Annotated in this window: 48 protein-coding genes (1 of these 48 cut by a window edge); 25 read left to right on the top strand and 23 right to left on the bottom strand. The window is 72.2% G+C overall.

The genetic code is table 11. From position 1 onward, the window contains the following. On the bottom strand, positions 1–1,413 hold a 1,413-nt coding region (locus tag AADR41_RS15540; RefSeq protein WP_342281976.1), incomplete at its 3' end, for an SWIM zinc finger family protein. Positions 1,414–1,575: 162 nt separating this feature from the next. On the opposite strand from AADR41_RS15540, the gene AADR41_RS15545 reads away from it, so the two are divergent. The 5 genes from AADR41_RS15545 (at position 1,576) to sucD (ending at position 8,847) form a co-directional block, all read left to right on the top strand. Next, complete coding sequence (locus AADR41_RS15545) at positions 1,576–2,688, top strand: ATP-binding protein (RefSeq protein ID WP_342281977.1); 1,113 nt, start codon at positions 1,576–1,578, stop codon at positions 2,686–2,688. Beyond that, complete coding sequence (locus AADR41_RS15550) at positions 2,685–5,279, top strand: DUF5682 family protein (protein WP_342281978.1); 2,595 nt, start codon at positions 2,685–2,687, stop codon at positions 5,277–5,279. Before AADR41_RS15545 ends, AADR41_RS15550 begins: the two co-directional genes overlap by 4 nt. Next, entirely contained in the window at positions 5,276–6,475 is a 1,200-nt protein-coding gene (locus AADR41_RS15555; RefSeq protein WP_342281979.1) for a VWA domain-containing protein, read from the top strand. The genes AADR41_RS15550 and AADR41_RS15555 overlap by 4 nt, the downstream gene beginning before the upstream one ends. Positions 6,476–6,759: 284 nt before the next feature. Continuing rightward, complete coding sequence (sucC, locus tag AADR41_RS15560) at positions 6,760–7,941, top strand: ADP-forming succinate--CoA ligase subunit beta (RefSeq protein WP_342281980.1); 1,182 nt, start codon at positions 6,760–6,762, stop codon at positions 7,939–7,941. 21 nt (positions 7,942–7,962) lie between these two features. Then, positions 7,963–8,847: a succinate--CoA ligase subunit alpha gene (gene sucD / locus AADR41_RS15565; RefSeq protein ID WP_342281981.1), complete on the top strand. Its 885-nt coding sequence runs from the start codon at positions 7,963–7,965 to the stop codon at positions 8,845–8,847. A gap of 130 nt (positions 8,848–8,977) precedes the next feature. On the opposite strand, the gene AADR41_RS15570 is transcribed toward sucD, so the two are convergent. Then, a complete protein-coding gene (locus AADR41_RS15570) occupies positions 8,978–10,339 on the bottom strand; it encodes a helix-turn-helix domain-containing protein (protein WP_342281982.1) in 1,362 nt (453 codons plus the stop codon). Positions 10,340–10,464: 125 nt separating this feature from the next. Between AADR41_RS15570 and AADR41_RS15575 the strand changes: the two genes are divergently transcribed. Continuing rightward, a complete protein-coding gene (locus AADR41_RS15575) occupies positions 10,465–12,237 on the top strand; it encodes a cell division protein PerM (protein ID WP_342282017.1) in 1,773 nt (590 codons plus the stop codon). 22 nt (positions 12,238–12,259) lie between these two features. On the opposite strand, the gene AADR41_RS15580 is transcribed toward AADR41_RS15575, so the two are convergent. Next, positions 12,260–13,210 (bottom strand): hypothetical protein, encoded by a 951-nt coding sequence (locus tag AADR41_RS15580; protein ID WP_342281983.1) that lies wholly within the window; start codon positions 13,208–13,210, stop codon positions 12,260–12,262. Between the two features lie 333 nt (positions 13,211–13,543). Between AADR41_RS15580 and purN the strand changes: the two genes are divergently transcribed. Further along, positions 13,544–14,200, top strand: coding sequence for a phosphoribosylglycinamide formyltransferase (gene purN, locus AADR41_RS15585; RefSeq protein ID WP_342281984.1), 657 nt, complete (start codon positions 13,544–13,546; stop codon positions 14,198–14,200). After that, complete coding sequence (gene purH, locus AADR41_RS15590; protein WP_342281985.1) at positions 14,187–15,740, top strand: bifunctional phosphoribosylaminoimidazolecarboxamide formyltransferase/IMP cyclohydrolase; 1,554 nt, start codon at positions 14,187–14,189, stop codon at positions 15,738–15,740. The genes purN and purH overlap by 14 nt, the downstream gene beginning before the upstream one ends. A 113-nt stretch (positions 15,741–15,853) precedes the next feature. On the opposite strand, the gene AADR41_RS15595 is transcribed toward purH, so the two are convergent. Continuing rightward, positions 15,854–16,567 (bottom strand): RDD family protein, encoded by a 714-nt coding sequence (locus AADR41_RS15595; RefSeq protein WP_342281987.1) that lies wholly within the window; start codon positions 16,565–16,567, stop codon positions 15,854–15,856. A 224-nt stretch (positions 16,568–16,791) separates the two neighbouring features. Here AADR41_RS15595 and AADR41_RS15600 point away from each other — a divergent pair, with 224 nt between their 5' ends. From AADR41_RS15600 to AADR41_RS15615, 4 genes are all read left to right on the top strand, one after another. Beyond that, complete coding sequence (locus tag AADR41_RS15600) at positions 16,792–17,655, top strand: bifunctional methylenetetrahydrofolate dehydrogenase/methenyltetrahydrofolate cyclohydrolase (protein ID WP_124716850.1); 864 nt, start codon at positions 16,792–16,794, stop codon at positions 17,653–17,655. A 29-nt stretch (positions 17,656–17,684) separates the two neighbouring features. Beyond that, positions 17,685–18,410 (top strand): DUF3017 domain-containing protein, encoded by a 726-nt coding sequence (locus AADR41_RS15605; protein ID WP_342281988.1) that lies wholly within the window; start codon positions 17,685–17,687, stop codon positions 18,408–18,410. A gap of 760 nt (positions 18,411–19,170) precedes the next feature. After that, complete coding sequence (locus AADR41_RS15610; RefSeq protein ID WP_342281989.1) at positions 19,171–20,160, top strand: malate dehydrogenase; 990 nt, start codon at positions 19,171–19,173, stop codon at positions 20,158–20,160. A gap of 139 nt (positions 20,161–20,299) precedes the next feature. Continuing rightward, positions 20,300–21,676 carry a B12-binding domain-containing radical SAM protein gene (locus AADR41_RS15615; RefSeq protein WP_342281990.1) on the top strand — a complete coding sequence of 459 codons (1,377 nt, stop codon included), beginning with the start codon at positions 20,300–20,302 and terminating at the stop codon, positions 21,674–21,676. An 86-nt stretch (positions 21,677–21,762) separates the two neighbouring features. Here AADR41_RS15615 and AADR41_RS15620 read toward each other — a convergent pair whose 3' ends face one another. Further along, positions 21,763–22,497, bottom strand: coding sequence for an isocitrate lyase/PEP mutase family protein (locus tag AADR41_RS15620; RefSeq protein ID WP_342281991.1), 735 nt, complete (start codon positions 22,495–22,497; stop codon positions 21,763–21,765). A gap of 59 nt (positions 22,498–22,556) precedes the next feature. Continuing rightward, complete coding sequence (locus AADR41_RS15625) at positions 22,557–23,072, bottom strand: carboxymuconolactone decarboxylase family protein (RefSeq protein WP_342281992.1); 516 nt, start codon at positions 23,070–23,072, stop codon at positions 22,557–22,559. A gap of 47 nt (positions 23,073–23,119) precedes the next feature. On the opposite strand from AADR41_RS15625, the gene pdxR reads away from it, so the two are divergent. Then, positions 23,120–24,523 (top strand): MocR-like pyridoxine biosynthesis transcription factor PdxR, encoded by a 1,404-nt coding sequence (gene pdxR, locus AADR41_RS15630; RefSeq protein ID WP_342281993.1) that lies wholly within the window; start codon positions 23,120–23,122, stop codon positions 24,521–24,523. Between the two features lie 66 nt (positions 24,524–24,589). On the opposite strand, the gene AADR41_RS15635 is transcribed toward pdxR, so the two are convergent. Beyond that, the gene (locus AADR41_RS15635; protein ID WP_342282018.1) at positions 24,590–25,462 is read right to left on the bottom strand and encodes a hypothetical protein; all 873 of its coding nucleotides are present in this window, start codon (positions 25,460–25,462) and stop codon (positions 24,590–24,592) included. Positions 25,463–25,589: 127 nt separating this feature from the next. Here AADR41_RS15635 and AADR41_RS15640 point away from each other — a divergent pair, with 127 nt between their 5' ends. Together AADR41_RS15640 and AADR41_RS15645 are read left to right on the top strand one after the other, a co-directional pair. Then, positions 25,590–25,856, top strand: coding sequence for a hypothetical protein (locus tag AADR41_RS15640; protein ID WP_317867352.1), 267 nt, complete (start codon positions 25,590–25,592; stop codon positions 25,854–25,856). A gap of 6 nt (positions 25,857–25,862) precedes the next feature. Then, a complete protein-coding gene (locus AADR41_RS15645; protein ID WP_342281994.1) occupies positions 25,863–27,059 on the top strand; it encodes a glutathionylspermidine synthase family protein in 1,197 nt (398 codons plus the stop codon). A gap of 9 nt (positions 27,060–27,068) precedes the next feature. Here the strand turns inward: AADR41_RS15645 and AADR41_RS15650 are convergent, their stop codons facing one another. Both AADR41_RS15650 and rocD read right to left on the bottom strand, forming a co-directional pair. Beyond that, complete coding sequence (locus tag AADR41_RS15650) at positions 27,069–27,902, bottom strand: SMI1/KNR4 family protein (protein ID WP_342281995.1); 834 nt, start codon at positions 27,900–27,902, stop codon at positions 27,069–27,071. A 63-nt stretch (positions 27,903–27,965) separates the two neighbouring features. Further along, positions 27,966–29,168: an ornithine--oxo-acid transaminase gene (gene rocD, locus AADR41_RS15655; protein ID WP_342281996.1), complete on the bottom strand. Its 1,203-nt coding sequence runs from the start codon at positions 29,166–29,168 to the stop codon at positions 27,966–27,968. 238 nt (positions 29,169–29,406) lie between these two features. On the opposite strand from rocD, the gene trpS reads away from it, so the two are divergent. Together trpS and AADR41_RS15665 are read left to right on the top strand one after the other, a co-directional pair. Continuing rightward, the gene (trpS, locus tag AADR41_RS15660; protein WP_342281997.1) at positions 29,407–30,420 is read left to right on the top strand and encodes a tryptophan--tRNA ligase; all 1,014 of its coding nucleotides are present in this window, start codon (positions 29,407–29,409) and stop codon (positions 30,418–30,420) included. Between the two features lie 113 nt (positions 30,421–30,533). Continuing rightward, positions 30,534–31,124, top strand: a complete 591-nt coding sequence (locus AADR41_RS15665) for a 2'-5' RNA ligase family protein (RefSeq protein WP_342281998.1) — start codon at positions 30,534–30,536, stop codon at positions 31,122–31,124. Between the two features lie 31 nt (positions 31,125–31,155). Here AADR41_RS15665 and AADR41_RS42895 read toward each other — a convergent pair whose 3' ends face one another. Further along, positions 31,156–32,046, bottom strand: a complete 891-nt coding sequence (locus AADR41_RS42895; RefSeq protein ID WP_446751046.1) for an SDR family NAD(P)-dependent oxidoreductase — start codon at positions 32,044–32,046, stop codon at positions 31,156–31,158. A 44-nt stretch (positions 32,047–32,090) separates the two neighbouring features. Continuing rightward, positions 32,091–33,440 (bottom strand): FAD-binding oxidoreductase, encoded by a 1,350-nt coding sequence (locus AADR41_RS15680; RefSeq protein ID WP_342281999.1) that lies wholly within the window; start codon positions 33,438–33,440, stop codon positions 32,091–32,093. A 141-nt stretch (positions 33,441–33,581) separates the two neighbouring features. Here AADR41_RS15680 and AADR41_RS15685 point away from each other — a divergent pair, with 141 nt between their 5' ends. Then, positions 33,582–34,535: a YihY/virulence factor BrkB family protein gene (locus tag AADR41_RS15685; RefSeq protein WP_342282000.1), complete on the top strand. Its 954-nt coding sequence runs from the start codon at positions 33,582–33,584 to the stop codon at positions 34,533–34,535. Here AADR41_RS15685 and AADR41_RS15690 read toward each other — a convergent pair. Then, complete coding sequence (locus AADR41_RS15690) at positions 34,483–35,919, bottom strand: D-alanyl-D-alanine carboxypeptidase (RefSeq protein WP_446751047.1); 1,437 nt, start codon at positions 35,917–35,919, stop codon at positions 34,483–34,485. The two genes, AADR41_RS15685 and AADR41_RS15690, sit on opposite strands and share 53 nt — an antisense overlap. Between AADR41_RS15690 and AADR41_RS15695 the strand changes: the two genes are divergently transcribed. The 3 genes from AADR41_RS15695 to AADR41_RS15705 all read left to right on the top strand — a co-directional run bounded on the left by AADR41_RS15695 (position 35,858) and on the right by AADR41_RS15705 (position 39,205). Continuing rightward, positions 35,858–36,103, top strand: a complete 246-nt coding sequence (locus AADR41_RS15695; RefSeq protein WP_079179553.1) for an SCO4848 family membrane protein — start codon at positions 35,858–35,860, stop codon at positions 36,101–36,103. The genes AADR41_RS15690 and AADR41_RS15695 overlap by 62 nt on opposite strands. Before the next feature lie 53 nt (positions 36,104–36,156). Beyond that, on the top strand, positions 36,157–37,461 hold the full coding sequence (locus tag AADR41_RS15700; RefSeq protein ID WP_342282019.1) for a metallophosphoesterase: 1,305 nt from the start codon (positions 36,157–36,159) through the stop codon (positions 37,459–37,461). 187 nt (positions 37,462–37,648) lie between these two features. Next, positions 37,649–39,205, top strand: coding sequence for an ABC transporter substrate-binding protein (locus AADR41_RS15705; protein WP_342282020.1), 1,557 nt, complete (start codon positions 37,649–37,651; stop codon positions 39,203–39,205). A gap of 103 nt (positions 39,206–39,308) precedes the next feature. On the opposite strand, the gene AADR41_RS15710 is transcribed toward AADR41_RS15705, so the two are convergent. The 4 genes from AADR41_RS15710 to AADR41_RS15725 form a co-directional block, all read right to left on the bottom strand. Continuing rightward, entirely contained in the window at positions 39,309–40,043 is a 735-nt protein-coding gene (locus tag AADR41_RS15710; RefSeq protein ID WP_342282002.1) for a TetR/AcrR family transcriptional regulator, read from the bottom strand. 23 nt (positions 40,044–40,066) lie between these two features. Next, positions 40,067–40,498 carry a thiol-disulfide oxidoreductase DCC family protein gene (locus AADR41_RS15715; RefSeq protein WP_342282003.1) on the bottom strand — a complete coding sequence of 144 codons (432 nt, stop codon included), beginning with the start codon at positions 40,496–40,498 and terminating at the stop codon, positions 40,067–40,069. Between the two features lie 5 nt (positions 40,499–40,503). Further along, positions 40,504–40,935 (bottom strand): hypothetical protein, encoded by a 432-nt coding sequence (locus AADR41_RS15720; RefSeq protein ID WP_342282004.1) that lies wholly within the window; start codon positions 40,933–40,935, stop codon positions 40,504–40,506. A gap of 67 nt (positions 40,936–41,002) precedes the next feature. Beyond that, on the bottom strand, positions 41,003–42,229 hold the full coding sequence (locus tag AADR41_RS15725; RefSeq protein ID WP_342282005.1) for an MFS transporter: 1,227 nt from the start codon (positions 42,227–42,229) through the stop codon (positions 41,003–41,005). 88 nt (positions 42,230–42,317) lie between these two features. Here AADR41_RS15725 and AADR41_RS15730 point away from each other — a divergent pair, with 88 nt between their 5' ends. After that, on the top strand, positions 42,318–42,827 hold the full coding sequence (locus AADR41_RS15730) for a MarR family winged helix-turn-helix transcriptional regulator (RefSeq protein WP_342282006.1): 510 nt from the start codon (positions 42,318–42,320) through the stop codon (positions 42,825–42,827). A gap of 60 nt (positions 42,828–42,887) precedes the next feature. Here AADR41_RS15730 and AADR41_RS15735 read toward each other — a convergent pair whose 3' ends face one another. The 6 genes from AADR41_RS15735 to AADR41_RS15760 all read right to left on the bottom strand — a co-directional run bounded on the left by AADR41_RS15735 (position 42,888) and on the right by AADR41_RS15760 (position 47,739). Next, complete coding sequence (locus AADR41_RS15735) at positions 42,888–43,487, bottom strand: hypothetical protein (protein ID WP_342282008.1); 600 nt, start codon at positions 43,485–43,487, stop codon at positions 42,888–42,890. A gap of 173 nt (positions 43,488–43,660) precedes the next feature. Continuing rightward, entirely contained in the window at positions 43,661–44,419 is a 759-nt protein-coding gene (locus AADR41_RS15740) for a succinate dehydrogenase iron-sulfur subunit (protein WP_342282009.1), read from the bottom strand. Then, on the bottom strand, positions 44,419–46,173 hold the full coding sequence (gene sdhA / locus AADR41_RS15745) for a succinate dehydrogenase flavoprotein subunit (RefSeq protein ID WP_342282010.1): 1,755 nt from the start codon (positions 46,171–46,173) through the stop codon (positions 44,419–44,421). Before sdhA ends, AADR41_RS15740 begins: the two co-directional genes overlap by 1 nt. 29 nt (positions 46,174–46,202) lie before the next feature. Further along, positions 46,203–46,679, bottom strand: a complete 477-nt coding sequence (locus AADR41_RS15750; RefSeq protein WP_342282011.1) for a succinate dehydrogenase hydrophobic membrane anchor subunit — start codon at positions 46,677–46,679, stop codon at positions 46,203–46,205. Between the two features lie 5 nt (positions 46,680–46,684). Next, positions 46,685–47,065 (bottom strand): succinate dehydrogenase, cytochrome b556 subunit, encoded by a 381-nt coding sequence (gene sdhC, locus AADR41_RS15755; protein WP_072486591.1) that lies wholly within the window; start codon positions 47,063–47,065, stop codon positions 46,685–46,687. Positions 47,066–47,271: 206 nt separating this feature from the next. Further along, positions 47,272–47,739 carry a 2-oxo-4-hydroxy-4-carboxy-5-ureidoimidazoline decarboxylase gene (locus AADR41_RS15760; protein WP_342282021.1) on the bottom strand — a complete coding sequence of 156 codons (468 nt, stop codon included), beginning with the start codon at positions 47,737–47,739 and terminating at the stop codon, positions 47,272–47,274. Between the two features lie 361 nt (positions 47,740–48,100). Here AADR41_RS15760 and AADR41_RS15765 point away from each other — a divergent pair, with 361 nt between their 5' ends. The 3 genes from AADR41_RS15765 to AADR41_RS15775 all read left to right on the top strand — a co-directional run bounded on the left by AADR41_RS15765 (position 48,101) and on the right by AADR41_RS15775 (position 51,473). Continuing rightward, complete coding sequence (locus AADR41_RS15765; RefSeq protein WP_342282012.1) at positions 48,101–49,708, top strand: beta-N-acetylhexosaminidase; 1,608 nt, start codon at positions 48,101–48,103, stop codon at positions 49,706–49,708. Positions 49,709–50,027: 319 nt separating this feature from the next. Continuing rightward, positions 50,028–50,768, top strand: coding sequence for a DUF4328 domain-containing protein (locus AADR41_RS15770; RefSeq protein ID WP_342282013.1), 741 nt, complete (start codon positions 50,028–50,030; stop codon positions 50,766–50,768). Positions 50,769–50,885: 117 nt separating this feature from the next. Continuing rightward, positions 50,886–51,473, top strand: a complete 588-nt coding sequence (locus tag AADR41_RS15775; RefSeq protein ID WP_342282014.1) for a hypothetical protein — start codon at positions 50,886–50,888, stop codon at positions 51,471–51,473. Positions 51,474–51,782: 309 nt separating this feature from the next. Here the strand turns inward: AADR41_RS15775 and AADR41_RS15780 are convergent, their stop codons facing one another. Further along, on the bottom strand, positions 51,783–56,872 hold the 3' portion of the coding sequence (locus tag AADR41_RS15780) for a MupA/Atu3671 family FMN-dependent luciferase-like monooxygenase (RefSeq protein ID WP_342282015.1). It continues 2,518 nt past the right edge of the window; the window shows 5,090 of its 7,608 coding nt (coding positions 2,519–7,608); its start codon lies off the right edge, out of view; it ends in the stop codon at positions 51,783–51,785.

A 56,872-nucleotide genomic window follows, 5' to 3' on the forward strand; every position in this document is an offset into this window, starting at 1 on the left:
GCCCCCGCCCGCGGCCCGGGAGTCGCCCCCGGCCCGGGAGTCGTCGTCGGACCCGGTGGACCAGGCCGCGAACGGGTCGAAGCCGCGGTGGCCGCATTCGCCGAAGACCGTGACCGGGGAGCCGCCGGACAGCGCGACGAGCTTCCACAGTCCGGGCCGGGACAGAGCCGCCGGGGCGACCGGCAGCGCCGCATCGCCCACCGCGTCCACCAGCTGCCAGCCGTCCCCGGACGGCACGGGTATGACGTCGCGCAGGGTCACCGGCCAGGCGTCCAGCCAGGGGTCCTCCCGCAGGGCGTCCCCGTAGCCGCCGATCGCCTCCGCCGCCGTGCCGCCCGGTGGCGGCGTACCGGTCGGCGACGGCACACCGAACTGCCCGCCCAGCTCCGCCCGCAGCCGGCCGGAACCCGGATGGGTCGTGATCTCGGCGTCGATCGTGACGCCGACCGGCAGCGCCGGGCCGGGGGAACGTCCGGCCGCTCCGAAGGAGAGCAGCAGTGCCGTGCGGCCCGTCTCCCTCCCGTACAGCCAGATGCGGCGCGCGACGATCTTGCCGTCCGGGGTGTCGTACCGGGCGAGGACCAGCCAGCGGTCACGGACCGGCGGGCCCTCGGCGGGGGCGGTCAGCCCGACCCTGGTACGGACCGTGGTCGCCAGCGGCTCCGGCAGCCGGTCGATCCCCAGCCATGCGCTGTCCAGCAGATGCAGCAGCGCGCACTCCTCCAGCAGCCGGGCCGGCCAGCCCGGACCGGACGACGGTATGGAACCCAACTCCCGTACCCGGGACGCCAGTCCGGGAGCCTGGGCGTCGACCATGCGGGCCGCCGTCTCCTCCCAGAGCCCGTACCCCGGCTGATCGGCCGCCGCCAGCCCACCGCGCAGCAGATCGGCCAGCCGCTCCTCCAACTCCTGCGCTCCGCCGGTGATCCGCTCGGCGCGACGCTCGGCCCGCCGCCAGGCGGCCTCCGGGTCGGCCGGGCCCGCGGACGGGGCGCCTTCGGCCCCCGCATGCTTCTCCGTCTGCTCCACCGAACGCCTGCGGCGGCCCTCCAGCCACTCACTTGCCCAGTCGGGCACCTCGCCCGCGGGCAGGGCCGATTCGTCCGACGCCCAGACCAGCAGCAGCCCCAGCGCGTGCTTGCACGGGAACTTCCGGCTCGGGCAACTGCACTTGTACGCGGGTCCGGTGCTGTCGACCACCGTCACATACGGCTTGCTCCCGCTTCCCTTGCACTGTCCCCACACCGCACCCGAACCGTCGCACCCGCCGCCCGACCACGGACCGGCCGAACCGAGCTTGCTCCCCGCCCTGCGCGACGCGTCGTCGGGAGCGAGGGCCAGCACCTGCTCCACCGTCCAGCGCGCCACCGGAGCGGCGGTGCGCAAGGGTTCTCCCCCGTGAGATAGCAGCATGGGAACGACGGTAGAGCGCCCCACTGACAATCGCTCCGACCTGCTGATTCGCCGTCACGCACGCACCCCGGCCCCGCTCGCCCCCCGCTCCCCGCGGCCGATTGTCAGTGGCGTGGTGCACGGTGGGAACCACATCGGGTCGACCGATCCGGAGGGGGATCCATGACCGTTTCCGAAACCACTGCCGCCGTCGACGTGCAGGCCCTGCGACCGCATGCCGAGGACGCCTTCGCCCATGAGCTGAAGGCCCTCGCCGCGGCCGACGACCGCCCGCGCCCCGCCCGTTGGAAGCTCTCGCCGTGGGCCGTCGCCACCTACCTGCTCGGTGGCGCCCTGCCGGACGGCACCGTGATCACACCGAAGTACGTGGGCCCGCGCCGACTCGTCGAGGTCGCCGTGACCACCCTCGCCACCGACCGGGCCCTGCTGCTCCTCGGCGTTCCGGGTACCGCCAAGACCTGGGTGTCGGAACACCTCGCGGCCGCCGTCAGCGGCGACTCGACACTGCTCGTCCAGGGCACGGCGGGCACCCCGGAAGAGGCGGTCCGCTACGGCTGGAACTACGCGCAGCTGCTCGCCCACGGGCCCAGCCGCGACGCGCTGGTGCCCAGCCCGCTCATGCGCGCCATGTCCGACGGCACGACGGCGCGGATCGAGGAGCTCACGCGCATCCCCGCCGACGTGCAGGACTCGCTCATCACGATCCTGTCCGAGAAGACGCTCCCCATTCCCGAGCTGGGACAGGAGGTCCAGGCGGTCCGCGGATTCAACGTCATCGCCACCGCCAACGACCGCGACCGCGGGGTGAACGAGCTGTCCAGCGCCCTGCGCCGCCGGTTCAACACCGTCGTGCTCCCGCTGCCGGCCACGCCCGACGCCGAGGTCGACATCGTGTCCCGGCGCGTCGACCAGATCGGGCGCTCGCTCGACCTCCCGGCCGCACCGGACGGCATCACCGAGATCCGGCGCGTCGTCACGGTCTTCCGCGAACTGCGCGACGGAGTCACCACCGACGGCCGCACCAGGCTCAAGTCCCCCTCGGGGACGCTGTCGACTGCCGAGGCGATCTCCGTCGTCACCAACGGCCTGGCCCTGGCTGCCCACTTCGGCGACGGAGTGCTGCGCCCCGGTGACGTGGCGGCGGGGATCCTCGGCGCGGTCGTCCGCGATCCCGCCGCCGACCGCGTGGTCTGGCAGGAGTATCTGGAGACGGTGGTCCGGGAGCGGGACGGGTGGAAGGACTTCTACCGCGCCTGCCGCGAGGTGTCCGCATGACCCGGCCCGAACGCCCCGCGGGGCCACTGCTGCTGGGGGTGCGGCACCACGGCCCGGGCTCGGCCCGCGCCGTCCGCGCCGCGCTGGACGCCGCCCGCCCGCGGGCCGTGCTCGTGGAAGGGCCGCCGGAGGCCGACGCGCTGCTGCCGCTGGCGGCCGACGAGCGGATGCGGCCCCCGGTCGCGCTGCTCGCCCATGCCGTCGACGACCCCGGACAGGCGGCGTTCTGGCCGCTGGCCGCGTTCTCGCCCGAGTGGATCGCGATCCGCTGGGCCCTCGAACACGGTGTCCCGGTCCGGTTCATCGACCTGCCCGCAGCCAACTCCCTGGCCATGGAACAAGGGGACGTCGGCAGGGGCGCGGAAAGGGACGGAGGAGCGGACGGTGAGGAGGGGGCGCAGGACTCGGTCGCGCGTGCCCCGGTCGACCCCATCGGTGTGCTCGCCCGGACGGCGGGCCACGACGACCCGGAGCGCTGGTGGGAGGACGTCGTCGAACACCGCGGCCGGGACGGCGGGGCCGTCGACCCGCGGGCACCGTTCGCCGCCCTCGCCGAGGCGATGGCCGCCCTGCGTGAGGCGTACGGGGACGGCGGTCATCCCCGGGACGCCGTCCGCGAGGCACACATGCGCATTCAACTGCGCAAGGCCGGCAAGGAGTTCGGCGACGACATCGCGGTCGTCTGCGGCGCCTGGCACGTGCCCGCGCTCGGGACGAGGACCACCCTCACCGCCGACCGCGCCCTGCTCAAGGGACTGCCCAAGGTCAAGGCCGAGCTGACGTGGGTGCCCTGGTCGCACCGGCGGCTCGCCCGGCACAGCGGTTACGGCGCGGGCATCGACTCGCCCGGCTGGTACGGGCACCTCTTCGACGCCCCGGACCGCCCCGTCGAGCGCTGGATGACCAAGGTCGCCGGACTCATGCGCGACGAGGACCGGTTCGTGTCGTCCGCCCACGTCATCGAGGCCGTCCGGCTCGCCGAGACCCTGGCCGCCATGCGCGGCCGCCCGCTCGCCGGGCTGGGCGAGACGACGGACGCGATCCGTGCCGTGATGTGCGAGGGCTCCGATGTGCCGCTCGCGCTCGTCCAGGACCGGCTGATCGTCGGCGATGCCCTCGGCGAGGTCCCGGACACCGCCCCTGCCGTACCCCTGCAACGCGATCTCACCCGTCAGCAGCGCACGCTCCGGCTCAAACCGGAGGCGCAGGAACGGGAGCTGGAGCTCGACCTGCGCAAGGACAACGACGCGGCCCGCAGCAGGCTGCTGCACCGGCTGCGTGTCCTCGCCGTCGGCTGGGGCGAGCCCGCCGCCGGGCGGGCGAGCACCGGCACCTTCCGGGAGAGCTGGCGGCTGCGCTGGGAGCCCGAGCTGTACGTACAGGTCGCGGAGGCCGGGACCTGGGGCACCACCGTGCTCTCCGCGGCCACCGCCAAGGCCGGGGCGCAGGCGGCCTCGGCGACCGCGCTCGCCGAGGTCACGGCCCTCGCCGAGCAGTGCCTGCTGGCCGAACTGCCCGACGCGCTCCCCGTGGTGATGCGGGCCCTCGCCGACCGCGCCGCGCTCGACTCCGACGTCGGCCATCTCGCCGACGCGCTGCCCGCGCTGGCCCGCACCCTGCGCTACGGCGACGTGCGCTCCACGGACACCGCCGCGCTGGCCGGGGTCGCGGCCGGGCTCGCCGAGCGGATCTGTGTCGGTTTGCCGCCCGCCTGCACCGGGCTCGACGCCGACGGCGCCGCCGAACTGCGCGGCCGGGTGGACCGGGTCCACACCGCGATCGGACTCCTCGCCGGTGCCGCACCGGCGAACACCGACACGGACACGGACCCGAACGCCGATGCCGACGCGGGCACGAACGCCGATGCCGACGCGGGCACGGACCCGAACGCCGACGCGGGCACGAGCACAGGCACAGGCACGCACGCGGACACCAACACGAACGCGGACACCGGCACGAGCGTGAACGCGGGCACGGACCCGGACGGGCTGCGCGGGCGCTGGGCGGCCGTACTGCACAAGCTCGCCGCCCGGGACACCGTCGCCGGAGTCGTCCGGGGGCGCGCGACCCGCCTGCTGCTCGACGAAGGACAGCTCGCAAAGGACGATGCGGCACGGCTGATGGGCCTGGCCCTCTCGCCCGGCACACCCCCGGCCGACGCCGCGGAGTGGATCGAGGGATTCGTCGGCGGAGCCGCCGGCGGCGGCATGCTGCTCGTCCACGACGAGCGGCTCCTCGGCCTGGTCGACGCCTGGCTCGCCGGAGTGCCCGCCGACCAGTTCACCGATGTGCTGCCACTGCTGCGGCGCACGTTCTCCGCGTACGAAGCGGGCGTACGGCGCACCCTGGGCGAGCTGGTGCGGCGAGGCCCGTCCGCCGGAGGACCCGCCGCCACCGGCACGGGCGCCGGGGCCGGGGCGCCGGCCCCCGGATTCGGCCCGGGGCTGGACGAAACCCGGGCCGACGCGGTCGAGCCGGTGCTGCGCCTGCTGCTCGGACTGCGCAACGACCCGGGCCCGGACGGCGGCGCCCGGTCCGGGCAGGCCGCAAGAGCCGCGAACGTCGAGGAACCGCTGGGGGCAACGGGATGACCACGGACACGACCGGCACCACACCTCCGTCCGGCCCGGCGGACGGCGAGCGGCTGCGGCGGTGGCGGCTGGTACTGGGCGGGGACAGTGCCGAGAGCACCGGCTGCACCCTCGCCGGCCGGGACGCCGCGATGGACGGCGCACTGACCGCGCTGTACGGCGACGGAGGCAAGCAGGGCGGCCGGGGCAGGAACAGCCGCGCGGCCGGACTCGGGGCCTCCGCCCCCTCCGTGGCCCGCTGGCTCGGCGACATCCGTACGTACTTCCCCAGCTCCGTCGTCCAGGTCATGCAGCGCGACGCGATCGACCGGCTGGGGCTCTCCGCGCTCCTCCTCGAACCGGAGATGCTGGAGGCGGTCGAGGCCGACGTCCATCTCGTGGGCACGCTCCTCTCGCTCAACAAGGCCATGCCCGAGACGACGAAGGAGACCGCGAGAGCGGTCGTGCGCAAGGTCGTCGATGACCTGGAGAAGCGGCTCGCCGCCCGCACCCGGGCCACGCTCACCGGCGCGCTGGACCGCTCGGCGAGGATCGACCGGCCCCGTCACCACGACATCGACTGGGACCGCACCGTCCGGGCCAACCTCAAGAACTACCTCCCCGAGTACGGCACCGTCGTCCCCGAGCGGCTCATCGGCTACGGGCGGGCCGCCCGGTCCGTGAAGAAGGACGTCATCCTCTGCATCGACCAGTCGGGTTCGATGGCCGCCTCCGTCGTCCACGCCTCCGTCTTCGGCGCGGTGCTCGCGTCCATGCGCACCCTGCGGACGAGGCTCGTCGTCTTCGACACGGCGGTGGTCGACCTCACCGACCAGCTCGACGACCCCGTGGACGTGCTCTTCGGCACCCGGCTCGGCGGCGGCACCGACATCAACCGCGCGCTCTCCTACTGCCAGTCGAGGATCACCCGCCCCGCCGACACCGTGGTCGTGCTCATCAGCGACCTCTACGAGGGCGGCATACGCAACGAGATGCTGAAGCGGGTCGCCGCGATGAAGGCCTCCGGCGTGCAGTTCGTGGCGCTGCTCGCGCTGTCCGACGAGGGCGCGCCCGCCTACGACCGCGACCACGCGGCGGCGCTCTCGGCCCTGGGCGCACCGGCCTTCGCGTGCACCCCGGACCTCTTCCCGGAGGTGATGGCTGCGGCCGTCGAGAAGCGGCCGCTGCCCGTACCGGACGTGGACACCCATCGGTGATCCGGGGGTGCGCGGTGCCGCGCACTTCTGCTGCCACAGCACCACGCACCCGCGTTCGGGGCGTCACGACCCGCCACCGGCGTGATCTGTGACCGTAATCACCGCTCAGGTGTGATCTGTGATTTAGGGTCCTGCGGAGCTCGGGGATAACCTGCGAGATGGACATGCCGCGTACCCCGGGTCACCGTGTGCGCCTTCCTAGTGACAGAGCAGTCACGTTGCCCCTCGCGGCACGCCCACGCAGAAAACGAACCGCGAGACCATTGATTAAGGGACGGACGCGCGTGGACCTGTTCGAGTACCAGGCGAGGGACCTCTTCGCCAAGCACGGTGTACCGGTGCTGGCCGGTGAAGTCATCGACACGCCTGAGGCAGCCCGCGAGGCGACCGAGCGGCTGGGCGGCAAGTCTGTCGTCAAGGCGCAGGTGAAGGTCGGCGGCCGCGGCAAGGCCGGCGGCGTCAAGCTGGCCGCCACCCCCGACGAGGCGGTCGCCCGCGCGACCGACATCCTCGGCATGGACATCAAGGGCCACACGGTCCACAAGGTGATGATCGCCGAGCTCTCCCCGGAGATCGAGGCGGAGTACTACGTCTCGTACCTCCTCGACCGCACCAACCGCACCTTCCTGGCCATGGCCTCGGTGCAGGGTGGCATGGACATCGAGGAGGTCGCGGAGAAGACCCCCGAGGCCCTCGCGAAGGTCCCGGTCAACGCCGTCGACGGGGTCGACATCGCCAAGGCCCGCGAGATCGTGGCCCAGGCGAAGTTCCCGGCCGAGGTGGCCGAGGGCGTGGCCGAGGCCCTGGTGACCCTGTGGGACACCTTCGTCGCCGAGGACGCCCTCCTCGTCGAGGTCAACCCGCTGGTGAAGACCAAGGACGGCCGCATCCTGGCGCTGGACGGAAAGGTGTCTCTCGACGAGAACGCCGACTTCCGTCAGCCCGAGCACGAGGCCCTTGAGGACAAGGCCGCGGCCAACCCGCTGGAGGCTGCCGCCAAGGCCAAGAACCTCAACTACGTCAAGCTCGACGGCGAGGTCGGCATCATCGGTAACGGTGCCGGTCTGGTCATGTCGACGCTGGACGTCGTCGCGTACGCCGGTGAGAACCACGGCAACGTGAAGCCCGCCAACTTCCTCGACATCGGTGGCGGCGCCTCCGCCGAGGTCATGGCGAACGGCCTGGAGATCATCCTCGGCGACCCGGACGTCAAGTCCGTCTTCGTCAACGTCTTCGGTGGCATCACCGCGTGCGACGAGGTCGCCAACGGCATCGTCCAGGCGCTCGCGCTGCTCAAGTCCAAGGGCGAGGAAGTCACCAAGCCGCTGGTCGTGCGCCTCGACGGCAACAACGCGGAGCTGGGTCGCAAGATCCTTTCCGACGCCAACCACCCGCTGGTTCAGCGTGTGGACACCATGGACGGCGCGGCCGACAAGGCTGCCGAGCTCGCCGCGGCTGCGAAGTAAGGGACGAGGGACTCCAACAGCATGGCTATCTTCCTCACCAAGGACAGCAAGGTCATCGTCCAGGGGATGACCGGTGCCACCGGCATGAAGCACACCAAGCTCATGCTCGCCGACGGCACCAACATCGTCGGCGGCGTGAACCCGCGCAAGGCCGGCACCTCCGTCGACTTCGACGGCACCGAGGTACCGGTCTTCGGCTCCGTCGCCGAGGCGATGGAGAAGACCGGCGCGAACGTGTCCGTCCTCTTCGTGCCGCCGGCCTTCTCGAAGGCCGCCGTCGTCGAGGCGATCGACGCCGAGATCCCCCTCGCGGTCGTCATCACCGAGGGCATCGCCGTCCACGACTCGGCCGCCTTCTGGGCATACGCCGGTTCGAAGGGCAACAAGACCCGGATCATCGGCCCGAACTGCCCCGGCCTGATCACCCCTGGTCAGTCCAACGCCGGCATCATCCCGGGCGACATCACCAAGCCCGGCCGCATCGGTCTCGTGTCCAAGTCCGGCACGCTGACCTACCAGATGATGTACGAGCTCCGTGACATCGGCTTCTCGTCCGCCGTCGGCATCGGTGGCGACCCGGTCATCGGTACGACGCACATCGACGCCCTCGCGGCGTTCGAGGCCGACCCCGAGACCGACCTGATCGTGATGATCGGCGAGATCGGCGGCGACGCCGAGGAGCGTGCGGCCGACTTCATCAAGGCCAACGTCACCAAGCCGGTCGTCGGTTACGTCGCGGGCTTCACCGCCCCCGAGGGCAAGACCATGGGCCACGCCGGCGCCATCGTCTCCGGCTCCTCCGGCACCGCCCAGGCGAAGAAGGAGGCCCTTGAGGCCGCCGGCGTCAAGGTCGGCAAGACGCCGACCGAGACCGCCAAGCTCGCCCGCGAGATCCTCGGCGCCTGATCGCTCCACCGCGTCGGCGCACTGTCGCCGCACGCAGTGTCGCGGCACCGCACAGACGGCGCGGGTCCGTACCCGATCAAGGGGTACGGACCCGCGCCGTTCCGGTTTCCGAGCCGCCTCTCGGAGCGGCTCAGCCGACGCCGGGGACCAGCCGCGCCGGGCCCCGTACGAGCTCGCCGTCGAGTTCCTTCTGCAGCTTGAGGTCCTGCGGCGTCAGCTTCTGCGGACCGCCCCGCGGCGGCACCCCGTCGACCTGCTGGGCGGGTGACTCCGGGGTCTCGTACCGCGTCGGGGCGGTGCCCAGCGTGAACAGCGTCAGCCCGATGATCAGCACCGTGAACGAGACGGCGGCCCGGGTCCACAGCTGGGCCCTGCGCTCGCTGTCCACGCGGATCGAGGCGGGCGGGGGCAGCGAGTCGGACGGCTGGGCCAGAGCCAGCGCCCCGAGCCGTTCGTGCAGCAGCGCCGACTGCTCGGCGGGCGACGAGCCCTCCGCCAGTTCGGGCAGCCGCTCGGTGACCGCGGCACGCGCGTTCGTCAGCCTGCCCGCCGCCGCCGGGGTGCTCGCCTCGGTCTCCGCCGCGGTCTCCGGCAGATCCAGGCCGACGCCGTCGTAGAGCAGCAGGGTGCGGCGGTACGAGGGCGGCAGCTCCAGCAGCGCGTCGAGCAGCGCCCGCGGCCCCGGATCCGCGGGCGGCGGGTCGAGCGGCCGGTGGGTGCGGCGCAGCCGGTGCCACGGCGACATGGCGTACTCGTACGCGGCGGCCCGCACCCACCCCACCGGATCCCGGTCCACCGCGACCTCGGGCCAGCGCTCCCAGGCCAGCGCGAAGGCCCGTGCGACGGACTCCCGGGAGAGGCCCCGGCGCCCGGTCAGCAGGAACGTCTGGCGGAACAGGGCGGCGGCGGAGTGCTCGTACAGCGCATCGAACGCCTCGTCGGGGGAGAGCCCGCCGGGGGCCGTTCCGGTGATTGTGGTGGTTCCGGCCGTTCCGGTGATTCCGGCGGTTTCGGCTGCGACGGCCGGTTCGGGCGTCGCGGAGGTGCTGGGCGGATCGGGGGTGGTGCCGGGCTCGCTCGGGGCCATGGCGGTGCTCCCGGTGGCTTCGACGGGGGTCGGCGGACGCGCCGGCGGCTTCGTGGACGTCACGGGCTTGGAGAGCCTCGCGACCGTCTTCGGCGCCGCCGGTCGGGCCGCACGTTTGACGGCGGCCTTCGGCCTGGTGTTCGGGGCGCCCGGTTTGGTCCGGGCGCTCGGTGAAGTGGCCTGCGGGCTGGGCCGGCCACCGCTGATCAGCCTGGCGTACGCCTCGCGTTTCCGCCCGCGGGGCGTGGTGCGACCGGTCTCCCAGGACCGCACCGTGGCGCGCGTGACGCCCATCGCCGCCGCGACCTGCTCTTCACTCAGTGAATTCGCCTCGCGCAGTCTGCGTCGCTCCTTGGGGGAGGGGAGCGGGTGCGCAGAGGCTGTACCGGTCGAACTCTGCGTCATGAAGGACCCCCGACGGGGCTGCACCGGGTGGAAAAGTACATAAACGTATATTGAGCGACACAGCGACCATTCGCCTGTTACGAGGAATAGGTGCGTGTCGTTGGGAGCATGGCCGGGTGACCCAAGTGACCGGAAGCAGCCCGTCGTTGTCGGCCGAGCAGGGACGGCCCGCCGTGCTGGCGTTCGCCCTTCTGCGTGGAGCGGTTGCGGCCGGGCTGGGAGTGGGCTCGATCGCCGTTCTCGTCCTGGCGCTGTGGATCAGCTCCCCCGCCTCCGACAGCAGCCCCGGCGGCGCGCTCCACGCGGCGGCCGGGCTCTGGCTGCTCGCCCACGGCGCGGAGCTGATCAGGGCCGACACGCTCAGCGGGATCCCCGCCCCGGTGGGCCTCGTTCCGCTGCTGCTCGCCGTGGTGCCGGTGTGGCTGGTGCACCGTGCGGCGCGGGATGTCCTGGTGCCCGAGGAGGGGCGCCCGGTCCCCTCGGCGGCGGGGGCGTTCGCCATGGTCGTCACCGGATATCTGCTGGTCGGGGCGGCCGTCGCGTACTACGGGCAGGGCGGTCCGCTGTCCGCGGACCCGCCGTCGCTGCTCTTCCCGGCCGCCCTCGTGGTGGTGGGTGCGGCAGCCGCCGGGGTCTGGACGGCGGCCGGGCGACCGGTCGGGCCGCTGCCGTTCTGGGCGCCGGTGGCCCTGCACGAGGCGCTGGCGCGCGGCCGGTTCAGGGAGCACGCGGGGACGGCGTGCCGGACGGCGGCGGCCGGGGTGGCGGTGCTGCTCGGTGGCGGAGCGCTGCTCGTCGCGGTGGCGCTGATGTGGCACGCGCACCCCGCCCAGGAGACGTTCGTCCGGCTCGCGGGCGACTGGGCGGGCCGGGTCTCGGTCTTCCTGCTCGCGCTGGTGCTGGTGCCGAACGCGGCGGTGTGGGGTGCGGCGTACGGGCTCGGGCCGGGCTTCGCCCTCGGCACGGCGTCCACCGTCACCCCGCTCGCCTTCTCGGGGCGCCCGGCGCTGCCCGGCTTCCCGCTGCTCGCCGCGCTGCCCGCCGAGGGCCCGGGCACGGTCCTGAACTGGTCGGCCACCGCGGTGCCGGTCGCGGCCGGGGTGACGGTCGCCTGGTTCACCGTGCGGCGGGCCGCGCCGCCGGGCGCCGCGCGGGAGGACGCCTGGAGCCTGCGGGAGACCGCGCTGGCGGCGGCCCTGGCGGCGGTGGGGTGCGGGGCCGGGACGGCGGTGCTGGCGGCGGCCGCCGGGGGACCGCTCGGCACCCGGGCGCTGGCGGAGTTCGGGCCGGTGTGGTGGCTCACGGGCGCGGCGGCCCTGGCGTGGACGGCGCTGCTCGGCGTCCCCGGCGCGCTGCTGCTGAGGTCCTGGCGGCTGCGGGAGCCCGGCGCCTTTACGGACGAGGAGACGGCGGGGGAGGCGGCCGGGAACCCGCGGCCGGAGCCGGTCCCGGCATCGGTGGCCGTCTCCGTCTCCGCATCCGCCTCCGCATCCGTCTCCGCCTCCACCTCCGCATCCGTCTCCGTACCCGCTTCCGTCTCCGCTGCGGCCCAGGACCGGGCCCCCGCCCGCGAGGAGCCGGTGCGCGAGTCGCACGGCGGTGACCGGCGGTGGTGGCAGTGGTCCGGGCGCCGGGGCGACGGCGATGAGGCGGGGACGGCACCGGGGAGCGAGCCCGGCGCGGCGTCCGAGGGCGCTTCCGCTGCCCGTCCCGCTTCCGCTGCCCGTCCCGCTTCCGCTCCCGCCGCAGCGGCATCGACGCCCGTGGCGCCGCCCGCCGCCCGGCCCTCCGTTCCGGACCGGGACGAGGACTGCGAGTCGTACGACTTCCTGCCGGCCGACCCCTGGCACGAGCGGACGGCCCGGCCCGAGGGGGCCGGGCCGTCCGGAAACGACTGAACGCCCGAGGCGCGCGGCCGTTCTAGTTCTTGACCCCGAAGAAGGGCTCCAGCGGCTTCGGCAGCAGGTCGTTGCAGGACAGCTGCCCGGTCTTGGTCAGGGCATCGTTCACGCAGGTGTAGTAGTCGCGGTAGACCAGCTGCACCGTGTAGGTCGTCGCGACGATCGAGAGCGCGAGCAGTGCCGTCACCAGGCCGCTCACCGCGGCCGTGGTCTGCTGCCGGCCACCGGTCGGAGCGGCGGGGGCACCCGTCGCGGAGCCGGTCGCCGGAGCCCGCCCGGGAGCGGCGGCACCGGTCGTCCGGGCAGCGGCGGACGCCTGGCCGGAGCCGCCGTCCGCCGCGGCGGACGCGTTCTTCGGCTTCGACCGCAGCGCGCTGATCGCCCAGTACGCGGAGAGCGCGCCGAGCAGCAGGGCGATCTCGGGGAAGTCGAAGAGGGCGAAGAAGAAGGCCCACATGCCGCCGAGCAGCGCGTAGCGCGCACGGCGCTGGGCGGGGTCGGTCGGGTCCCAGCGCAGCCCGCCGGGGCCGCCCTCGGGTCCGCCCTGGCCGTTCGAACCGCCCTGCCCCCCGGGGCGGCCGCCGAAGCCGCCGCTCTGGCGGCCGGGCTGCCGGCTGCTCCACTGGCCGCCCCAGGCGGGCCGGTCGTCGGATGAGCCGCCCTCGGATGAGCCGTCCCCGTCGCCGTTCCCGTTGCCGTTTCCGGTGTTCGAGGGGCGGCGGGGCTGCCAGGGCTGGTCCGGCCGGTTCTCGGGGGGAGCGGCGAAGGGGTTCTCGTCCGTCCGGCCGGACGACCCGGACGTGCCGAGGTCTCCGGAGGAGGAAGAGGAAGAACCTCCGGGCGAGGACGAACCTCCGGAGGAGGAAGACGAGGAAGAGGAGCCCGTGGGGGACTGGCGTTCCCGCATCAGCAGTGAGGTCCGCTCGGGCAGCGGCTGGCGGAAGGCGGTGCGGTGGCGTCGGTCCGGCATGTGGTGAACGTCTTCCCCATCTCGTCATTTCCGCCCTGCGGACGGTTCGCTGTCCCCTGACGCTACCTCCCGGCCAGGAGCGGCCGAAAGCTGGGAGCGGGGCCCGGGCCGCCGATATTCGCCCCCCGGGCCCGCTGCCGCTCCCCGGAGCCGGACCGGCCGCCGTCCACCCCCGTCCCATGGGGGCCCTCCGAGGTGCCGGTATCGTTGCTGACGGTCGGCTGGTTCGTAGAGTTCCCCGTATCGAGGGGCTCAGTTCTTTCGTACGACCATACAAATCAGCGTCGCTCTGCTCCACCACGCGAGAACCACCACGCGAGAAAGGGCCCAGCCGTGGCCTCCCCGCCCCCTTCCGCCGCCCCCGCACGCCTGGTCGTACTGGTCTCCGGTTCGGGCACGAACCTTCAAGCCCTGCTCGACGCCATCGGTGACGATCCCGAGGGGTTCGGCGCGCGGATCGTCGCGGTCGGCGCCGACCCCCCCGGCATCGTCGGTCTGGAACGGGCGGAGCGTGCCGGGCTGCCGACCTTCGTGTGCCGGGTCAAGGACCACGCCACCCGCGAGGAGTGGGACGCGGCGCTCGCCGCCGCGACGGGCGAGCACCGCCCCGACCTCGTGGTGTCCGCCGGCTTCATGAAGATCGTGGGCAAGGAGTTCCTCGCCCGGTTCGGCGGCCGGTTCATCAACACCCACCCCGCCCTGCTTCCCAGCTTTCCCGGTGCCCACGGGGTGCGCGACGCGCTCGCGTACGGCGTGAAGGTCACCGGGTGCACCGTCCACTTCGTCGACGACGGCGTCGACACCGGTCCGATCATCGCGCAGGGCGTGGTCGAGGTGACCGAAGAGGACACGGCGGAGGGCGAAGCGGCCCTCCACGAACGCATCAAGAAAGTCGAGCGCAAGCTGCTCGTCGAGGCCGTGGGGCGGCTCGCCCGTGACGGCTATCGCATTGAGGGACGAAAGGTTCATCTCGGTCATGTCGGTGAATAAGCCCATCCGCCGCGCCCTGGTCAGTGTCTACGACAAGACGGGGCTCGAAGACCTCGCCCGCGGTCTGCACGAGGCCGGTGTGGAGCTGGTCTCCACCGGCTCCACCGCCGGGAGGATCGCCGCCGCCGGGGTGCCGGTCACCAAGGTCGAGGAGCTCACCGGCTTCCCCGAGTGCCTCGACGGCCGCGTCAAGACGCTGCACCCCCGCGTCCACGCCGGCATCCTCGCCGACCTCCGTCTGGACGCCCACCGCGAGCAGCTCGCCGAGCTCGGCGTGGAGCCGTTCGACCTGGTGGTCGTGAACCTCTACCCGTTCAAGGAGACCGTCGCCTCCGGTGCCTCGGCCGACGAGTGCGTGGAGCAGATCGACATCGGCGGCCCGTCCATGGTCCGCGCCGCCGCCAAGAACCACCCGTCCGTGGCCGTGGTCACCAGCCCCGAGCGGTACGCCGACGTCCTCGCCGCGGTCAAGGCCGGCGGCTTCGACCTGACCGCCCGCAAGCGCCTGGCCGCCGAGGCGTTCCAGCACACCGCCGCGTACGACGTGGCTGTCGCCTCCTGGTTCGCCGACGACTACGCCGCCGCCGACGACTCGGGCTTCCCCGACTTCTTCGGCGCGACGTACGAGCGCGAGAACGTGCTCCGGTACGGCGAGAACCCGCACCAGCCCGCCGCGCTCTACACCTCCGGCACCGGTGGCCTGGCCGAGGCGGAGCAGTTGCACGGCAAGGAGATGTCGTACAACAACTACACGGACACCGACGCGGCGCGCCGGGCCGCGTACGACCACGCCGAGCCGTGCGTCGCGATCATCAAGCACGCCAACCCGTGCGGCATCGCGATCGCCGACGACGTCGCCGAGGCGCACCGCAACGCGCACGCCTGCGACCCGCTCTCGGCCTTCGGCGGCGTCATCGCCGTCAACCGCCCGGTGACCGTCGAGATGGCCGAGCAGGTCGCGGAGATCTTCACCGAGGTCATCGTCGCCCCGGCGTACGAGGACGGCGCGGTCGAGGTCCTGGCCCGCAAGAAGAACATCCGGGTGCTGCGCTGCCCCGACGCCCCGTCCGCCGAGGTCGAGGTCAAGCCGATCGACGGCGGCGCGCTGCTCCAGGTCACCGACCGCCTCCAGGCCGACGGCGACGACCCGGCCAACTGGACCCTCGCCACCGGCGAGGCCCTGTCCGAGGACGAGCTGAAGGAGCTCGCCTTCGCGTGGAAGGCCTGCCGCGCGGTCAAGTCCAACGCGATCCTGCTCGCCAAGGGCGGCGCCTCGGTCGGCGTCGGCATGGGCCAGGTCAACCGCGTCGACTCCGCGAAGCTGGCCGTCGAGCGGGCGGGGGAGGAGCGGGCACGCGGCGCGTACGCCGCCTCCGACGCGTTCTTCCCGTTCCCGGACGGGCTGGAGATCCTGACCGCCGCGGGCATCAGGGCCGTGGCCCAGCCCGGCGGTTCGGTCCGTGACGAGCTGGTCGTCGAGGCCGCGAAGAAGGCGGGCGTGACGATGTACCTCACGGGTACGCGCCACTTCTTCCACTGATACGAGGTGCACCCGGCCGGCCCGGGTAGGACCGAAGGCCGCCGATTCCCCGTACAGCGTGGGGAGTCGGCGGCCTTCGTGATGCGGTGAGGGTGGTTACACCGTCAGCGTGCTCACTTCGTCTTGATGACGATGGTGCTGCCCGCGCGGTCGTGCCAGCCCTGGAGCTTGCCCGAGTTGTCGAAGAAGGGGGAGAGGTAGACCAGCAGCGTGCCGAGGCCGCAGAAGAGCGAGCCGACCATCGGGATGATCCAGCGGATGAAGCCCGCACCCAGACCGGGGGCCTGGCCGGTGCTCTCCTTGACGACCTTGACGTTGAGGACCATCTTGCCGAGCGTGGCGCCCCAGATGGAGACCATCAGCCACTCGTAGAGCAGCGCGATCAGCGCGAACACGGCGATGAAGCCGAAGAAGCCCGCGAGAATGCCGACGCTGGCGTCGGTCGCGTCGTTCACGCACTGGGTGTAGGCACTGCTGCCGTACTCCATGCCGCTGCAGTCGTCGAGGGACTTCGAGGCGCCCACCAGGCCCGCGATGCCGATCGCCGAGAAGATCGCGTAGAGGATGCCGTACGCGACGCCGTCCAGCGCACGCGCGCCCAGGCGACGCCCCATCGTGGCGAGTTCGACGGTGCCGAGACCCGCCACGTTTATGTAGCCGTTGTTGGCCTGGAGGGTGCCGCCCGGCTGCTGGGGCGGGTAGCCGTAACCCGGCTGACCCTGCGGAGGCTGCTGCGGGTAGCCGTAACCGGGCTGGCCCTGCGGCGGCTGGCCCGGCTGCTGGCCGTACGGGTTGTTCGGATTGGGGTTCGGGTCGCCGAAACTCATCTGGGCGTTCCTCCAACGTGCGTGCGGGGACGATGCGGCCGCACGGAGGAAAGAAGAGTCAGTGGTCCGCCCCCCGGTACTTCTGCGGCACTGCGGCCATAATCGTTATAAGCGGAATGTAAGTTTGTCCAGCCGTGACGTTGGTTGTTGCGCAAGTGCAACATCGCGCCATCGCCCACGGCCTGAATTGGTATGCGGGCGGGGTCATCCGCGAGTATGGAGACATGACTGCCCAGATTCTCGATGGCAAGGCCACCGCAGCCGCGATCAAGTCCGATCTCACCGTCCGCGTGGCGGCCCTCAAGGCACAGGGCATCACCCCTGGCCTGGGAACCCTGCTCGTCGGGGACGACCCGGGCAGCCGGTGGTACGTGAACGGCAAGCACCGCGACTGCGCGCAGGTGGGCATCGCCTCCATCCAGCGCGAACTCCCCGACACCGCCACCCAGGAGGAGATCGAGGACGTCGTACGGGAGCTCAATGCCAACCCCGAGTGCACGGGTTACATCGTGCAGCTGCCCCTGCCCAAGGGGATCGACACCAATCGCGTCCTGGAGCTGATGGACCCGGCCAAGGACGCCGACGGCCTCCACCCGATGAACCTCGGCCGCCTCGTGCTGAACGAGACCGGCCCGCTGCCCTGCACCCCGCAGGGTGTCGTCCAGCTGCTCCGCCACCACGGCGTGGAGATCAACGGGGCGCACGTCGTGGTCGTCGGCCGCGGTGTCACCATCGGCCGCTCCATCCCGCTGCTGCTGACCCGTAAGTCCGAGAACGCCACCGTCACCCAGTGCCACACCGGCACACGTGACCTCTCCGCCCAGCTCAAGCAGGCCGACATCATCGTCGCCGCCGCCGGGGTGCCCCACATCATCAAGCCCGAGGACGTGAAGCCGGGCGCCGCCGTGCTCGACGTCGGCGTCAGCCGGGACGAGAACGGCAAGATCGTCGGGGACGTCCACCCGGGCGTGGCCGAGGTCGCCGCCTGGCTCTCCCCGAACCCGGGCGGTGTCGGCCCGATGACCCGCGCCCAGCTCCTCGTCAACGTGGTCGAGGCGGCCGAGCGCAACGCGGCCGCGGCCGTCTGAGCCGGCCGACCCGATCCGGAGGGAACCCCATGGGTGCTGGTACGAGTCCGGCCGACCCGTTCGCCGAGGCGGACGGCACGCCTGCGGCGTCGTCCCGGGCGGACGAGCCGGGCGCGGGTGAGAAGGCGGCGGACGCGACCGCACCGGATCGGACCGCGAACCGCGACGTCGGCGCAGGTGACGGCGACGGTGACGGCGACGCACGTGATGCCGGCGCCGGTGATGCCGGCTCCGGCGACGGTGGTGACGGCGGCGCAGGTGACGGGGACTCCCGTGACGGCGACGCTCGTGAAGGTGGAGTCCGTGAAGGTGACGTCCCCGAAGGGGCGGGTGACGGCGGCGCGGGCGCGTCCCCGCGCCCGTCGCGGCGCTTCCCGTCGCTCACCCGGGACACCGCGCGCCCCGAGGGCGGGGGCAGGGCCGCGTCCGGGGACGCGCCCGCCCCGGCCCGCCAGTGGCCGCTGCTCGCCGTGCTCTGCACGGCCGGGATCGGGCTGCTGATCGTGGCCGTCGACCCGTTCGCCGAGGCGTTCCGGGTCGGCACGATGCTGATCGGTGCGGCCCTCATCGGGGGCGCCGTGCTGCGGCTGGTGGTGCCCTCGGTGGGCATGCTGGCGGTACGTTCCCGCTTCACCGACCTGGTGACCTACGGGCTGCTCGGCTTCCTCATCGTGATGCTCGCGCTGGTGGCGCAGCCCAAGCCGTGGCTGGACATTCCGTTCCTGGAACAGGCGGTCCACTTCACCATCCGCTGAGCCCGCTCGCCGGGCCCGCCCGCTGAACCGGTCTGCTGAACCGGCCTGCTGAACCGGCCCGCTGGGCACGCTCGCCGGAGCGGCGGCGCCTCGCGCAGGACGGCGCCGCACGAAGGAAAACGGTGCCCGTCCCTTCCCCCGAGGAGGGACGGACACCGGTGACGGGGCCCGCCGGAGCGCAGAACGCCCCGGGATGCGGTGACTTGAGCGGCCTTGCCCCGTCCGGACTTCAGCCTGGTCGACGGGGTGAGGCCGTTCAAGGGATGCCTGTCGCCTGTGGCACGGAAGTGACCATTCCGCCACCGTGTGATCGTCCGGCAACGGAGTGCCGGGGCCGGGGCTTCGTTCCGCCGGCCGTCGGAGACGGCAGGCTGTGCTCCTGGCGGGCGTGGTCGGCGCATCGCCGGTGCCGGCCGCGGTGGTGCTGCTGGACCGGGCCGGGGCACTGACGGCGGGTCCGTACGGGAGCCACCACCGGGGCACCGCCGGGCCGCCGCCGGGCCGCCGCCGGGGCACCGTCGGGCCGCCACCGGGGCACCGTCGGGCCGCCACTGGGACGCAGTCTCCCGGGTGACCCGGGATTCGGCCGGGTGAGCGCTGTGTGACGGGTTGTGTGCGGTGCCACAGGGGGCAGGGCCGCCCGGGGGTTCCGGGTCGGATAGCCTGATCGCTGGATATCTCTTCACATCAAGATTCAGATCAGGGATGTCCAGCACCAGGGGCAGGGACCCCCACCGCCAGCTGTCTAACGGAGATCGCCATGACCCGCACTCCCGTGAATGTCACCGTGACCGGCGCAGCCGGCCAGATCGGCTACGCGCTGCTCTTCCGCATCGCCTCCGGCCACCTGCTCGGCCCGGACGTGCCGGTCAACCTGCGTCTCCTGGAGATCCCGCAGGGTCTGAAGGCCGCCGAGGGCACCGCGATGGAGCTCGACGACTGCGCCTTCCCGCTGCTGCGCGGCATCGAGATCACCGACGACGCCAACAAGGCGTTCGACGGTGCCAATGTCGCGCTGCTGGTCGGCGCCCGCCCGCGTACGAAGGGCATGGAGCGCGGCGACCTGCTCTCCGCCAACGGTGGCATCTTCAAGCCGCAGGGCAAGGCCATCAACGACAACGCCGCGGACGACATCAAGGTCCTCGTCGTCGGCAACCCGGCCAACACCAACGCGCTCATCGCGCAGGCCGCCGCCCCGGACGTTCCGGCCGAGCGCTTCACCGCGATGACCCGCCTCGACCACAACCGCGCGATCTCGCAGCTGGCCGCCAAGACCGGTGCCGCCGTCTCCGACATCAAGAAGCTGACGATCTGGGGCAACCACTCGGCGACCCAGTACCCCGACATCTTCCACGCGGAGATCGCCGGCAAGAACGCCGCCGAGCTCGTCAACGACGAGGCGTGGCTGGCCGACACCTTCATCCCGACCGTCGCCAAGCGCGGCGCCGCGATCATCGAGGCCCGTGGCGCGTCCTCCGCCGCCTCGGCCGCCAACGCCGCCATCGACCACGTGCACACCTGGGTCAACGGCACCGCCGCGGGCGACTGGACCTCCATGGGCATCCCGTCGGACGGCTCCTACGGCGTGCCCGAGGGCATCATCTCGTCCTTCCCGGTCACCACGAAGGACGGCAAGTACGAGATCGTCCAGGGGCTGGACATCAACGAGTTCTCCCGTGCGCGCATCGACGCGTCGGTGAAGGAGCTCACCGAGGAGCGCGACGCGGTTCGCGAGCTCGGCCTGATCTGATCCGTACGCCCTCCGAGGCGTACACCGCCGCCCCCGGCCGCACCGCTGCCGGGGGCGGCGGCATGTCCGGGCGGCGGTGGCATGTCCGGGGGATGGCGGCCCGGGAACTGACCGCACCCGTTCCCGAGTCTGCGCTGTCATGCGCGTGACGATGATTCTTCCGGCACTGACCGAGGCGACCAGCCCGCTGTTCCGCCCCATCAAGTACTCGCTCTTCCCGCCGCTCGGCCTGGCGACCCTCGCCGGATACCTCGACCCGGACGACGAGGTGACGCTCCTGGACGAACACGTCGAGCGGGTGGACATCGAGGCGCTCGACAGCCCCGATCTCCTGGTCGTCCAGCCCTACATCACCTCCGCCCGGCGCGGCTACGAGATCGCCGACCACTTCCGGGCCCGGGGCGTCCACGTCGCCATGGGCGGCCTCCACGTGACCTCGCTCCCGGACGAGGCCGCCGCCCACGCCGACACGATCTTCACCGGGCCGGGCGAGGACACCTGGCCGCTGTTCCTCAAGGAGTTCCGCGACGGGGCGCCGGGCCGCCGGTACGACTCGAAGCTGCGCACCCTGGCCGGGCTGCCGCCGGTGCGGCGCGACCTGATCAAGCGGCAGCTGTATCTCGTGCCGAACTCGATCGTGGTCTCGCGCGGCTGTCCGCACCACTGCGACTTCTGCTACAAGGACGCCTTCTTCGAGGGCGGGAAGTCCTTCTACACCCAGGCGGTGGACGACGCCCTCGCCGAGATCGAGCGGCTGCCCGGCAGGCATCTGTACTTCCTGGACGACCATCTGCTCGGCAACCGGCGCTTCGCCGAGGCGCTGTTCGACGGAATGGCCGGCATGGGGCGGCTCTGGCAGGCCGCCGGCACGGTGAAGTCCGTGCTCCAGCCGGATCTGCTGGAGCGGGCCGTGGCGGCGGGGCTGCGCAGCCTGTTCGTCGGCTTCGAGACCGTCAACAGCGCGAACCTCGCCGAGCGCCGCAAGGACCAGAACATCGGCAAGGACTACGCGGCCGCCGTCCGCCGGCTCCACGACGCCGGGGTCATGGTCAACGCCAGCTTCGTCTTCGGGCTCGACCACGACGGCCCGGACGTCTTCGACCGTACGGTGGAGTGGGCCGTCGAGCAGGGCATCGAGACGGCCACCTTCCACATCATGACGCCGTATCCGTCCACCGGACTGTGGAAGCAGATGGAGGCCGAGGACCGGATCGTCCACCGGGACTGGGACCTCTACGACACCCGCCATGTCGTCCACCGCCCGAAGGGCATGACGCCGCGCCAGTTGGAGGACGGGTACTGGCGCGCGTACCGCGACTTCTACCGGTGGTCCAACATCTGGCGCGGCGCTGCCGCCCAGCCCGGCACCCACGAACGGCTCAGGCACCTGGCGTACTCGGGCGGCTGGAAGAAGTTCGAACCCGCCTGGGACGCCCTGATCCGTTCCCGCCGGGTGGTGCGGGCGATGCCGATGCTGGAACGGACCCTGGCGGCCTTCGGCGGCCGGAGCGCCTGAGCGCCCGGGCCCCGCCACTCGGCCCTTGTCGCTCGGCCCCCCACGCGGCCCTGGTCGCTCAGGCCCTGCCACTCGGCCCTGGTCGCTCAGCCCTTCCGCAGCCCGTCCGCGATCTCCCGTACCGCCGCCATCGCCCGGCGCTGGAGCCCGGGTCCGAAGGTGATCCGGGTCGCGCCCAGCTCGCCCAGCCGGCGCGGGGACGGCCCGTCCGGGCGGGCGAAGGTGTTGAGCGGGGCCGGGACGGCGGCGGCCAGCGCGGGCAGCGCCTCGGGCGAGGCCATGATCGGGTAGACGCAGTCCGCGCCCGCCGCCACGTACAGCAGCGCGCGCCGGACGGTCTCCGCCTCCACGTCCGTGCCCTCGGGCACCCCCCGGACGTAGGTGTCGACGCGGGCGTTGACGAAGAGCGCGTCGCCCGCGGCCGCCCGCACTTGGGCGAGCCGGTCCGCCTGCCACTCGGCGTCCACGAGGACGCCGTCCACCGAGTCCTCCAGGTTGCAGCCGACGGCCCCGGTTTCGAGGAGCCGCTCCACCAGCTCCGCCGGGGCCAGTCCGTAACCCGCCTCGATGTCCGCCGATACGGGCACGGAGGCCGGGACGGCCCGCACGATCCTGGCCACGGCCGCGAACATCTCGTCGGCGGGCGTCGCCCCGTCCTCGTAGCCGAGGGAGGCCGCTACCCCGGCGCTCGGTGTGGCGAGCGCCGGGAAGCCCGCCTCGACGAAGACCCGCGCGCTCCCCGCGTCCCACGGGCCGGGGACCACCAGCGGGTCGCCGGGGGTGCGGTCGTGGTGCAGGGCGCGGAGGACGGATGCGGTCACGCGGGGCTCCTGTGCGGGTGTCGGGGAGTGGCGGTGCGTGGTGCGGGCCTGCGGGCGGGTCAGTGGTTGATCTGGCCCGGCTGGTAGTGGCCGGGGACCATGCGGGTGGTCACGGCGAAGCGGTTCCAGGCGTTGATCGTCGTGATCGCGGCGACGAGATGGGCGAGCTCCGTCTCGTCGAAGTGCTTCGCTGCCTTCTCCCACACCTCGTCCGGCACGAAACCGTCGGTCAGCACCGTCACGGCCTCGGTCAGCTCGATGGCCGCGATCTCCTTGGGCGTGTAGAAGTGCTGCGACTCCTCCCAGGCGCTGAGCTGGACGATCCGCTGGACGGACTCACCGGCCGCGAGCGCGTCCTTGGTGTGCATGTCGAGGCAGAACGCGCAGTGGTTCAGCTGCGAGGCGCGGATCTTCACCAGCTCCCCGATGACCGGGTCGAGGCCCTTACGGGACGCCGCGTCCAGCCGGACCATCGCCTTGTAGACATCGGGGGCGAGCCCGGCCCAGTTCTGCAGGCGGGGGGTGTGCTCGGAGTTGAGCTCGGAGGTCGGGTGGCTGTGCTCGTTCGTCGTCATGAGTACGACAGTACGCGGCGGGTGGCACACCGGTATGGTCCATTTACATGACAGATTCATGGGCCACTTTCGGTGCCGACCTGCATCTTGAGACGACCGGTGCGGCAGGACTGCGGGCCGGACTCATGGACGCGCTGCGCGAGGCCGTACGGACGGGGCGGCTGGCGCCCGGCACCCGGCTGCCGTCCTCCCGCGGCCTCGCCGCCGACCTGGGCATCGCCCGGAACACCGTCGCCGACGCCTACGCCGAACTGGTCGCCGAGGGGTGGCTCACCGCCCGGCAGGGCTCGGGCACCAGGGTGGCGCAGCGGGCCGAGCCGCGCCCGCCGGCCGGCCGGACCGTACGGGCCCGCGCGGCACGGTCCAGGCCCGCCCACAACCTGCTGGGCGGGTCGCCCGACCTCTCGACGTTCCCGCGGGCCGACTGGCTCAAGGCGTCCCGGCGCGCCCTGTCCACCGCACCCAACGACGCCTTCGGGTACGGCGATCCGCGCGGGCGCATCGAGCTGCGCACCGTGCTCGCCGGCTATCTGGCACGGGCCCGCGGCGTGTACGCGGACCCGGAGCGGATCATGATCTGCGCCGGTTTCGTGCACGCGCTGAAACTGATGGGGCCGGTGCTGCGCAAGCGGCGGGTGCGGGAGGTGGCCGTCGAGTCGTACGGGCTGGACATCCACCGGAACCTGCTCGCGGACGCCGGGCTGCGGCTGCCCTGCCTGCCGGTCGACGAACTCGGTGCGCGGACCGGCGAGCTGGCCGCCCTGCGGGGCGTGGGCGCGGTCCTGATGACGCCCGCGCACCAGTTCCCGACGGGTGTGCCGCTGCACCCCGACCGGCGGGCCGCGGCGGTGGACTGGGCGCGCGGCACGGGCGGGCTGATCCTGGAGGACGACTACGACGGCGAGTTCCGCTACGACCGGCAGCCGGTCGGCGCGCTCCAGGGCCTGGACCCCGAACGCGTGGTGCACCTGGGCACGACGAGCAAATCGCTGGCACCCGGGCTGCGCCTGGGGTGGATGGTGCTGCCGGATTCACTGGTGGGCGAGGTGTCCGAGGCCAAGGGGATGAGCGACTGGTCGTCGAGCGCGCTGGACCAGCTGACGCTCGCGGAGTTCATCGAGTCGGGCGCGTACGACCGGCATGTGCGCTCGATGCGGCTGCGCTACCGGCACCGCCGCGACCAGCTCGTCGCGGCCCTGGCGGAACGGGCCCCAGGCGTCCGGGTCAGCGGCATCGCGGCCGGGCTGCACGCCGTGCTCGAACTGCCCGAGGGCACCGAGCCGTCGGTGCTCCGGGCGGCTGCCTGGCAGGGCCTGGCCCTGGAGGGGATCTCCCGCTTCCGGCACCCGGACGCCGCCCCGGGCCGCGACGCGCTGGTCATCGGCTACGGAACCCCCACCGACAGCGCCTGGTCGGGCGCGCTGGACGCGCTCTGCCGGGTGCTGCCCTGAGAGGCCCAGGCTGCCTCCGACGCCGGGCACCCGGCGCGGGCCGGCCCTCCGGGCGCCCCGTGCGGGTCACTTCTCGCAGTGGTCCCGCTCGGCCGCACCGTCCGCCGGCCCCCGGGCGGCCGCCGGGGCCTCGCCGAAGCGGGCCAGGGCCAGGGCGCCCGCCACCGCGACCACGAAGCCGGCGACCGCCACCCACTCCAGGCCCTCGCGGGTCCGGTCGCCGAGCCAGACCACGCCCACCAGCGCCGGGCCGACCGTCTCGCCGAGCACCATGCCGGCCGTCGCCGTCGTCACCGAACCACGTTGCAGGGCCGAGGTGAGCAGCAGGAACGCCGAACCGCCGCCCAGCAGCAGCGCGTACGCGGCCGGGTCGGCGAGCAGCGCGGCCGGGGACACGTCGTCGATCAGCCGGACGGTGACCTCCACCACCCCGAAGCCGCAGCCCGCACCGAGCCCCAGCACGAGCGCCCGCGGCCGCTCCGGGAGACGGCCGGCCGCCGCGCCGATCAGCAGGATGCCCAGCGCGATCCCCAGCATCGACCAGACCAGGGCGGCCGAACCGGTCCCGTGGCCCTCGCCGCCGGACGCCAGTCCCAGCATGCCGAGGCCCGCGCAGACGAGGCCGACCGCGCTCCACTCGACGCCGCTCAGCCGCACCCCGAGCAGTCGCGCGGCGACCACCGCCGTCACCGCGAGGCTCGCGGCCAGCGCGGCGCCGACCGCGTAGATCGGCAGGGAACGCAGGGCGATGATCTGGAGGACGAAACCGCAGCCGTCCAGGGCGAGTCCGGCGACGTACCGCCACTGGCGCAGGGCGCGCAGCAGCAGCGCCGGATCGACCCCCGCGTCCGACCCCGGCTCGGCGGCGGCCCGCGCGGCGACGGCCTGGAGGACCGAGGCGGTGCCGAAGCAGACGGCGGCGCCGAGCGCGCAGATCATCCCGAAGACCACAAAGCGACTCTACTTGTGGACGTCCGGTGCACCCGCTTCCCGCCGTCGTCGGCGGGCATCTAATCTGACGGATGGTCGCATTGGCTTGATTCGTACGCACGGGGGAGTCGGAAACATGGCGCGCAGGCTGAGGTCGAGCACGGTCGTGCTCGGCGGCATGGGGGTGCTCGCGGCGATGATCACGTCCTGCGGTTCGGAGCCGGACAAGCGGTGTGTCGACCCGCTGACCCGCGACAAGCTGCCGAGTTACGAGTGCAGGGGCGGCAAGGGCTCGTACTACTACGGCGGCAGCAGCAAGAACGGCAAGGTGGAGGGCGGCAGTTTCGACAAGTCCGCGGTCGACCGCGGCGGTTTCGGCTGCTCGGGCACCGGCGGCGGCTGAACCGGCATGGAACGCCGCACCATGGAACCCCGCCCCGACTGGCAGCGGACGGTGGAGGAACAGGGCATCGTCTTCCCGCTCACCCGCTACCCGGACGGATCGCTGCGCCCGTACTGGGACGAGAGCGCCCACTACGTCTTCTCGCTGCCCGAGGTCGAGGCGCTGGAGGACGTCGTCGAGGAACTGCACACCATGTGTCTGGCCGCGGCCGCGCACATCGTGGAACGGGACCGCTTCGCCGAACTCGGCATCACCGACCGGAGGCTGACCGGCCTGATCGCCCAGTCCTGGCAGCGGCGGGCCGAACTTCCTTCCCTGTACGGCCGGTTCGACCTGTGTTATGACGGCACCGGCCCGGCGAAGATGCTGGAGTACAACGCGGACACCCCCACCTCCCTGGTGGAGGCCGCGAGCGCCCAGTGGTTCTGGATGGAGGACCGCTTCCCGGGCGCCGACCAGTGGAACTCGCTGCACGAACGGCTCGTCGCTGCCTGGAGGCGCCAGGCACCCCTGCTGCCGCCGGGGCCGCTGCACTTCGCGCACTCCGACGGCGACGAGCTGGGCGAGGACCTGATGACGGTCGCGTATCTGCGCGAGACCGCGGAACAGGCCGGCATCGAGACGGAGGCGCTCTCCGTAGAGCAGATCGGCTGGGACCGGCTGAGCGGGCGGTTCGTCGACGACCGGCTCCGGTTCATCCGGAGCTGCTTCAAGCTGTATCCGTGGGAGTGGCTGGCGACCGACCGGTTCGGACCGCATGTGCTCGACACCCTCGACAACGGCGGCGGTACCGGCACCACCTGCTGGATCGAGCCCGCCTGGAAGATGCTGCTGTCCAACAAGGCGCTGCTGGCGATCCTCTGGGAGCTCTACCCGGGCCACCCGAACCTGCTGCCCTCCTACCTCGACGGTCCCCGCGAACTCGCGGCGGATCCGCGCGACGGCGGCCGCGGCCACGTGGCCAAACCGCTGCTCGGCCGCGAGGGCGAGGGCGTCACGATCCATGAGCCGGGAAGCCCCGCGGTGCTGCGGGACGAGCCGTGCTGCTACCAGGAGCTGGCACCGCTGCCGGACTTCGACGGCAACCGCGTGGTGCTGGGCGCCTGGGTCGTCGAGGACCGGGCGGCCGGGCTCGGCATCCGCGAATCGGCCGGCCCGGTCACGGACGAGTACGCCCGCTTCCTGCCGCACGTCATCCTCTGAGGGCCGCCCTCAGCCGGGCAGCGGCCCGCCCGTGCGCAGCCAGCCGAGCAGATCGTCCGTGACCGGCTCGCCGACCGCCCCGATGTCCTCGCCCGCCGCGCCCAGGCCCAGCCGGTACAGGGTGGTGCGGTCGCGGCCGTGGTGGCGCATGAAGAGTCCGTCGCCGCCGCTGTCGTCCCCGACCAGCACCCAGCCGGGCGCGTACCGGGGCACCTCGAAGGTCTCGTTGCGTTCCTGGATCAGGTGCGGGCCGTAGACGTGCACGCCGTTGTCGAGCAGCACACCGGGCGTCGACCGCCACAGCCGGGCGACCGCCGGATTGGGGCCGTCCCGCAGGCCGCGCGACAGCGCCGCCCGGACGGTCAGGAACCCGGCGAAGGACTCCGCGACCGGGTACTCGCACCCGTCCGTGCCGTCCCGCCCGAGCACCGGGTACTCCCCGTCCTCGCCCGCCCGGTCCAGGGCGAAGCGGAACTGGTCGCCGCAGTCCGGCTCGACGGCGAAGCAGAGCCGCTCGCCGTCCCGCCGCCAGCCCGCGGTGACGGCCTCGTACATCTCGTCGGCCGGATCGTCGGCCGGACCGGTCGGGTCGTCGGCCGGACCGCCCGCCGGACCGTCGGCCGAGTCGTCGCCGGATCCGCCGGGCGCCACCGTGGCGATGTCCGCGCCTGCGGCCCGTCCGTGGCCGTACTCCGCCAGCCACCACCGGTACGACGGCGGCAGCGGCCCGAGGCGCGCCTCGGCCTCGTGGATCAGGGCCTGCGGCACGCCGCCCGCGGGTTTGAGGCCGAAGCCCGGTGACTCCTCGATCAGGTCACGCAGCTGTGTCAGGTCGGGTCTCACGGTGCGGAGTCTGCCAGGGCGGGCCGGCCGGACGGGATCCGGCCCGCCCCGGCCGGCCGGGGCTCAGCCGCGCAGCACCGCCCGGAGCTGTTCGAGGCCCCAGTCCAGGTCCTCCTTGCTGATCACCAGAGGCGGGGCGATCCGGATCGTCGAGCCATGGGTGTCCTTGACCAGCACCCCGCGGTCCATCAGCTTCTCGGAGATCTGCCGGCCGGTGCCGCGGTCCGGGGCGATGTCCACCCCTGCCCACAGCCCGCGGCCGCGCACCTCCTGCACCGCGCCGCCCACCAGCAGCCCGAGCTCCTGGTGCAGGTGCTCGCCCAGCTCGGCCGCCCGCTGCTGGAACTCGCCGGTGCGCAGCATCGCGACGACCTCCAGCGCCACCGCGCAGGCGAGCGGATTGCCGCCGAACGTCGAACCGTGCTCACCGGGCCGGAACACCCCGAGCACGTCCTGCGACGAGACCACCGCCGACACCGGCACCACACCGCCGCCCAGCGCCTTGCCGAGCACATACATGTCCGGCACCACGCCCTCGTGCTCACAGGCGAAGGTCCGGCCGGTCCGGCCCAGGCCCGACTGGATCTCGTCCGCGATGAACAGCACGTTCCGCTCGCGGGTGAGCGCGCGCACCCCGGGGAGATAGCCGGGCGGCGGCACCAGCACCCCGGCCTCGCCCTGGATCGGCTCCATCAGCACCGCCACGGTGTTCTCGGTCATCGCCTCCCGGAGCGCCGTGAGATCCCCGTACGGCACGATCTCGAACCCCGGCGTGTACGGGCCGAAGTCCTCCCGCGCCTCCGGGTCAGTGGAGAAGCTGATGATCGTGGTCGTCCGGCCGTGGAAGTTGTTCGCGGCGACGATGATCTTGGCCATGCCGTCCGGGACGCCCTTCACCCGGTACCCCCACTTGCGGGCCGTCTTCACCGCGGTCTCCACGGCCTCCGCCCCGGTGTTCATCGGCAGCACCGACTCCATGCCGCACAGCTCGGCGAGCTGCGTACAGAAGTCGGCGAACCGGTCGTGGTGGAAAGCACGTGAGGTGAGCGTCACCCGCTCCAGCTGCGCCTTGGCCGCGTCGATCAGGCGCCGGTTGCCGTGTCCGAAATTGAGCGCCGAGTAGCCGGCGAGCATGTCGAGGTAGCGGCGGCCCTCGACATCGGTCATCCAGGCCCCTTCCGCCGTGGCGACCACGACGGGCAGCGGATGGTAATTGTGCGCGCTGTGCGCCTCGGCGGAGGCGATGGCGGTTTCCGTGGTCGACACGGGATCTCCGTTCGTCGTGGGGCGGGCGGGGGTGGTGCCCACTTTGTATCGTCGGTCGGATCCGCGGCGAGGAAACCTCCGAATCCCGGCGCGCCCGCCGAGCGGGCACCGGCGCACGCCGCGCGTCCGAACGGGCCGGAGGGTGTTCACGTCCCGTCCGCGACGGCGCGCGCTCCGGTCCGCGTACGTTCCCCACCGGCTGCCGGAGTTCCCCTCCGTACCTGAGACAATGAGTTCCATGGCCTCTGAACGCCCCCGTGTGCTCTCCGGAATCCAGCCCACCGCAGGCTCGTTCCACCTCGGCAACTACCTCGGCGCGGTCCGCCAGTGGGTGGCGCTGCAGGACTCCCACGACGCCTTCTACATGGTCGTGGACCTGCATGCGATCACCGTCCCGCAGGACCCCGCGCAGCTGCGCGCCAACACCAGGCTCGCCGCCGCCCAGCTGCTCGCCGCAGGTCTCGACCCGGAGCGCTGCACGCTCTTCGTCCAGAGCCACGTCCCCGAGCACGCTCAGCTCGGCTGGGTCATGAACTGCCTCACCGGCTTCGGCGAGGCCTCGCGCATGACGCAGTTCAAGGACAAGTCCGCCAAGCAGGGCGCCGACCGCACCACGGTCGGTCTCTTCACCTATCCGATGCTGATGGTGGCCGACATCCTGCTGTACCAGGCCGACCAGGTCCCGGTCGGCGAGGACCAGCGCCAGCACCTCGAACTGACCCGCAATCTGGCCGAGCGGTTCAACGCCGGCTACGGCGACACGTTCACCGTGCCGGACCCGTACATCCTCAAGGAGACGGCGAAGATCTACGACCTCCAGGACCCGTCGGCGAAGATGAGCAAGTCGGCGGCCACCCCGAAGGGCCTGATCAACCTTCTGGACGAGCCGAAGACCACCGCCAAGAAGGTGAAGAGCGCGGTCACCGACACCGACACGGTGATCCGCTTCGACCGGGCCGAGAAGCCCGGCGTCAGCAATCTGCTGAGCATCTACTCGACACTCACGGGCACCGGTATCGCGGATCTGGAGCAGAAGTACGAGGGCAAGGGCTACGGTGCGCTCAAGACCGACCTCGCCGAGGTCATGGTCGAGTTCGTCACACCGTTCCGGACCCGTACGCAGGAATATCTGGGCGACCCGGAGACGCTGGACTCGATCCTGGCCAAGGGCGCGGAGAAGGCCCGTGCCGTCGCGGCCGAGACCCTGTCCCGGACCTACGACCGGATGGGCCTTCTGCCCGCGAAGCACTGAGTCCAAGGACCCTGGCGGTTTCGCCGCCGCAGGCGTCACACTGGCGACGGGAAGCTGAACCCGGCGGATGGCCGAAAGCAGGCCATCGGCCATCGAGCATTGAGGAGGACGACGTGGGGACCGTAACGCTCGGCGTTTCGATCGCGGTCCCGGAGCCCTACGGCAGCCTGCTCCAGGAGCGGCGCGCGAGCTTCGGGGATCCTGCCGCGTACGGCATTCCCACCCACGTCACCCTTCTCCCGCCGACCGAGGCCGAGGCGGCCGACCTGCCCGCGATCGAGGCGCACCTCGCCCAGATCGCGACGGGCGGCCGCCCCTTCCCGATGCGGCTGTCCGGCACGGGGACCTTCCGTCCCCTCTCGCCGGTCGTCTTCGTCCAGGTCGTCGAGGGCGCCTCGGCCTGCACCTGGCTGCAGAAGCGGGTCCGGGACGCCTCCGGGCCCCTGGTCCGCGAGCTCCAGTTCCCGTACCACCCGCACGTGACCGTGGCGCACGACATCGCCGAGGAGGCGATGGACCGGGCGTATGCCGAGCTCGCCGACTACGAGGCGGCCTGGACCTGCGGTTCCTTCGCGCTGTACGAGCAGGGCCCGGACAGCGTCTGGCGCAAGATCAACGAGTTCCCGTTCGACGCCGGGGGCGGCGCCCCCGCCGTGCCCGCGCAGGGCGGCTCCTCCGTGGACGAGCCCTCCCTGCACCCCTGAGCGGCCCCCGTACCACCCCGGCGCCGACCGCTCAGAGCGGCAGGCGCCGGAACAGCGGGCGCGGCACGTGCCGCAACGCCGACATCACCGCACGCAGCGACCCGGGCACCCACACCGTCTCCGAGCGCCGCCGCAGACCCGTCACGATGGCCTCCGCGACCGCGTCCGGCGTCGCGGTCAGGGACGGCGCCTCCAGCGGCGCCGAGGCGAACCGGACCGAGGCCGACCGCGCCGCGGCGAACCGGGCCGACGCGAGCAGCGCCACCCCGCCCCGGGCGGGCGCGGGCGACGGCGACGCGGCCCGCGCGGCAGGCACCGTTTCCGGGACGGGTTCCGGGGCCGGCCCCGGGCGCACGACGCCGGGGCGCACGACCATCACATGCACCCCGGTCCCGTGCAGCGCGTCCCCGAGCCCCTGCGTGAACGCGTCCAGGCCCGCCTTGCTGGACCCGTAGATGAAGTCGGCGCGGCGGACGCGTTCGCCCGCCACCGAGGAGAGCACCACCAGCGAGCCGTGCCCCTGCGCCTGGAGTGCGCCGGCGCACACCAGCCCGGCGGAGACGGCTCCGGTGTAGTTGGTCTGGGCGACCCGGACCGCGGCGAGCGGTTCCTCCTCGTCGCGGCCCTGGTCGCCGGCGATGCCGAAGGCCAGCAGCACCATGTCGATGTCGCCCTCGGTGAAGATCCTGCCCAGGACGGTCCGGTGCGACTCGGCGTCCAGGGCGTCGAAGCCGACCGTACGGACGTCGGCGCCGCGGGTGCGCAGGTCGGCGGCGGCCGCGTCGAGTGCGGGCCCGGGGCGCCCGGCCAGCCGGACCGTGCGGGTCCGCAGGGCGATCAGCCGCCGGGCGGTCGCCAGCGCGATCTCCGACGTGCCGCCGAGGACGAGCAGGGACTGCGGGGCTCCGAAGGCGTCCTTCACGGGAACACTCCTTGTGATGTGGGGAGGCGGGGCGGGCGGGGCGGTCAGAGCGACAGACGGCGCGACAGGTCCGAGCGGAAGGCCCCGGCCGGGTCCAGCTCGGCACGGAGCGACCGGAAGTCGGCCAGCCTCGGATACATCGCGGCCAGCAGCTCCGGCCGGAGCCGGGCGTCCTTCGCCAGACAGACCCGGCCACCGACCGCCGCCACCTCCTCGTCCAGCGAGTCCAGGAATCCGGCCAGCCCGGGCAGGGCGGCGGGCAGGTCGAGGGCGAGCGTCCAGCCGGGCATCGGGAACGACAGCCAGCCCGGATCCCCGGCGCCGAACCGTTTGAGCACGGCGTTCGCCGACGGCCGGCGCCACCGGGAGATCCGGTGCACGATCCGGCGCAGCGTCTCCTCCCGGCCGTGGCCGACGGCGAACTGGTACCGCACGGACCCGGTCCGCCCAAGGATCCGGTCGCGGTGCGGCAGGCCGTCCAGGGGGCGGAAGTACGCGGCGAGCCGCTGGAGTTCACCGATCCGGTACCTGGGCGCGCCGCGGTACCGCACCTCGTTGAGCAGGGCGGCCGGTGCGCCGCCGAGCAGCGCCTCCGGCACGAGGGCGGGGGCGGCCGGCAGCGGCCCCGGGCGGAACGAGAGCGGTGTGCGCCGGGCGTGCGCCGGTAGCGCGTACCGGGGCACGTGCTCCCCCCGGGTGAGTACGGAGCGCCCCGTCGCCCGGCCGCGGGCGCGGAGGTCGATCCAGGCGGCCGAGTAGCGGTAGCGGTGGTCCCCGGCGACGAGCCGTTCCAGCAGGTCGTCCAGGTCGACGGTGCGTTCGGTGTCGACCGACAGCCATGAGCTGGTGACGCGGTGGCACCGGAGCGTGGCCGAGAGGATCACCCCCGTCAGGCCGAGGCCGCCCGCGGTCGCGTCGAAGAGCGCGGTGCCGGGGCGGACGGTACGGATCTCGCCCTCGGCGCTCAGCAGTTCCAGCTCCTGGACGTGCCGGGAGAAGGAGCCCGAGGCGTGCTGGTCGTGACCGTGGATGTCGGCGCCGACCGCGCCGCCCACGGTGACGTACCGAGTGGTGGGCATGACCGGGACGAACCAGCCGAGCGGCAGCAGGACCTCCGCCAGCCGGTGCAGGCCGACCCCGGCGTCGCAGACCACGATCCCGGCGGCGGCGTCCACGGAGCGGATCCGGTTGAGCGCGGTCATGTCGAGGACGGAGCCGCCCGCGTTCTGGGCCGCGTCGCCGTGTGCCCGGCCGAGGCCCCGGGCGATGGAGCCGCGGGGTCCGCAGCCGCGTACCGTCGCCGCCGCCTCCTCGTACGAACGGGGGCGGAAACGCACGGCGGCCGTCGGGGCGGTGCGGCCCCAGCCGGTCAGGGACACGGTGTCGACAGACATGACGGTGACCGTATCGCCCGGGAAAACCCTTTCGGGGCATTTGTTACAACACTCACCGGTATGGGTGATTGAAGAAGTGTCAGGCCGTACGGCGACAGGGCCGGTTTCGGTTTTCCGGGCCGGGGAGGGTAGTCGTACGTCATGGACTGGCTCAAGAACCTCCCCGTCATCGGGCCGATCGTCTCCCGGCTGATGGCGACGCACGCCTGGCGCTCCTACGAGACGCTGGAGCGGGTCCATTGGGCCAGGCTCTCCGCCGCGATCACCTTCATCAGCTTTCTGGCGCTCTTCCCGCTGATCGCGGTCGGTGCGGCGATCGGCGCCGCACTGCTCTCCACCGAGCAGCTCCACAAGATCGAGGACAAGCTCGCCGAGCAGGTGCCGGGCATCTCCGACCAGCTCGGCATCGGGAGCCTGGTGGCCCACGCGGGCACGGTGGGTGTGGTGGCTGGTGCGGTGCTGCTCCTCACCGGCATCGGCTGGATCGGCTCGATGCGGGACTGCCTGCGCGCCGTCTGGGACCTGGACGACGTGCGCCTGGGCAACCCGGTCGTGCGCAAACTCAAGGACGCCGGGCTGCTGCTGGGGCTCGGCGGGGCGGCGCTCGCGACGATGGCCGTGTCGTCGGCCGGCTCCGTCGCCGTCGGCTGGACGGCGAATCTGCTAGGCATCTCGGACCGCGGTGCCGGCGGTGTGGTGCTCCAGGTGGCCACCCTGCTGGTCGCGGCGCTCGCCGGATTCCTGCTGCTGCTCTATCTGCTGACCCTGCTGCCCGGCGTCGAGCCGCCGCGGCACCGGCTGCTGGTCGCCGGAGCGCTCGGCGCGATCGGCTTCGAACTGCTCAAGCTGCTGCTCGGCAGCTACATGAAGGGCGTGGCGTCGAAGAGCATGTACGGCGCCTTCGGGGTGCCGGTCGCGCTGCTGCTGTGGATCAACCTCTCGGCGAAGCTGCTGCTGTTCTGCGCCGCCTGGACGGCGACGCAGAACAGCGAGGAGGCCGGTGACACCGGGGGCGAGGCCGCCGGAGAACCGTCCGGGCCGGTCAGCGGCGCGGGAGGCGACGGACCAGGTCCGGCAGCGGCCAGCGCCGGTTGACCAGGAACGCCGCGCCGGCCAGCAGCACCACGACGCCCGCGGCGATGCCCAGCGCGATCCCGGCGCCCTGGCCACCGCCCTCGGACGCGGCGGCCTTCGCGTCCTGCGCGGGGCCGTTCTGTCCCTGGTCCTTCCCGGGCGCGGCCGTCGATCCCTTGCCGGACCCGGTGCCGGTGGCGGCCGACTTCGGCGGCACCAGCTCGCCGACCGGAGTCACCCTGCCGCTCGCGTCGAAGCCCCAGTCGAGCAGGTCGGCGGCTTCGTCGTAGACGGCGTGGGGCTTCTCGGACGACGGGTTCATGACGGTGACGAGCAGCACCTTGCCGTCGCGTTCGGCGACGCCGGTGAAGGTGTTGCCGGCATGCGTGGTGTAGCCGTTCTTGACGCCCGCGATGCCCTTGTACGGCTCGACGCCGCCGGCGCCGGTGAGCAGCTTGTTGGTGTTCTGGATGCCGAAGCTCTCGCGCTTGCCCTTCTTCTCCGCGCCGGGGAACTGCGCGTCGGCCGTCGAGCAGTACTCCCGGAAGTCCGCCTTCTGCAGCCCGCTGCGGGCGAACAGCGTCAGGTCGTACGCGCTGGATACCTGGTCGGGCGCGTCGTACCCGTCGGGCGACACCACCTTCGTGTCGAGCGCCTGCAACTCCTCGGCGTGCGACTGCATCGCGTCCACGGTCTTGGGGACGCCGCCGTACATCGAGGACAGCACGTGCACCGCGTCGTTGCCCGACCGCAGGAACACCCCGAGCCACAGATCGTGGACTGTGTAGGTGAGCTTCTCCTTGACGCCGACCAGGCTGCTGCCCTCGCCGAGATTGGCGAGATCCTCGTCCTTGACCGTGTACTCCTGGGTCTTCGGCTGGAGCGCGGGCATCACGGTGTCCGCGAAGAGCATCTTCAGGGTGGAGGCGGGAGGCAGCCGCCAGTGCGCGTTGTGCGAGGCGAGGACCTGGCCGCTCTCCGCGTCCGCGACGATCCAGGACCTGCCCGAGAGGCCCTTCGGCAGCACCGGGGCGTCCGGTCCCAGCTTGACCTGCGTACCGGCCCGGCCCAGCAGTTCGCCGCCGACCCTGGACATGCCCGCGGGCGGCTTCGGCTGTTCGTCGGAGGCATCCTTGCCGACCGCCGACGCCGGGCTGACAACAAAAGTGGACAACAAGGCGGCAGAGATGACCGTCAGAGCGGTCTTTTTGAGAGCAGGCACGGTCGGAAACGTACAGGGAGAAGATATGAAAATGGGTGCGGATGGCTTGACCCGCCGGGCGTACCGCCGGGACAGCCCACCCCGGGCGGTTCTGCCGGATCGCGGCGGAGATACTGGGTCCATGAAGCTCAGCCGCCCCGTCTCCTGGTTCCTGCTCGCCTTCGGGGTGTGGAGCTGGTTCATCTGGATCACTTTCGTCAAGAACCTGTGGAAGGACGGCAGCGGACTCGCCTTCGACGACGCGGGTGACCCGACTGCGTACTTCTGGGTGCATCTGCTGCTCGCCATCACGTCCTTTCTCCTGGGGACGGCGGTTGGAGTGATCGGGTTCCGTGGCGTCAAGGCTCTGCGCCGCGAACGCGCATAACAGGCCGCACGACGGGCTGAGGAGAGCGAGTGGCAGTGGCCGGTCTCGTGGTGATGGTGATCGTCGTGCTCGCGCTGCTGGCCGGCGTGCACCGCTATCTGTGGCGCCGCCTCGTCGGTGACACGACGGCCGAGGGCAGCGCGCTGCGCAGGGCCGGCACGGTGGCCGCGTACGTACTGCCGCTGCTGAGCGTCGGCGCGCTGGTCGCCGGCCGCGCGGGCGCGCCCTTCCGGCTCCAGCAGGTGCTGGCCTGGCCGGGCTATCTGTGGCTGGCCGCTGTGCTGTACCTGACGCTGGCTCTGCTGGCGGGCGAGGCGGTACGGCCGGTTCTGCGCCGGTTGCCGGTGCGCCGTACGGGGCGGTCGGACGACGCGGACACGACGCCGGCGGCCGGCGCGGATCCGGCAAGCGACGCAAACGACGTGAATCACTCGAACCTCTCCGCGGGGGTGTCGGACGCGCCGGGCGCGGGCACCTCCGCCGCCCCGGCGACCCTCGTCGCCGAAGCCCCCGCCCGGCCCCGCCCCGACGCCCCCGGCCGGCGGCTGTTCGTGGCGCGGGCCGTCGGCGGAGCCGCCGCCGTCGCGGGACTCGGCACGGTCGGCTTCGGCACCTACGGGGTGCTGCGCGGACCGCGGGTCAAGCGGATCACCGTCCCGCTGGCCAAGCTGCCCCGCTCCGCGCACGGCTTCCGGATCGCCGTCGTCAGCGACATCCACCTCGGCCCGATCCTCGGCCGCGCCCACACCCGGCGGATCGTCGACACGATCAACCGGACCCAGCCCGATCTGGTCGCCGTCGTGGGCGACCTCGTCGACGGAACCGTCGCCGACCTCGGGCCGGCCGCGGAGCCGCTCGCCCTGCTGAGGGCCCGGCACGGCAATTACTTCGTCACCGGAAATCATGAGTACTACTCCGGCGCCGCACAATGGGTTGATCAAGTAAGGGAGTTGGGTCTTCACCCGCTGGAGAACGACCGGGTGGAGATCGATGGATTCGATCTTGCCGGCGTCAATGACGTCGCCGGGGAGAGCGAAGGGCAGGGCCCCGATTTCGACCGTGCGCTGGGCGACCGGGACCGCAGCCGCGCCGCCGTCCTGCTGGCCCATCAGCCCGTCGTCATCCACGACGCGGTCGCCCACGGCGTTGACCTGCAGCTCTCCGGTCACACCCATGGCGGCCAGCTCTGGCCCGGCAACTTCATCGCCGATCTGGCCAATCCCACCGGCGCCGGGCTCGACCGCTACGGGGACACCCAGCTGTACGTCTCACGGGGCGCGGGCGCCTGGGGCCCGCCGGTACGGGTCGGCGCACCGTCCGACATCACCGTCGTGGAGCTCGCCTCACTGCGGGCGTGACTCTCCGTCGACAACTGGTTTCAGACGTACAGATGCACCCAAGGTTTCAACTGCCGAACAAAAGGCTATGAGTCACAGTTTTGCTCTTCCAGATGTGAAAATCGTGTGATTGGCTGATCGCGAGCATGCGGTGATGTGCGTATCTGAGCGCAACGCCGAGGTGGGGCTGGTAAGGGAGAGCACGGCAATGCGGTCGATCCGGCTACGGATTCTCGCGATTCTCGCGGTTTTGGTCATCGCAGGCGTGGTCGCCTGGCAATTGCTCCCCTCGGACGAGGTGAAACAGGATCCGGTAGCCGTCGGTACGACGGACGTGGTCACCTCGCTCGACCCCGCGGGCGCGTACGACGCGGGTTCCTGGGCGATGTACAGCAACATCTACCAGTCGCTCATGACGTTCAAGTCCGGGGCCGTCGTCCCCGAGCCCGACGCGGCCGAGAGCTGCGGGTTCATCGGCCAGAAGCTCCAGACGTACCAGTGCAAGCTGCGCGACGACCTGACCTTCTCCAACGGCCGGAAGATCACCGCCGAGGACGTCAAGTACTCCATCGAGCGCATGATCAGGATCAAGACGGACGTCGGTCCGTGGGTGCTGTTCCCGAGCCTGAAGAACGTGGTGGCCGACGGCCGCACGATCACCTTCAACCTCTCCTCGCGCGACGCGACCTTCCCGCAGAAGCTCGCCACCGGCGCCGGCTCGATCGTCGACCGCGAGTCGTACCCGGCGGACAAGCTCCGCAAGGGGAACACGGTCGAGGGTTCGGGACCGTACGTCCTGAAGTCGTACCGGTCGGGCGAGATCGCGGAGCTGATCCCCAACACCCGGTACAAGGGCGCGGTGAAGAAGGAGGGCGTCCCGGTCACCGTGCACTACTACCCGAAGTCCAGTGATCTGCTGGCCGCCTGGAACGCCAAGCAGCTCGACGTCACCCACCGCGAACTGCCGCCGGCCACGCTCGCCGAGCTGAACCCCGGCGACCCCGACCTGCGCGTCACCGAGGCGGACAGCGCCGAGATCCGCAACCTCGTCTTCAACGTCCGGCCCGGCACACCGCTGGCCGAGAAGAAGGTCCGGCAGGCCATCGCCTCGCTCATCGACCGCGGGCCGCTGGTGAGCAACATCTACAAGAGCACGGTCGAACCGCTCTACTCGCTGATCCCGCAGGGCTACATCGGGCACAGCACGCCGTTCTTCGACGCCTACCCGACACCCGACCCGGCGCGCGCCAAGGAACTGCTGAAGGACGCCGGCGTGCAGACGCCGGTCAAGATCGACTTCGGCTACCGCGGCGGCGACGAGACGCAGGGGAAGGAAGCCGCCGAGATCCGCCGCCAGCTGGAGGCGGACGGGCTGTTCAAGATCGAGCTCCACGCCGTCGAGTGGACGAAGTTCCAGAAGGACTACGCGGCCGGCAAGTACGACGCGTACACGATCGGCTGGCTCCCCGACTACCCGGACCCCGACACCTTCAGCCAGCCGCTCGTCGGCCGCAACAACAGCCTCCACAACGGCTACTCCAGCAAGAAGGTGGACAGCCTGATCGGCTCCACGCTCCAGTACAGCGACCGCGGACGCACCGCGGCCGACTTCAAGGATCTCCAGGCGCAGGTCGGCGAGGACGTGCCGCTGGTCCCGCTGTGGCAGAAGAAGGACTACGTCGTCAGCACGACGGACGTCTCCGGCTCGCAGTACCTCTCGGACGGCACCGGCATCTGGCGGCTCTGGGAGCTGAAGCGGATCTGACGCTCCGCCGCACGGCACAGCGGGGGCGGTCGTACCGGCATCTGCCGGACGGCCGCCCCCGTCGTCCTTCCGCCGCACGCCCGCAGGGGCCGCGGGACGGCTCTCAGCCGGACTCCTCGGGCCGTTTCCCGCTCTTCGCCTTCGCGGCGCCGGGCAGGAACTCCTCCAGCACCTCGTGCACCTGCCGCACCAGCGGCCGCAGCGCCCGGAACCGGGAGAGCGCGATGGCGCGGGCGCCGATCGGGGCGGAGCGCTCGACCAGGCGGCGGCTGCGTGCGGTGTGCTCGGTGCGGTCGTACACCCAGTACAGCACCAGGCCCATCTGTATCAGCCACATCAACTGCGGCAGCAGTTCCGCCAGTTCGGGATCGGTCTTGGCGTCGGACCCGGCCAGGCACTGCCGGTGGATGGAGATCGCCGCCTCGCGGGCCGCGACCGATTCCGCCGAGAACGGGCTGAGCGGGCTCTCCGGGTCGGCGGCGTTCTTGAAGAACTGCGCGGCGAAGCGGTGGTACGGCTCCGCCACGTCCAGCCAGGTGAGCAGGACCCCGCGCATGCGCACCGCGAGGTCCTTGTCGCCGTCCAGGACCGGCTGCACGGCTGCCGCGTGCTCGGCCGCGAGCCGGTCGTAGAAGCCCTGGACGAGGTGTTCCTTGTTCGTGAAGTAGTAGTAGGCGTTCCCCACGGAGACGCCGGCCTCCTGGGCGATGGCCCGCATCGTCGTCTTGTCGTAACCGCGTTCCTGGAAGAGCCGGAGCGCCGTTTCGAGGATGAGTGTGCGGGTCTGCTCGCTCTTGGGAGCCTTGGCTTCCTTCACGTCCTTCACTTCCTTCACCACAGACCCGAGGGTATCCGGCGTGGTCAGCCCGCGGGTCCGGGGACCGTACAGGCACCGTCCCCGTCCCGGCCGCACGGCGGTGCGGTCAGGGACCGGTACTTCGCGGCGGCGAGCACGGTGGCCCGGGCGAACGGGCGGCCCGCCGGGGTGGTCAGCCAGTGGGCCCGGGGCCGGTGCTCGGCCAGCGCCCAGAGGCAGACGATCCACGCGGAGGTCCCGCGGTAGATCTGCCCCCGGTCGCCGATCACCGTGATCTCGTCCAGCGTCCCGGCGTGGTCGAGCCCGGGGAAGCGGCGGTGCGCCTCCTCGGAGGCCGCCGGGACGAGGTCGAGCGGGACGAGCTGACGCTGCTTCATCAGCCACTGCCGCAGATGCAGGCAGAGCGGGCACCGCGCGTCGTACAGCACCGTCAGGCGCTCCACGGGGAGCCGCTGCCCGCCCGGTCCGCCCGTCATGGGGCTCAGGCCCTCGGGGCGGGCGCCGCCCACGGGCCGGTGGCCGGTCCCGTCCAGCCCTGCGGGGGTACCGGCGGGGTCTGCTCACGCTCCATCAGGCCGCGACGGCGGATCTTGTTGAGCACGTAGACGTTGCCGAGGTGCATGACGCCGAGGACGAGCAGCACGACACCGAGCTTCACCGACAGCGCCTCGAAGAGCCCGCGGGCGTCGGTGACGGCGTCGGAGTTCCTCAGGTAGAGGGTGACGAAGCCCAGGTTGACCAGGTAGAAGCCGACCACCAGCAGGTGGTTGACGGCATCGGCGAGCTTCTCGTTCCCGTGCAGTACATCGGCGAGGAACACCTTGCCGTTGCGGCTGAGCGTGCGCGCGACCCAGACGGTCAGGGCCACGCTGATCAGCAGGTAGATGACGTACGCGACAACAGTGAGGTCCATGCCCCACCCTCCCTTGAACGCGTTCAAAAGCTGTTGTCATGGACTGTAGACCTGTAATTGAACATGTTCAAGCGGGGAGTCCGGCGGTCCGCTCCGGCTGCTTGTCCGGTGCCCCGAAGCGCCGAACGCCCGGCACCGCGGCCGTCCCCAGGCAGGCCGCGCCGACGGCCACCGCCGCGATGGCCAGGGGCACTTCGGCACCCCAGGCCGAGGCCGCGAGCGGGGCCAGGGCGTAGCCGAGCGGCATCGCGCCGAGGGAGAGCAGCCAGTCGTACGAGGTGACCCGGGCCAGCGCGTGTGCCGGTACGGCGGACTGGACCGAGCTGTCCCAGACCGGGCCGAGGAAGCCGAGTCCGGCCTGGGCGACGCCGTACGCGGCGATGGTGAGCGCGACGGGCGCGTGGGCGGCCAGCAGGCCGAGCGGCAGGGCGTACGTGGCGAGGCCCAGGTTGGCCACCAGGACCGGGCGGCGGGGGCGGGCCCGGCCGGCCAGCAGTGAGCCGAGGAGCAGGCCGACCGCGCCGGTCTGCAGAAGGGCGACCCAGACGCCCTTGCCGCCCAGTTCCCGGAGGAAGAGCGCCGGGCCGACGGTCATCAGGACGGCCGCCGCGCCGTTCCAGGTGGCGTGCCCGATCAGGCTCGTCCAGTACCAGTCGCGGCTGCGGACCTCGCCCCAGCCCTCCTTGAGGTCGGTGAGCAGTGAACGCCGGGGGATGGGTACGTGCCGGACCTCCACGGCCGACAGCAGTGCGGCGCTCACCGCGAAAGTGGCGCCGTCCAGCACGAAGGCCCAGCCCGGTCCCGCGGTGAGGATCAGCAGCCCGGCGAGGGCCGGACCGCCGAGCCGGGTGGCGCTGTTGACCACCGCCATCAGGGAGTTGGCGCGCAGCAGCCCGGACTCCGCCACGGTGCCGCGGATCAGCGGTGAGGCGGTGGGCATCGCGAACGCCCCGGCGGCGCCGCCGACCGCCTCGGCGAGCGCGATCTGCCAGAGCGCCGGGGAGCCGCCGAGCAGCTCCACGCCGACGAAGAGCTGGGTCGCGCACCGCACGAGATCCGTGGTGAGCGCGACGGTGCGGGCGTTGAAGCGGTCGCCCACGACGCCGCCCAGCGGCAGCAGGAGCAGCTTGGGGACCATCGCGCAGCCCAGGACCAGGGCGAGCGCTCCGGTGGAGCCGGTGGCCAGATAGACGGCCAGGGAGAGGGCGGTGGGGATGACGGCGTCGCCGACGAGCGAGAGGGTGCGGCCGATGAAGAGCAGGCGGAAGGCGCGCGTGCGCAAGGGGTGCGGCATGCGCGAGAACTTATTTCGGCTCCGAACTATTCGTCAACGAAATATTGGGTACCGAAGGAAATTTGCGGACCGGCGTACGATTTCCCCCATGGAGCAACGCGACTGGACCGATGGACATGTGGAGCGCTGGAAGCCCGTCCTGCCGGGCCTGGATCCCGACGTCGAGGGCGCGGTGACCCGCATGAAGAAGCTCTCCGTCCATCTGCGCCGGGTGCGCGAACAGTCCCTGGTCGACTTCGACCTGGACCGCCAGGAGTTCGACACGCTCCACAAACTGGCCGGACGCGGCGGGAAGGCCGCCCCCTCCGAACTCGCCGCCGACCTCGACCTCGCGCCCGCCTCCGTCACCGGCCGGCTCGACGCGCTCGAACGGCGTGGCTTCGTCCGCCGCACCCCCTCCACCACCGACCGCCGACGGGTCGACGTGGAGCTCACCCGCTCGGGCCGCTCCACCTGGCTCGGCGCGATGGACGTCCTCGGCCACGAGGAGTACCGGCTGCTCGGCGTACTCGGCCCCGACGAGCGCACACTGCTCAACGACATGCTGCGGCGCATCATGGTGGCCGCCGAGGACCGGGGCGGCGCCGCCTGGGACTGACCGGCCGCCCGACGCGGGACATCGCGGTGAACGGTTCGTGCGGCCGGGGCGGGGAGACCGTCAGACGCTCATCGCACGGGCGGTGTTGAGCTGGGCCATCACCATGGGGAAGGTGTCCTGGCCGACCGCCGGGATCATCGCCGAGTGGTGCCGGCCGCCGCTGGTCACCGTGACCTGGACGAAGCCGGTCGTCTGCTTCTCCTTCATCAGGAGGAACAGCAGACCGATCAGGCAGAACAGCGCGAAGACGATCGCCAGCACGATCGCGACCGTCGGGATCTTCTCCTCGGTACGGGTCAGGTCCGTCGCCGTCCACACCGCGCCCTTGAGCGGCATCGGACCGGACGGGGTCACGATCTGGTCCTGCATGACGGCGATGTCACCGAGTGTCAGAACCGGCATGCCGGTGCCGGGCTGGGCGCCCGGCGGCTGCGGGAAGCCCTGACCGGGCATGGTCGGCTGGGCCGCGGCGCCCTGCGGGTAGCCGTAGCCGGGGCCGGGCTGGGTCGCGGACTCGGGCAGCGGCTGCGGGTAGCCGTACGCCGGGGCGCCCGGACCGGGCTGTCCCGCGCCGTCCGCGACGGTGGGCGGGTTGCCCGGCTGCTGGGGAGCCGGCCCCCACTTGTATGAGTCGTCCGCGTACGGATTCGGATCGCTCAACGTTCCCCGCTCTCGATCAGACCTGTGCGCCCCGGACCCCGCTGGGGCCGGCGGCGGCGAACCGCAGCCCGGTTCCGCACGACCGTACCGCCAAGACCCGCCCGGCGCAGCAAGGGGCCCCGCTCCCGCAGGATCGCTGCGGAGAACGGGGCCGGATACGACTTGCCGGGTGGTCAGAAGCGGCGCGTGATCAGCGCCCGCTTGACCTCCTGGATCGCCTTGGTGACCTCGATGCCACGGGGGCAGGCGTCCGTGCAGTTGAAGGTGGTGCGGCAACGCCACACGCCGTCACGGTCGTTGAGGATCTCCAGGCGCTGCTCGCCGCCCTCGTCGCGCGAGTCGAAGATGAAGCGGTGCGCGTTGACGATCGCCGCCGGGCCGAAGTACTGGCCGTCGTTCCAGAACACCGGGCACGAGGACGTGCACGCGGCGCACAGGATGCACTTGGTGGTGTCGTCGAAGCGCTCGCGGTCCTCGGGGGACTGCAGGCGCTCGCGGGTCGGCTCGTTCCCCTTGGTGATGAGGAAGGGCATGACGTCGCGGTACGCCTGGAAGAACGGGTCCATGTCGACCACGAGGTCCTTGAGGACCGTGAGGCCCTTGATGGCCTCGATCGTGATCGGCTTCTCCGGGTTGACGTCCTTGATCAGCGTCTTGCAGGCGAGCCTGTTCTTGCCGTTGATCCGCATCGCGTCGGAGCCGCAGATGCCGTGCGCGCAGGAGCGGCGGAACGTCAGCGTCCCGTCGATGTCCCACTTGATCTTGTGAAGGGCGTCGAGCACACGCTCCTTCGGGTCGATCTCGATCGGGAAGTCCTGCCACTGGGTCTCGTCGGAGACCTCGGGGTTGAAGCGGCGGATCCGGAGGGTGACCGTGATGTACGGGGAGGCGGCGGACTCCGCCTCGACCTTGTCCAGAGTCGGGGTAGCCATCAGTACTTACGCTCCATCGGCTGGTAGCGGGTCTGGACGACCGGCTTGTAGTCGAGTCGGATCGACTCGGTGCCGTCGGCCGAGACCTCGCGGTACGCCATGGTGTGGCGCATGAAGTTGACGTCGTCGCGGTTCGGGAAGTCCTCGCGGTAGTGACCGCCGCGGGACTCCTTGCGGGCCAGCGCGGAGGTCGCCATGACCTCGGCCAGGTCGAGCAGGTTGCCCAGCTCGATGGCCTCCAGGAGGTCCGTGTTGAACCGCTTGCCCTTGTCCTGGACGGACACGTTGAGGTAGCGCTTGCGCAGCTCGGCGATCTTGTCGACGGCCGTCTTGATGGTCTGCTCGGTGCGGAACACCATCACATTGGCGTCCATGCACTCCTGCAGCTCCAGACGGAGTGCCGCGACCCGCTCGGTGCCGGTCGAGTTGAGCAGCCGCTCGACCTGGTCCTCGACCATCTGCGCCGGGTTCTCGGGAAGCTCGACGAAGTCGTGCTTGGTGGAGTACTCGGCGGCGGCGATGCCCGAACGGCGCCCGAAGACGTTGATGTCGAGCAGCGAGTTGGTGCCCAGCCGGTTGGCGCCGTGCACGGAGACACAGGCGACCTCGCCGGCGGCGTACAGGCCCGGGACGACGGTGGTGTTGTCGGCCAGCACCTCGCCCTCGACGTTGGTCGGGATGCCGCCCATGGCGTAGTGCGCGGTCGGCTGGATCGGGATCGGGTCCGTGTAGGGCTCGATGCCGAGGTACGTGCGCGCGAACTCGGTGATGTCCGGGAGCTTGGCGTCCAGCTGCTCCGGCGGGAGGTGCGTGAGGTCGAGGTAGACGTGGTCGCCCTCGGGACCGCAGCCGCGGCCCTCACGGATCTCGGTGTAGATGGAGCGGGACACGACGTCACGGGACGCGAGGTCCTTCATGACCGGCGCGTACTTCTCCATGAAGCGCTCGCCGTCCTTGTTGCGGAGGATGCCGCCCTCACCGCGGGCGCCCTCCGTCAGCAGGATGCCCATGCGCCAGATGCCCGTCGGGTGGAACTGGAAGAACTCCATGTCCTCCAGCGGCAGACCCCGGCGGTAGCAGGCGGCCTGGCCGTCACCGGTCAGGGTGTGCGCGTTCGACGTCACCTTGAAGAACTTGCCGGTGCCGCCCGAGGCATAGATGACCGACTTCGCCTGGAAGACGTGGATCTCGCCGGTCGCCAGCTCGTAGGCGACGACGCCGGCCGACTTCTTGACGCCGTCCTCCTCGACGACCAGCTGGTCCAGGACGTAGAACTCGTTGAAGAATTCCACGCCCTCCTTGACGCAGTTCTGGTACAGCGTCTGGAGGATCATGTGGCCGGTGCGGTCGCCCGAGTAGCAGGCGCGGCGGACCGGGGCCTCACCGTGGTTGCGGGTGTGACCGCCGAACCGGCGCTGGTCGATCTCGCCCTTGGGCGTACGGCCGAACGGCAGGCCCATCTTCTCCAGGTCGAGGACGGCGTCGATGGCCTCCTTCGCCAGGATCTCGGCGGCGTCCTGGTCGACCAGGTAGTCGCCGCCCTTGATCGTGTCGAAGGTGTGCCACTCCCAGTTGTCCTCCTCCACGTTGGCGAGCGCGGCGGCCATGCCGCCCTGCGCGGCGCCCGTGTGGGAGCGGGTCGGGTAGAGCTTGGTGAGCACGGCGGTGCGGCTGCGCTTCGTGGACTCGATGGCCGCGCGCATGCCGGCGCCGCCGGCGCCGACGATGACGGTGTCGTACTTGTGGATCTGCATGATTTCCTCTGGTCCCTCTGGCCCGGCGCCTAGCGGATGTTCGGGTCGAAGGTGAAGATCACCAGCGTGCCCAGCAGGACGGTGAACACCGTGGCGGTGTACAGAAGCATCTTCAGCCAGAAACGGGTGTTCTCCCGCTCGGCGTAGTCGTTGATGACCGTACGGAGACCATTGGCGCCGTGCAGCATGGCCAGCCACAGCATCCCGAGGTCCCAGAGCTGCCAGAACGGCGAGGCCCAGCGGCCCGCCACGAAGGCGAAGCCGATCTTGGAGACGCCGCCGTCCAGCACCAGCTGGATCAGCAGGTGGCCCAGGACCAGGACGACCAGGACGATGCCCGACAGGCGCATGAAGAGCCAGGCGTACATCTCGAAGTTGGTGCGCGAACCCTTGGGGGTCTTGGCGGTCCGCTTGCGCGGGGGCTCGATGACCGGGGCCGGGTTGTCTACGTCGTAGAGGCTGACGCCCTCGACGGAGCCGATCGCGGCGGAGGACTCGGTGGACATTGGCCTCAGCTCCCGAATACTTCGCGTACGGCGTGGCCGAGGACCGGGTACAGCGCCCCGACCATCAGCACGACCCAGATGCCCACGACCGACCAGAGCATCTGCTTCTGGTAGCGCGGGCCCTTGGCCCAGAAGTCCACGGCGACGATACGGAGACCGTTCAGCGCGTGGAAGAGAATCGCGGCCACCAGGCCGTATTCGAGGAGCGCGACGATCGGCGTCTTGTACGTGGCCACGACGTCGTCGTAGGCCTCGGGGGAGACGCGGACGAGAGCGGTGTCCAGGACGTGTACGAACAGGAAGAAGAAAATGAGGACACCGGTGACTCGATGAGCCACCCAGGACCACATGCCTTCCCGGCCGCGGTACAGCGTTCCAGCCGGCACGGAAGAACCCTCCGGGAGCGGGGATTGGGGCCGGCCGGCTTGACTGTCGGTCTGACCCGGCCGGGTACGGTCCACCGGCCCCGGCCATCGTAGCGACGGTTTGTCGGTTCGTTCGCGCGGGGGCCCGCGGTGTGATCAAAGTGGCAATCAAACAGGCACGGACGGGCTAGAAAGGGCGGTCGACGGCCCCCGTCGAGCCCGTTCCGTTATGAACCCGATACCAGCTCGATGATGCGGCCCCGGGCGAGTCGGCGCATCTCCTCCGCGGTCACCACCCGTTCCTGGTCCGGTTCGTGGGCCAGCCTGGCCCGGATCCCGGCGAGCACCTGGTCCGGCTGCTCGGCCGGGCCGAAGCCGTCCAGACAGATCACGAAGACATGGCCGAAGCGCGACTCGTACGCGGCGTGCGCGGCCTGCAGCGCCAGATGGGCGGAGGGCGGCGCGGCGTGGTGCAGACCGGGGGAGACCTCGGCGGTGAGCGCCTCGGAGAGGTCCGCCGGGGCCAGGTCGTAGCCCGCCTCGTCGGCCGCGGCCAGCAGTGAGTCCACATCGGGAAAGGGGCGGTGGGCGGCCAGCCGCTGTGCCCAGCGGCGGCTGCCGCAGCACTCCAGCAGGGCGGCCTCGGCCTCGGCCGCCGGCGCGGCGTTGAAGCGGTCCAGCCCCGGGACACGGATCTGGACCTGCTCGGCGGCGGAGTTCTGGACGGGTACGGCCGTCCGGGTGGCCGGTTGGCACAGTTGCTCCGGGAGGCCGGCGCGGGACTCGCTGGACCTGGTCAGCGTGGGCTCCTCGGATCAACGGCATCTGTGACCCTGGAGCGGGAAGCGGTGGAAGAGACCAGGCAGATGCAGGGTGAAGGGAGAGACGAATGTGCCTCAAAGCTAGCCAGGCGGGGCAACGGACGTCCGACAGATGCGCGAACTTCACCCGGACGGGAGAGTTTCGGACCGCCTGACGAACCGCATTCCAAGGAGAATGCCCGGCTGTCTCCCCGATTCTGCCTTGTTTTCCGTAAATGACGGAGGTTTCTGAACGATGTCGCCCTCACGAGGCGCTCTCGTGGCCGGTGCGGTGCTCACCGCGGCGGCCGCCGCGACGATCGCCGTCGTCGTCTGGCCGGAAGGCTCCGACAGCGGGCTCGCCGGACAGTCGTCGAACGCCCGCACCCCCGTGCCCTCCTCGGCCGCACCCTCGCCGACCCGGAGCTACCCGCTCTCCACCGCCCCGCGCACCATCCCCGCGGTACGCGAGCACATCGCGGCCCGCGGCCCCGGCTGGCGCCCCGGCCCGGACAGCGGGGTCGTCGTGGCGCGCGGCAGCGGGGCGCTCGCCGACGAAGGGCAGTTGCTGGCCCAGGAGCTGAAGATCCACTACCGGGGCGAGGTACCCGCCCGCGCGGGTGACGTGGAGCTGGCCCTCGCCCCGGGCAGGGGCACCCCCGAGTCGTACACCCTCGGCGTCCACGGCGGACGGGTCACCATCAGCGGGCCGGACCAGGCCGGGGTCTTCCACGGAACCCGCACCCTGAAGCAGTCGGTGCGCGCCGACGGCGCGATGCCGGAGGGCGAGGTGCGCGACCGGCCCGACCGGCCGCAGCGCGGCCTCAACCTCGACATCGCGCGCAAGCACTACACCGCCGCCTGGATCGAGGACCGGCTGCGCGAGATGGCCGACCTCAAGCTCAACCAGCTCGGCCTGCACTTCTCCGACGACCAGGCCTTCCGCATCGAGTCCCGCACCCATCCCGAGGTGGTGTCGCCGCAGCACCTCACCCAGGCCGAGGTGCGGTCGATCGTCGGCCTCGCGAACCGGCTGCACATCGAGGTCGTCCCGGAGATCGACTCCCCGGGCCACCTCGGCGCGGTGCTGCGGGCCCACCCCGACCTCCAGCTGCGCAATGTGTCGGGCACCCGCTCGCCCGGGTCGCTCGACATCTCCGACCCCGGCTCGGCCAAGCTCGTCGACGAGCTCCTCGGCGAGTTCACCGAGCTGTTCGGCGGGGCGTACTGGCACCTGGGCGCCGACGAGTACCTCGCGCTGATGGCACGGAACCCGGCGGCCTCGTACCCCCAGCTGCAACGCGCCGCCCAGCAGAAGTACGGAGCGGGGGCGAGCATCAAGGACCTGACGACCGGCTGGCTGAACGACCGCGCGGCGGTGGTGCGCCCGCACGGCAAGCGGCCCAAGGCGTGGAACGACGGTTTCTTCCGCGACGGGATTGTGCACGCCGACAAGGACATCGAGGTGGAGTACTGGACGGGCAAGGAGTACGGCGCCCGGGAGCCGGAGGAGTACCTGCGCGAGGGGCGGCGCGTGGTGAACCTCAACGACGAGTTCCTCTATTACGTGCTCGGCCAGCCAAACCAGTTCGTCTACCCCACGGGCAAGCGGATCTACGAGCAGTGGACCCCGCTCGTGCTGCGCGGCACCGAGCCGGTCCCGGCGCGCTACTCCGGCCAGATCCTCGGCGGCCGGTTCGCGGTCTGGGGCGACCTCCCGCAGGCGCAGACCCCGGCGCAGGTGGCGCAGGGCATCCGGATGCCACTGCGCGCGACCGCCCAGAAGCTGTGGGCCCCGGGCAGGCCGACGCTGAGCTGGGACGAATTCCGGTCACTGGCCGGGCGGATCGACGGGACGGGGTGAGCGGGGCCGAGCGGGCGGTCGGGCCGAGCGGGGCGGAGTGACGGGCCGAGCGGGGCGGGGCGGAGGGACGGGCCGAGCGGCGTGGTGTGACGGATCACCGCGTGGCGGCGAGCCGGATTCCTCGTGGACAGCCGTTCGGCGGGGGGCTAGGTTCCGGATGCCGCGCGGTCCGGGGAGGTCCGCGCGTTCTCGCGTTCGCGCTCAGAACCTTGGGGGGTTCCGCTTCATGCTCTGCTCCACCTGCCGTCTCAGACCGCCGGTCACCGACGACGGACGCTGTCTGCTGTGCGCCGGTCCGGCCGGGTCGGCACCTGTCCCGATGCCGCCCGCCCCGGCCTTCTTCGCGCCGCAGCAGTACCTGCGTTCGCCCGAGGGACTCGCGAAGGCCGTCGTCGTCCTGCTGGCGGTCGTCGCGGCGGCGGATCTGCTCGCCGTGGCGGCGGGACTGAACACCCGCCGTGTGATCGCGGCCGGGCTGGAGAACGACTTCGCGACCTACGACGAGGCGGAGGCGACGCTCGCGGACAATCTGTACGGGACGGCGGGCGTGCTGCAGAGCCTGGTGAGCCTGGCCACCGCGGTGGTCTTCATCATCTGGTTCCGGCGGGTACGGCTCAACGCCGAGGTGTTCGACCCGAGCATGCAGCCGATGAAGCCCGGCTGGGCCGTCGGTGCCTGGTTCGTCCCGATCGCCAACCTGGTGCTGCCGCGCCGGATCGCGGGCGGCATCTGGACCGCGAGCGCCCAGACGAACACCGATGGCAGTTGGCGCTCGGTTCCGGCCACCGTGATGAACCTGTGGTGGGGGTTCTGGATCATCTCGCTGGTCGGCTCCCAGTACGCGTCCCGGCGGTACTGGGCGGCCGGGCAGCCGCAGGAGATCCTGGACTCGGTGGCCATGTTGATGGCCACCGACGTCTTCGACATCGTGGCCGCGGTGTTCGCCGTCCTCTTCGTCCGCAAGCTGACCCGGATGCAGGGGGAGCGGGCGGCGCTCGGCGTGTATCCGCTGGGTGGCCCGGGCCTGCCGGGTCGCGAGGACTGGGGTCGCGCCCACTGAGGGATGCAATTCGGCCTCCGCGGTGACGGTTTTGAGCCATTCGGCGCTGAAAGCGGTAACAGGAAGCGCCTCGTCCCCATGCGCGTGGGCACGGGGGCGTGCCGACGGGAGACGCCGATGAGCCTGCTGGAACTGATCGCCGCCGCCGACGAGCGCGGGCTCGCCGCGAGCGCGGTCGCCTGCCTCGACCGCTGCCTGCCGCAGCCCGCGGACGGAGCGGACCCGGATCCGCTCCGTCCGCTCTGGGCGGGGTGCGCGGACGCGGGGGTCTGGCCGGAGCGGATCGCGGAGGTCCGCGCGGCGCTCGACGCCGCGGCCGACGAGGAGGGCGCCGCCCCGCGGATCCGGAAGCTGCTGGGCGAGGCGCCCGCGGACCGGGCGGCACCGGAGCTGCGGGAGTGGGCCGACGCCTGCTCGCTGCTGGCCCTGGAGGTCCACCTCGACCCGGACACGGCGCCGGGCGCCGGTCCGGAGACGGCACGACGCCGGCGCGCGGGCGATCCGGACGGGGTGGGCCCGTTGCCCGCCGGGGAGCTGCGCCGGCAGATCCGGATCCTGGAGTTGCTGGCCGCGACCGCGGACGCCGCGCCGGCGGGCGCCGGACTGCGCCAGGTGCTGGAGGTCTCGGCCGAGGGACAGCGGGTGCTGCGCGCCGCGGTCGCGCGGCGGGCGCGCCGCGATCCGGACGAGCGGCCCGGGACCTGACCGAATGCGGCCGAGCGCTTCCGGCCGCGGCGTACCGGGGTGGCGCAGCGCCCGTACCGGGGTGGTGCAGCGCCCGTGCCGGTGCAGCGCCCGTACCGGGGTGGTGCAGCGCCCGTGCCGGTGCAGCGCCCGTACCGGGGTGGCGCACCGCCCGTACCAAGACGGCGCAGCGCCCGCACCGGGGTGGCGCACCGCCCGTATCGGCCCCTCCAGGTACTTCCGCCCGCTTCCGGCCGCTTCCGCCCGCTCCCGGCCGCGGGCTGTCGCGAGTCGGGTACGTGACCGACGCGCGACCGCCCGCGGGGCCGGCTACCGCGGGCTGTCGCGGTGGAGGCGGCCGTCGTCGGCGAGCGCCTTTTCGGCCTCGTCCCGCAGCAGCCGCACGTACTCCCGGGTCCAGGTCTCGACCGTTTCCCGGTTCCACAGGTCGGCCGAGTACTCCACGGCACCTTCCAGAACGTCCCCGGCCGGGGTCAGCACCATGATGAACTCCGACCGCGACGCGGCCGGGGCGATCTCCGCCACCGTGGTGGTGAGACCCGGCAGTTCGATGCCGGTGTCCAGCGAACTCTCGTAGGCCAGGCCGATGGCCAGGCTGTCCGGTATCTCGATGCCCCTGCGCTCCCGCATCGCCGGCGCCACCTGGCGCGGCGGCATGGCGTGCTCCATGCCCAGGACCGTCGTACGGGTGACCCGGTCCGCCAGCGCCGCGAAGGAACCGGCGCGCGCGTCACGGACCCGCAGGGCGACCCCGGTGGCCGTGCAGCCCACCAGGGACTCGAACTCGCGGCTCTCCCGGCCCGCGTAGGAGATGTTCATCACCACGTCCTCCTGCCCGGCCTTGGCCGCCAGCAGCCGGCCGAGCGCCGCCGCGGTCACCACGAAGGGCGTGGTCGCCCGGCGGGCGGCCAGCCGTTCCACAGCGGCCCGGACCTCGGCGGGCACGGTGAACTCGACGACTCCGCCCCGCCCGCTGAGAGTGCCGGGCCGCGGCCGGTCCAGTGGCAGATCCGCGGCGAAGGGGGCGTCGGCGAGTTCCTCCAGCCAGTAGTCCGTGCGACGCCCACCGGTCGCCGCCTCGTGGGCGATCTGCCAGTGCGCGTACTCCACTTGCTGCGGCACCGAGGCCGACAGGCCGGAGCCGGATCCGGTGGCGGCCGAACGGTAGAGCGCGGCGAGCTCCTTCAGCAGCGTGGTCAGGGCCCACCCGTCGCAGGTGCAGTGGTGCATCACGAGCAGCAGCACCCACTCCTCGGCGCCGATGCGCAGCAGGCGGGCGGAGAGCACGTCCCCCTCGAAGAGGTCGAGCGGGGTCTCCGCCGCCCGCTCGGCGAGCCGTTCCACCTCGGCCCGCCGATCCGGCTCCGGCCGTGGGGCGAGGTCGTCGACGGGCAGGTCGAGGGGGCGGGGTTCGAGGACCTCCTGCCGCCAGGAGCCGGGGCCCTCCGGCACCAGGCGGGTACGCAGCGCCTCATGGCGTTCCGTCAGCTGCTGGAGTGCGGTGCGGAGCGATCCGGGGTCCAGCCGGCCGGAGAAGGCGATCCGCAGGGCGACGTTGAAGACCTGCGGCTTGGCGTGGCGGGCGTGCAGGGTGGCGAAACGGGACTGCTGCCGGCTGGCCGGGCCCCGGCGGACGACCCTTCTCGATCCGGCGCCGCACACGAACTCCGTCATGGCGCGCAGGGTGGGCTCCTGATAGAGGCGCGAGAGCGGGTACTCGACGCCCCACGCCTCCCTGATCCGGTTGACCAGCCTCATCGCGGTGAGCGAATGCCCGCCCAGGTCGAAGAAGGAGACATCCGGATCGACGCCCGGCGCGGTGAGGCCGAACTCGGCCGCCCAGAGTTCGCGAAGTCCGTTCTCCGTCGCGGGACGGGGTCCGGCCTCCGGCGCCGGATCGGCCGCCCGGCGTGCCTCCTCCCCGTCCGCCGGAAGGGATGGACCGGTCGAGGGCAGGAAGGGACCGTCCGCCAGGGGGGTGGGACCGGCCGACGACAGGGACGGAGCGGCCGAGGAGAGGAAAGGGCCGGGCGACGGGAGCCGCGTCCGGTCCAGCTTGCCGTTACCGGTCAGCGGCAGCTCGGCGAGGATCCGCCAGGCGCGCGGCACCATGTACTCCGGCAGGCGGTCGTTCAGCTCCTCGGCCCACCGGTCGGTACGGGACCGCTGTTCCGCCGTACCGTCGGGGGCCGGCCCCGCGGGTACCACATAGGCGGCCAGGAATGCCTCGCCGTTCGCACGGCGCAGGCCGACGACGGCCGCCCGGCGGACACCGTCGAGACGGCCCAGTACCTGCGCCACCTCCTCCGGTTCGACCCGGAATCCACGGATCTTCACCTGGTCGTCGCCACGGCCCACGAACACGAGCCGTCCGTCCGCCGTCCAGCGGACCAGATCACCCGTGCGGTAGTGGCGGACCTCCGACCTGCCCTCCGGCTCGCCCTCCGTCCTGCTCCCCGGACTTCCCCCCGACTCTCCCGCCGACTCGCCCTCCGTCCCGCCCTCCGGCTCGGCCGTGAACCGCTCCCCGGTGAGGTCCGGCCGGTGCAGATAGCCCGCGGCCACCCCCGGACCACCGACGAGGAGTTCCCCCACCGCGCCGATGGGCACCGGCTTGTCCGAGGCGTCCACCACGCGCAGCGTCACGTTGTCGACCGGACGCCCGATCGCGATCACGTCCGCGCCCTCGTCCGGGACGGGCCCGCCGGCCCCGGACGAGACCGTGTCGGCGACGCACAGCACGGTCGTCTCGGTCGGGCCGTAGATGTTCACCGTCTCGTAGGGGGCCTCGGGCCGGGGACGGCTCCGGAGCGCCTCGCCACCCAGCAGCAGATGGCGCAGCGGCGGCTGATCGGCCACCGGCAGGCGCAGCACCTCTGTGCCCAGGGCGGTCGGCAGGACGCTGAAGTCGATGCCCTGGTCCGCGTACCACCGGGCCAGGGCGAGCGGATCGCGGCGGACCGGCTCACCGGCCACGACGACCGTGCCGCCCGCCGTCAGCGCCGGCCAGATCTCCAGGAGGGACGCGTCGAAGCTCTGGCTGCACACGACGGCGCTCCGGTCGTCGCCGGTGAACGCGAAGCGTTCGTGGTGCCACTGGCAGAGATCCACCAGGCCGCGGTGCGTGAGCACGACGCCCTTGGGCGTGCCGGTGCTGCCCGAGGTGTAGATGACGGAGCACGCGGAGCGGGGGGACGGGCCCCCGGCGCCGGCTGCCCGCCGGGTGTCCGGCCCGGGGTCTCCCGCCGGGGCGGCGTCCGGCGCGAGCACGGTCACCGATCCGGGCAGTCGAAGGTCTCCCGCTCCGTCCGCGCCGCCGATCACCGTGCGGGCGCCGCTCTCGGCGATCACCTGCGCGGCACGGACGGCACCGAGCGACGGGTCGAGCGGCACATACGCGCAACCGGCCCGCAGCACGGCGAGCAGCGCCACGACGAGCTCCGCGGAGCGTGGCAGCCACACCGCCACCAGGGGTTCCCGGTCCTCGTCCGCCCGGTGTTCCGCGAGTACGGCCGCGAGCCGGCCGGCCCGTTCGTCGAGCTCCCGGTAGGTCAGTACGGCGTCCTCGCCCTCCACCGCGGTCCGCGCGGGGTGCGCCGCCGCCCGCCGGGCGACCCAGTCGTGCACGGTGGTGTCCGCGACCGGCCGGACCGGGCCGTGCTCCCAGCTCTCCGGTACCTCGTCACCCTCGACCGGCGGACGCGCGAGCAGGGACAGCGGTGTGCCGGGCTTGTCGACGGCGGCGGCCAGGAGGTCGCGGAAGACCGTGAAGAACATGTCGACGGTGCTCGGCTCGAACAGCTCCGCGTTGTACTCCAGATGACAGCGGACACCCTCCGGCCCGTCGGTGAAGTAGACCGTCAGATCGGTCAGCGCCTTGTCGGGGCCTGCGTCCAGCGCGACCGCCTCGACGCCGGGGAGGTCGAGGCGGAACGGCTCCGCCGACTGGAACTCGGCACACACCTGGAACACCGGCGTGCGGTCCGTCCTGCGGGGCGGGGCGAGTACGCGCACCACCTTCTCGAACGGTGTCCCCGCGTGGTCGTAGGCGTCGAGCGCGACGGCACGCACCCGGTCCAGGAGTGTCGCGAACCCGGGATCGCCGGTGAGGTCGACCCGCAGGGCGAGGGTGTTGACGAAGAAGCCGATCAGCTCCTCGGCCCGCTGCGGCCGGTCCGAGACCGGGACGCCGATGACGATGTCCTCCTGCCCCGTGACCCGTCGCAGCATCGCCGCCCAGCCGGCCACCAGGGTCATGAACAGGGTGGCGCGGTGGCCGCGGCTCAGCTGCCTGACCCGCTCGGACAGTCCGGGGCCCAGGGAGCGGAAGACGGCCCGGCCCTCGGAGGTCATCTCGGCCGGCCGGGGGCGGTCGGTGGGCAGTTCGAGGACCGGGAGGTCGCCGCCGAGCACGCGCCGCCAGTGGGCCAGGTCCCGCGCGGTGCCGGGGCCGTCCGCCGCCGCGCGCTGTTCCTGTGCGTGCTCGGCGTAGCTCCAGGTCAGCGCGGGCAGACCGGCCTCCGTGCCGTCGCGCGCCGCCCGGTAGAAGGCGGCGAGGTCCCGGCACAGGACGGTCGCCGACGCCGCGTCGACCACGATGTGGTGGAAGGACAGGACCAGCACGTGCTCGTCGGCCGCGGTACGTACGAGCCGGCTGACGAACAGCGGACCGTTCTCCAGGTCGAAGCGGCGCGCGCTCTCCGCCGCCAGCGCCTCCCGCACGGCGGCCTCGGCCCGCGGCGTGCCGTCCACCACGCCGAAGTCGGGCTCGGCGGCCTCCCGCACCAGCTGGACCGCCGAATCGCCGGCCTGCCGGAAGACGGTGCGCAGCCCTTCGTGGCGGGCGACGAGCCGGCGCAGCGCGGTGTGCAGCGCCTCGGTGTCGAGCGCACCGCGCAGGCGGATCGCCTTCACCTCGTTGTAGGCGGTGCGTCCCGGGAGCAGACGTTCCAGGAACCAGATCCGCTCCTGGCCCGGGGACAGCGGCGCGCCCGGGGCTGGCGTCCGCCGCTCCCGGTGCCGGCGGCGCAGGGCGTCCAGCCGGGGGAGACCGGCGCGCAGCTGTTCCGCGGAGACGCCGAAGTCGACCAGCGCGACGATCTCGTCCGCGCCCGCGTCGGCCACCGCCTCGGCCACCGGCAGGACGGTGTCCACGTCCCCTATCAGGGCCCGCTGGTCGCAGTAGCGGCCGTAGGCACGCCGGAAGACCACGTCCAGGTCGTCCTCGCTGAGCGATCTCAGGTCGGTGGTGACACCGAGGCTGTTGGTGACGCCGCTGAACAGGGACAGGGAGGCCTGCATGTAGCGGGCCATCGGCGCGAAGGCCTCGGCGCGGGCGGTGTCGTGGTCGTCGGAGAGATAGGTGTGCAGCAGGACGGCGACCCGCCCGGCGTCCGGGT

Source organism: Streptomyces sp. CLV115 (assembly GCF_038448545.1).
Taxonomy (GTDB): domain Bacteria; phylum Actinomycetota; class Actinomycetes; order Streptomycetales; family Streptomycetaceae; genus Streptomyces; species Streptomyces sanglieri.

Bases quoted from the DNA above. Each gene is read 5' to 3' on its own strand.
- AADR41_RS15545 (WP_342281977.1), top strand. From the start codon at position 1,576: ATGACCGTTTCCGAAACCACTGCCGCCGTCGACGTGCAGGCCCTGCGA.
- AADR41_RS15550 (WP_342281978.1), top strand. From the start codon at position 2,685: ATGACCCGGCCCGAACGCCCCGCGGGGCCACTGCTGCTGGGGGTGCGG.
- AADR41_RS15555 (WP_342281979.1), top strand. From the start codon at position 5,276: ATGACCACGGACACGACCGGCACCACACCTCCGTCCGGCCCGGCGGAC.
- sucD (WP_342281981.1), top strand. From the start codon at position 7,963: ATGGCTATCTTCCTCACCAAGGACAGCAAGGTCATCGTCCAGGGGATG.
- AADR41_RS15570 (WP_342281982.1), bottom strand. From the start codon at position 10,339: ATGACGCAGAGTTCGACCGGTACAGCCTCTGCGCACCCGCTCCCCTCC.
- AADR41_RS15580 (WP_342281983.1), bottom strand. From the start codon at position 13,210: ATGCCGGACCGACGCCACCGCACCGCCTTCCGCCAGCCGCTGCCCGAG.
- purH (WP_342281985.1), top strand. From the start codon at position 14,187: ATGTCGGTGAATAAGCCCATCCGCCGCGCCCTGGTCAGTGTCTACGAC.
- AADR41_RS15595 (WP_342281987.1), bottom strand. From the start codon at position 16,567: ATGAGTTTCGGCGACCCGAACCCCAATCCGAACAACCCGTACGGCCAG.
- AADR41_RS15600 (WP_124716850.1), top strand. From the start codon at position 16,792: ATGACTGCCCAGATTCTCGATGGCAAGGCCACCGCAGCCGCGATCAAG.
- AADR41_RS15605 (WP_342281988.1), top strand. From the start codon at position 17,685: ATGGGTGCTGGTACGAGTCCGGCCGACCCGTTCGCCGAGGCGGACGGC.
- AADR41_RS15610 (WP_342281989.1), top strand. From the start codon at position 19,171: ATGACCCGCACTCCCGTGAATGTCACCGTGACCGGCGCAGCCGGCCAG.
- AADR41_RS15615 (WP_342281990.1), top strand. From the start codon at position 20,300: ATGCGCGTGACGATGATTCTTCCGGCACTGACCGAGGCGACCAGCCCG.
- AADR41_RS15625 (WP_342281992.1), bottom strand. From the start codon at position 23,072: ATGACGACGAACGAGCACAGCCACCCGACCTCCGAGCTCAACTCCGAG.
- pdxR (WP_342281993.1), top strand. From the start codon at position 23,120: ATGACAGATTCATGGGCCACTTTCGGTGCCGACCTGCATCTTGAGACG.
- AADR41_RS15635 (WP_342282018.1), bottom strand. From the start codon at position 25,462: ATGATCTGCGCGCTCGGCGCCGCCGTCTGCTTCGGCACCGCCTCGGTC.
- AADR41_RS15640 (WP_317867352.1), top strand. From the start codon at position 25,590: ATGGCGCGCAGGCTGAGGTCGAGCACGGTCGTGCTCGGCGGCATGGGG.
- AADR41_RS15645 (WP_342281994.1), top strand. From the start codon at position 25,863: ATGGAACGCCGCACCATGGAACCCCGCCCCGACTGGCAGCGGACGGTG.
- trpS (WP_342281997.1), top strand. From the start codon at position 29,407: ATGGCCTCTGAACGCCCCCGTGTGCTCTCCGGAATCCAGCCCACCGCA.
- AADR41_RS15680 (WP_342281999.1), bottom strand. From the start codon at position 33,440: ATGTCTGTCGACACCGTGTCCCTGACCGGCTGGGGCCGCACCGCCCCG.
- AADR41_RS15685 (WP_342282000.1), top strand. From the start codon at position 33,582: ATGGACTGGCTCAAGAACCTCCCCGTCATCGGGCCGATCGTCTCCCGG.
- AADR41_RS15695 (WP_079179553.1), top strand. From the start codon at position 35,858: ATGAAGCTCAGCCGCCCCGTCTCCTGGTTCCTGCTCGCCTTCGGGGTG.
- AADR41_RS15690 (WP_446751047.1), bottom strand. From the start codon at position 35,919: ATGAACCAGCTCCACACCCCGAAGGCGAGCAGGAACCAGGAGACGGGG.
- AADR41_RS15700 (WP_342282019.1), top strand. From the start codon at position 36,157: ATGGTGATCGTCGTGCTCGCGCTGCTGGCCGGCGTGCACCGCTATCTG.
- AADR41_RS15705 (WP_342282020.1), top strand. From the start codon at position 37,649: ATGCGGTCGATCCGGCTACGGATTCTCGCGATTCTCGCGGTTTTGGTC.
- AADR41_RS15715 (WP_342282003.1), bottom strand. From the start codon at position 40,498: ATGACGGGCGGACCGGGCGGGCAGCGGCTCCCCGTGGAGCGCCTGACG.
- AADR41_RS15720 (WP_342282004.1), bottom strand. From the start codon at position 40,935: ATGGACCTCACTGTTGTCGCGTACGTCATCTACCTGCTGATCAGCGTG.
- AADR41_RS15725 (WP_342282005.1), bottom strand. From the start codon at position 42,229: ATGCCGCACCCCTTGCGCACGCGCGCCTTCCGCCTGCTCTTCATCGGC.
- AADR41_RS15730 (WP_342282006.1), top strand. From the start codon at position 42,318: ATGGAGCAACGCGACTGGACCGATGGACATGTGGAGCGCTGGAAGCCC.
- AADR41_RS15740 (WP_342282009.1), bottom strand. From the start codon at position 44,419: ATGGCTACCCCGACTCTGGACAAGGTCGAGGCGGAGTCCGCCGCCTCC.
- sdhA (WP_342282010.1), bottom strand. From the start codon at position 46,173: ATGCAGATCCACAAGTACGACACCGTCATCGTCGGCGCCGGCGGCGCC.
- AADR41_RS15750 (WP_342282011.1), bottom strand. From the start codon at position 46,679: ATGTCCACCGAGTCCTCCGCCGCGATCGGCTCCGTCGAGGGCGTCAGC.
- AADR41_RS15765 (WP_342282012.1), top strand. From the start codon at position 48,101: ATGTCGCCCTCACGAGGCGCTCTCGTGGCCGGTGCGGTGCTCACCGCG.
- AADR41_RS15770 (WP_342282013.1), top strand. From the start codon at position 50,028: ATGCCGCCCGCCCCGGCCTTCTTCGCGCCGCAGCAGTACCTGCGTTCG.
- AADR41_RS15775 (WP_342282014.1), top strand. From the start codon at position 50,886: ATGAGCCTGCTGGAACTGATCGCCGCCGCCGACGAGCGCGGGCTCGCC.